The organism is Blastococcus sp. SYSU DS0828 (genome assembly GCF_054050975.1).
In genome coordinates, this window is the sequence record NZ_JBJHAK010000001.1 from 1 (window position 1) to 55,416 (window position 55,416).

Sequence of the window (55,416 nt, forward strand, 5' to 3'; positions counted from 1 at the left end):
CCTTTGGAGTGGTGTGGTGTCGACGGCCCCCCCCCCCCGCCCCCCCCCCCCCCCCCCCCCCCCCCCCCCCCCCCCCCCCCCCCCCCCCCCCCCCCCCCCCCCCCCCCCCCCCCGCCTCAGAGTTGTTGGGTCAGGTTGACGGCGTTGCCGTCCGGGTCGGTGACGTGCGCGACGCGCTGCCCCCACGGCATGTCGTTCGACCCGTGCGGCGCCGCGCCGCCGAGCTCCGCGACCCGGGGGAGGACGCGGTCGACGTCGGGGACCTCGATGCTCAGCAGCACCCGCCCGGGGGTGCCGGCCGCGACGCCGGAGTCGGCGGTGAGGCCCAGCTCCGAGCTCCCTACCCGCAGACCTAGGTAGTACAGCGGCCCCTCCTCCGGGAAACGGTCGGTCTCCTCCGCGTCGAGGAGACCGACGTAGAAGGACCGCAGCCGTTCGAGATCGGGCGTGACGACGATCGGGCGGACGGTGGGGGACATGCGGGCTCCCGGGGTGCGTGGTCGGCGGTGGTGCTGGGTGGACCGCCGCCGGCGCGAGAACTGAGCGGTCAGCCCTCCCGGATGAGCAGCCAGCGGGCGAACGCCGCGTCCGCGTGCAGCTCCGTCCGCCAACGCACCGACAGCCGGAAGGCTCCCGGCGGCACGACCAGCAGGGGGCTCGCGTCGGTGGCGGCGCCGGCGGCCAGCTCGCCGGAGTCCGGCGTCGGGCCGGGGGACTCGGGCAGCAGGAAGGCGCCGTCCTCGCCCGTGCCGTCCAGCGCCGCGCTGATGAAGGCGAGCCGGCCGCTTGGGACGGACACCACGTCGCCGACCTGGTCGTGGGCCTCGGGGAAGGCCAGCGCGGCGTCCAGGGCCTCCCGGTAGTCGCCCGCGGTCGCCTGGACGACGGCGATGCTGCCGTCGTCGGCGCGGAACACCTCCAGCCAGCCCTCGTCGCCGACCTCGGGGTCTGTCAGCACCAGCGCCGCGGTGCTCCCACCCAGCCGGATGCCGGTGAGCTGGTAGTCCAGCTGCGGCACCAGCGCCTCGTACCCCTGCTCGCTGAGGCCGCGCCAGTGCGGCAGCAGGTCGCTGTCGAGGGCGAGGAAGGGTTCGCCGTCGGTCCAGCAGCGGCCGACGTGGGTCCAGGTGCGCGGCATGGTCCGATCATCGTCCCCGTCCGCGGGCGGCCGCCGCTACGGTTCGGCAGATGTCGGCGCACAGGCTGGACCGGGACGAGGCGCGCGCGATCGCCGTGCGCGCCCAGCTGCTGGACGGCCACCGACCCGAGAGCCTGCTGGCGACGGTCCGGCACCTGACGCTGCTCCAGGTCGACCCCACAGCGGCGATCGCTCCCAGCGCCGACCTGGTCGCCTGGAGCCGGCTCGGGAGCAGCTACCTCCCGGCCCAGCTGACCCGGGCCCTCGAGGACCGCAGCCTCGTGGAGCACAACGCACTGGTCCGGCCGATGGAGGACATCGCGCTGCTGCTGGCGGGCATGGCCCGCTGGCCGAGCAGGGAGGCGCCGCGTGCGTGGCTCCAGGCCAACGAGTCGTTCCGGCGCGACGTCGTCGGGCGACTGCGCTCGTCCGGGCCGCTGCTCTCCCGGGACATCCCCGACACGAGCTCGGTGCCGTGGGCGTCCACGGGCTGGACCCACGACCGCAACGTCACCCAGATGCTCGAGTTCCTGATGATGCGCGGCGAGGTCGCGATCGCGGGGCGGCGCGGCCGGCAGCGCCTGTGGGACGTCGCCGAGCGGGTCTACCCGGCCGGTCTCACCGCTGTGCCGCTGGAGGAGGCCCGCCGCATCCGCGACGAGCGGCGGCTGCGCGCCCTGGGCCTCGCCCGGGAGAAGGGGGCGTCGGTACCGGGCGAGCCGGTCGACGTCCGCGACGCAGGGGAGTCCGCGACCATCGAGGGGGTGGCCGGGACGTGGCGGGTCGACCCCGCCGCGGTCGGGCAGCCGTTCGCGGGGCGGACCGCGCTGCTGTCACCGTTCGACCGCCTGGTGCACGACCGTCGGCGCGCGCTGGAGCTCTTCGGCTTCGAGTACCAGCTGGAGATGTACAAGCCGCGGGCCAAGCGCCGGTGGGGCTACTTCGCGCTCCCCGTCCTGCACCACGACCGGCTGGTCGGGAAGCTCGACGCCACCGCCGATCGCGCCGGTGGCCGGCTGGTGGTGCACGGCGTCCACGAGGACGTGCCGTTCACCGCGGCCGTGCGCAACGCGGTGCGGGCCGAGATCGGGGAGCTCGCGCGGTGGCTCGGCCTGGTGGTGGACGCGCCGACCCGGTGAGGTCAGCCGGCGCCGGCCAGCACGTCGGCGAGCGGGCCTGGCCGGCTCAACGCCACGCAGTGGCCGGCGTCGATCTCGACGGGGCGCACCCCGAGGCGCACGGCCGCCAGGCGACGCAGGAAGCCGGCCGGGAAGAGCCGGTCCTGCGTGCAGACGACGACGGTGGTCGGCACGTCCGGCCACGCCTCGAGCGGCCACGGCTGCGCGCACGCGGCGGTGGAGGGGTGCGCGCGCTCCCTGCTGATCGCCTCCTCGGCCAGCGACCGGGGCACGTCGTGGTAATAGGCGACGTACGGGTCGTCGCTGCCGGTGCGGCCCCCGTCGCGGGCCGCCTGGGCACGTGCCGCCTCGGCATAGCCGCTGCTGATCCACCACTCGTCGGGTGCCTCACCCGGTGCCGGGACCATCGCGGCCACCAGGACCAGCGCCCTGGCCCGGAGGCGGGCAGCCACCAGGGGAGCGGTGAACCCGCCGAACGAGTGACCCACCACCACGAGGTCGGGGGCGGCGCCGACCGCCTCGACGACCGCATCGGCGTAGTCGTCGAGCGTCAGGGAGTCGTCGCCGGCCGGGAGGTCCGGTGCGACCGCGTGGTGGCCGCGCCGGCGGAGGTCGGACTCGACCAGGTGCCAGTACCACCCGTCGTCACCGGCTCCGTGCACCAGTGCGAACGTGCTCACCCGGGCCTCCCATCGTCTGTCACCGGCGTGCTCAGGGAAGACCCGCGTGGTCCACCGAACTCATCGGCGATCCGGGCGCCGCGACGGGCGACGGGCGCCGGCTCAGCCGGGGTCGGAGGCGACGATCTCCTGCAGCGCACGGACGTGACCGCGGTAGGCGCGGCTGCCCTCGCTGGTCAGTGCCAGCCAGAGCCGGCTGCGGGCATCGCGGACAGCTTTTTCCTGTGTGACGTAACCAGCGTCGGCAAGCTGGCTCAGGTGCTTGCTGAGCGCCGACTTCGAGATGCCCAGCTTCTCCTGCAGCACGGTGAACTCGACCTTCTGGGCGGCGCTGAGCATCGCGCAGATGCGCAGCCGGTGCGGCGCGTGGATGACCTCGTCGAAGGCCGGGGCGTCAGCGCTCATGCCCGTACTCGCGGCCGTAGCGGTACCCGGTGACGAGGACGGCGCCGGCGACGACCGCGGCGCCCGGGAACCAGATCCACCAGGCGTCGGTGAAGGCCTCCACCAGCCAGCAGGCCACGAACGTGCCCAGGACGACGGCCAGGTACCCGACCATGTCGGCCGGCTGCACCGAGGCGCCGGACACCCCCTCCGGGTTGAACCAGTACCGGTGGGCGAGCAGGCCGCTGATGACCACGAGGGGGAGGACCGCGAAGGCGGCGGTCTTCGGGGGCAGCAGCTGGGCGAGGGCGACCCCGGCGACGACCGCCGCCATCACCACGAAGAACCAACGGGGGATCGGCGGATACCGCACCGCGTCCTGGTCGCGCGCCAGCTGGGCGAGCGTCTCGCGGGCTTCCTCGGGGGACGGTGATCGGCCGCTAGGAGTTTCCATATGGGAAACAGTAGGGCAAAGTTTCCTCGACGGCAACACTGGCCACCCTGGTGGCGAGGCGGATCTGTGCCCGCGCGGCGGGGGGGCCGTCGTTGATTGGGCCCTGACACTGGATCCGTGGCGAGAACCGTGCGCGTCCACGAGGCGACGACACACCTGTCGGCTGCTGGAAGCGGTCGGGGCAGGGGAGGACGTCGTCATCACGCGCGCCGGCAAACCGGTTGCCCGCCTGGTCGCGGCCGGCACCCGGGCGGTTCGGCGCGTACCGGGCTCGCTGCGGGGCCGGATGAGGATCGCGGACGACTTCGACGAGATGCCCGAGGGGGGCGCTCGCGGCATTCCGAGGCGTCGGCCCGTGACCTTGCCGGCGGAGCTCGGTCGGCGTTGGTGGTCCACGGAGCCGAGTGCGGCGACAGGATGGTGATGGTGGCATTGCCGCCGCCCATGTCCGGTGGGCGGTCCCCGTCATGCAGGGAGCGGCTCGCGCACCCTGACCTGGCCGTTGCCGGCGCTCAGGTCAGGTGAGTTGCTCGTGCCGGAACGTCTCGCCGTGGGGGTAGATGAGCTCGACCTCGAAGCAGTCTGCGGCGACATGCTCGAGGAAGCTGCGGGCGGTCCCGGTGGGTGCGGCCGGGAGGAGGACCGCGATGGACTCGACGGTGGTCCGGTCATCGAGGGCGGAGGTGTTCGCTGCGTACCGGTAGGCGGCTGCCTGAGCCCATGCGTGAGCGACGGTGACGACATCGGCGGCGGCTTTCGCCTCCACGACGCGCCGGACCGTTGGCTCGTACACGTCGGCTCGCAGTTCACCGATGGGGTGCTCTCGGAGGTAGCGGTGAGGGAGTGTCGCGACATACGCGGCGACGAGGTCCGCTTCGAGCTGCTGGCGGGCGGGTGAAGCCGGTGGTTGCACGGCGATGGCTTCAGCCCGTTGAGCGAAGCGGCCAGCCGTGTCGAAGCGTGACGGCAGGTCGGTCCGCTGCCAGAACACGCGGCTGCTCTTGAGTTCGTGACCTTTCAGCAGGGTGTGCATGGCCTCGTAGACGTCGCAGTGCCGGTAGCGGCCGTCGAGCTCCTCGAAGGTCTCCCAGATGGACCGGCTGCCGCCCGGGCGGTCGTTGCGGGTGCAGGGCCACTGCAGAGACAGGACGGCGGCGGCGACCTCATGGAGGGGTGCGGGTGCGGCGTCGCCGGGGCGGGGGTGGCGCATGCGCTCGGGGGCGTGGGCGAAGCACATCACACCGGTGCGTTCGAGGTCCAGGACGGCGCGGAGGACTGCCGGGGTGGCCTCGGCCGTGTAGCCGCGCGCCTTGAGGTGGTCGATGACCTCGCTCCACTGCAGCAGATCGTCTCCGAGGTGCTGCTCGATATAGCGGGTCGCGACGGCAGTGACGTGGTCGAGGTTCTGCGAGGCGGAGGCGGTGCTCATGACGGTGAACGCTACGACGGTCACGGGCTCGTCGGTGCTGGGACGCTGTACGGCGTCGCGCCCACCACCTGGCGGAGCTGGTCCTGCATCCGTTGCAACAGTCCCTCAGTTAGTTGACATAACGTCGATTATCGGCGCGATAGAACGGGGCGCGAGAAGGGGCTGACACCTGTCGGGAATCGCCCAGGTCGGCCGGCGTGATGACCGTCCACCGCAGGCGTCGCCGCCGCGGCTTTTGACGCCCGAGGCCGATGTCGGAGGCCGATGTCGGAGGCCGATGTCGGGACGCCGCTCGGGTGCCCGTTGCCGACGTCCCGCCTCACGACCCCGCGGCTGGGTCGGCAGCCGGCTGCCTGTGCGCACTTGCGGGCACCTCCGACCTCCGGCTCGTCCGACTCCCCCGAAATTGATCTTGGCTCGGGACGTGCGCCGCCCGTCGAGCGTTCGTGCGGCCCGTCCGCGACCCCCGGCATCCGGTCCTCCCCGGCCACCCTCCCCGTCCGCTGACACCAGCATCGTTACGTCACAGTGACGTATTCACTGTGGTGTCGGTCGTTCGACAGGCGGACCACCGTCGGGCTTCGTAGGGTCGGGCACATGAGAATCCGACGACCGTTCGCCGCACTGCTGACTTCGCTGGCGCTCTTCGGCGGAGCTGCGACGCTGACCGCGTGCGGGGATCCGGCCGGGCTGGATCGCAATGACGGCAGCACCGACGAGGTCGTGGAGACGGTCGACCCCGAGGACGCCGACCGGGAGAACCTGCCGGACGTCAGCAACCCGGAGACCGACCAGAACACCGACGACGACACGCAGGGCGACTGAGGTGCCGGTCAGCTGGAGCGTTCGGTGACCCAGAGCCGGTCCAGCCGGCCCGTCGAGTGGACGAGGTCGGCCAGGGAACGCTCCAGCTCGGCCTTGGTCGGCCGCTCCTGCAGCAGCGTCTGCACGTCTTCCAGGGCGCAGCGCAGCTGGAACAGCCGGTCCTGCAGCCCGTCCAGCTCCGCCCGTGACACCAGTACGACGTCGCCGGGCAATCCTGCCTTCGCGGTCGCCGAGCGCTGCTCGTAGGCGCGCTGGCGGCAGGCCTGGCCGCAGTACAGCCGCGGCCGCCCGACCGACCCCTGCTGCGGGAGAACCCGGCGGCACCAGCCGCACCGGCGTTCCTCACCGCTCCCCCGGCTGGGGAGTGGTGCGACGGGAAGGGATGCGGTGCTGCCGGACGCGTGCTGCTGTGCCACGCCTGCGCACGCTAGACGCCGCTGACGACAGTCCTGCATGACACGCCAGAACAGGCGTGGAAGGGCTGCCGACCTGTGGCCGGAGGCTGGTCGACCACGGCCTCCGACCGTGTCGACGGGGCCTCGCAGGTGCGCCGACCGGTGCCACTAGCGTGGACGACGTGCCTGCCGCGCGCTTCGCCTTCCTCGACGCGCCGACGCCGTTGGCCATGGCGCACCGCGGTGGAGCGATCGAGCACCTGGAGAACAGCATGCCGGCCTTCCAGGCCTGCGTGGACCTGGGCTACCGGTACCTCGAGACGGACGTGCAGGTGACGGCCGACGGCGTCCTCGTCGCCTTCCACGATCCCACGCTGGAGCGGGTCACCGACCGCAGCGGCCGCCTCGACGGCCTGACCTGGGCACAAGTTTCCGAGGCCCGCATCGGCGGCCGGGAGCCGATCGTGCGCCTCGAGGACCTGCTGGGCGCGTGGCCCGACGTCCGGTTCAACCTCGACATCAAGGCCGCCGGCGTGCTGGCCCCGCTCGTGCGCCTGGTGCGGCGCATGAAGGTGCTCGACCGCATCTGCCTGGGCTCGTTCTCCGACGCCCGCGTCGCCGCGGCCCGGCGGCTCTTCGGACCGATGCTCTGCACCTCGCTGGGGCCCCGGGGGGTCGCGGCGCTGCGGTTGTCCTCCTACTCCCCCCGCGCCGCCGGGCTGGTGCGCATCCCGGCCGGCTGCGCGCAGGTGCCCCTGCATCTCGGCGGCCGCGCCCTGGTGGACGAGCGCTTCCTCGCCGCCGCCCACGCGCGCGGTCTGCAGGTGCACGTGTGGATCGTCGACGACCCCGATGAGGCCGCGGCCCTGCTCGACCTCGGGGTCGACGGCATCATGACCGATCGGCCGGCGATGCTGCGCGAGGTGCTGGAGAAGCGCGGCCAGTGGGCGCCACCGTCGTGACGTGGCTCCGGGACTGGCGTCCGCGCACGCCCCCGCTGCCGGAGGACCTCGCGGCCCTCGTCCGGCCCGACGACCCCGAGTGGTTCGCCCGGGAGCTGGCCATCGCCGTCGCCCCGCCGTGGTGGTTCTGGCGGTTCGTGCTGCGTCGCTTCTCGTGGCTGGTGAGCGTCTTCGGCCGCGTGGAGGTCACCGGCGAGATCCCCGAGGAGCTGCGGCGGGGGCCCTTGCTGCTGGCCGCCAACCACATCGGCGACTTCGATCCCTTCGTCATCGCCGTCGCCCTGCACCGGCTGGGCGTCTCCCCCCGGATCATGGCCACCGGGGGCATCGTCTCCGCGCCGGTCGCCGGCCCGCTGCTGGAACGGACCGGCGCCATCCGGGTGGAGCGGGGCACCGAGCTGGCCCGCCACGCCGTCCGCGTCACCGAGGTGGCCCTGGTGCACGGAGGCCACGTCGTCGCCTATCCCGAAGGCCGGGTGGGCCTGGCGCCGGACCTCTGGCCCGAACGGGGCCGCACCGGAATGGCGCGGCTCGCACTGGGCCTGCGGGTGCCCGTGCTCCCGGTGAGCCAGTGGGGTGCGCACGAGGTGCTCCAGTACGGCAACGACCTCGGCAAGCTGCGCACCCTGCTGCGGGCCGTGCTGCGCCGTCCCGCGTTGCGGGTGCACGTCGGCCCGCCGGTCGTCTTCGACGACCTGGAGATGGGCCGCGTGGGAGACGCCAACCGGGCGCGCACCCGCATCGCCGCTGCGCTCACCCGGGGCCTGCGCCCACTGCGGTCCGACGAGCTCGACGGCCCCGCGTTCGTCGACCCGACACGGCCCACGACCGCCGTCGCCGCTTTTCCCGGCGGTGTCGTGCCGGAGGACATCCCGTGACCGGCGCGGGCCGGTGCTGGACCGGCCGCCACCTGCCTGGCACCCTGCCGCGGTGACCACCGCCGTCCCCGCCGCCGACCCGTCGGTGCCGTCGACCGATCCCGCCCTCCGGCGCGAGCGGTTCGGCTGGTACTCCTACGACTGGGCGATGTCGGTCTTCAACACCTCGGTGACGACCGTCTTCCTCGGCCCGTACCTGACCGCGATCGCGCGGGACGCCGCGGGCCCGGACGAGCGGCTCTCCTTCCTCGGGCTGTCGCTCGCGGCCGGCAGCTGGTTCTCCTACGTGCTGTCGGCGTCGGTCGTCCTGCAGGTGCTCGTGCTGCCCCTCGCCGGCGCCGTCGCCGACCGCACCGGCCGCAAGCGGGAGATGCTCACCGGGCTGGCGATCCTCGGGGCGCTCGCGACGACCGGCCTGTTCTTCGCCGGCGACGGCCGGTGGCTGCTGGGCGCGGGTCTGTTCGTCCTCGCCAACATCGCGTTCGGCGCGGCCACGGTCGTCTACTACTCGTGGCTGCCGGAGCTGGCCGGACCCGACGAGCGCGACGCCGTCTCCAGCAAGGGCTGGGCGTTCGGCTACGTCGGCGGGGCGCTGCTGCTGGCGGTCCACCTGGGCCTGGTCGTCGCGGCCGAGGACCTGGGGCTGACGACCGGTGAGGCCGTGCGTATCTGCCTGGCGACGGCGGGGCTGTGGTGGGGGGCCTTCACGCTGTTCTCGGTGTCCCGCCTGCGCAACCGCCCGGTCGCGCCCTCCGCAGGCCGGTCCAGCAGCAGCTTCCGCCAGCTGGCCACCACCTTCCGCGAGATGCGGGCCTTCCCGCTGACGCTGTGGTTCCTCGGTGCCTACCTGCTGTTCAACGACGGCGTGCAGACGGTCATCTCCCTGTCGGCCACCTACGCCACCGAGGAGCTGGACCTGGCGCAGGACGTGCTCACCGGCGCGATCCTGATGGTCCAGGTGGTGGCGATCTTCGGCGCGCTGGGCCTCGGCCGCCTGGCCGGTCGCTACGGCGCCAAGCGGGTCGTCCTGGGCGCCCTGGTGGCCTGGATCGGTGTGCTGTTCGCCGCGTTCTCCCTGCAGACCGGCGCGGTCGCCCAGTTCTACGCCCTCGCCGCCGTCATCGGGCTCGTGCAGGGCGGCACCCAGGCCCTCTCCCGCTCCTTGTTCAGCCAGCTCATCCCGGCGGGCAAGGAGGCGGAGTACTTCGGCTTCTACGAGATCAGCGACCGCGGCACCAGCTGGCTCGGGCCGCTCGCGTTCGGCCTCACCTACCAGCTGACCGGCTCCTACCGGCTGGCCATCGTCAGCCTGGTGATCTTCTTCGTGGCCGGGTTCGTCGCGCTGGCCGCGCTGCCGATGCGCCGCGCTGTCGTCGCCGCCGGCAACACGCCGCCGGAGAAGCTGTGACCGCGCCCGACGGCGAGCGGCCCGCTCCCCCGCCGCCGATGGTGCCCGCCTCCGGCGACCGGCGACGCCACCCCGCACCGGCCCATCTGCGGTTCTTCCACGGCCCCATGGACTGCGGGAAGTCCACGCTGGCGCTGCAGGTCGACCACAACCACAGCCGGCAGGGCCGGCACGGGTTGCTGGTCACCCAGGGCGACCGGTCCGCGGCTCCGCGGATCAGCTCCCGCGTCGGGCTCTGCCGGGCGGCGATGGAAGTGCACGCGGGCACCGACCTGCGGCTGCTCGTCCGCACGCGCTGGGCCGACGGCCACCGGGTCGACTACCTGATCGTCGACGAGGCGCAGTTCCTCCTCCCCGCCCAGGTGGACCAGCTGGCCGAGCTGGTCGACGAGTCGCACGTCGACGTCTACGCCTTCGGGCTCACCACCGACTTCCGCGCGCAGCTGTTCCCCGGCACCCGGCGCCTGCTGGAGCTGGCCGACGAGGTGCAGCGCATCCAGGTGGAGGTGCTCTGCTGGTGCGGTCTCCCGGGGCTGCTCAACGCCCGGGTCGTCGACGGCGTCATGGTCCGCTCCGGCGCGACCGTCGTCGTCGCCGACACCGCTCCCCCCGAGCTGCCCGGGGAGGGCGCCGGCGCCCCCGCCGTCCGGTACCAGGTGCTCTGCCGGCGGCACTACGTGCGCGGCGAGCTGGGCCCCACCGCCGCCGGGCCGGGCCAGCTCGCCCTGCCCTGAACGGCGGCTCCTCACCCCTGTGGGGGGCGCCCGCGCCCCGGATCCCACCCCATGCGATGATGAGCAGCCGATTCGGCGGAATCTCTCCGCCTTTTCGGTCGTTCATCTCTCTGACTCCCCGGTCGCCTGGGTACTGCCCTGGCCACCGGACGTCGAGTCCCGACCGACACGAGCACGAGAGGACGGTGTGCCATGGGTGAGCGTTCCCTGCGCGGCAGCCGACTGGGCAGCGTCAGCTATGAGACCGAGCGCAACACCGCGCCCATCGAGCGGCAGTACGCCGAGTACCGGTGCGCCTCGGGCCACCTGTTCACGGTGCCCTTCGCCGACGACGCGGAGCTCCCCGACACCTGGGAGTGCAAGTTCGACGGTTCCGCGGCGAAGCTGGTCGGTGGGACCGAGCCGGCGCCCAAGAAGGTGAAGCCCCCGCGGACGCACTGGGACATGCTCCTGGAGCGGCGCAGCGTGGAGGACCTCGAGGAGGTCCTCGCCGAGCGCCTCGAGGTGCTCCGGGGCCGGCGGACACGCGCCAGCTGACCCCAGCCCTACCGCAGTGACCGGACGGCCCCGGTGGAGAGATCCACCGGGGCCGTTCCGCGTCCGGGGCCGGGTGCCCCCGGGAGCGGGTCAGGCCTTCTGGTCGGGGTCCCGCAGGACCTCCCCCTCGATCACGAGCGGCTCCCCACGGCCGTAGGACTCGGTGGTGTCTACCGGGGCGGTACGGGTGCTCCCCACGCGCACCGGTCCACGCAGGTGCTCGGGCAGCCGGGCGAGCACCACCCGCCGGAGCGCGCCACGCACCAGCCCCCGGGTGCCCGGCAGCAGGCACAGCAGCCCGATCAGGTCACCGAGGAAGCCCGGCAGCACCATCAGCAGACCGCCGACGGCGACCAGCCCGGCGTCACCGAGCTCGCGGCCCGCGGCCTCGCGTGACCGCGCCCGCTGCCGCAGGTCGGCGAGGGCCCGCCGGCCCTGGCTGGCCAGCAGCACCCATCCGAGCGCACTGGTGACGAGGGTGGCGAGGATCGTCCACCCGAGGCCGATCCAGGCGGCGACCAGCACGAAGACCACCAGCTCCGCCAGCGCGGTCAGCCCCACCACCGTGCGCAGTCTCCGACGCACCACGTCAGCCACGTCGCCTCCCCTCTCCAGGTCGTGCCGTTCCCGCTCCCCCGCCGGTCACGGGTGGCCGCACGCGTCCGGGCAGCCAGTCGGCCAGCCGGTCCTGCACGCCCCACACGGTCACGCGCGCCCACGCCTCTCCAACGATCGAGCCGCTCATCTTGCTCCGGCCGAACGCACGTTCGGTGAAGGTGATCGGCACCTCGGTGACGCGGGCCCCTGATCGCAGGGCTCGCCAGGCCCAGTCGACCTGGAAGCAGTAGCCCTCGCTCGCCACCTCGTCGAACGGGAGCCGGTCGATCAGCTCGGCGCGGGCCGCCCGGAAGCCCCCGGTGGCGTCGCGCAGCGGCAGCCGCAGCGCCCACCGGGTGTACCGGTTCCCGAGGCGGGACAGCACCAGCCGGTGCAGCGGCCAGTCCTCGACCCGGCCACCGTCGACGTAGCGGGACCCCAGCACGAGGTCGGCGTCGGCCAGGGCGGCGAGCAGGGCGGGCAGCTGCTCGGGCGGGTGCGAGCCGTCGGCGTCCATCTCGACCAGGACGTCGTAACCGCGCTCCTGGGCCCAGCGGAACCCGGCGACGTAGGCACGTCCCAGGCCGGCCTTCGCGGCGCGGTGCAGGACGTGGACGCGGGGATCGGCCGCCGCCAGCGAGTCGGCGATCCGCCCGGTGCCGTCGGGCGAGCCGTCGTCGACGACCAGGGCGTGCGCCTCCGGGACGCTGGCGTGCAGCCTGCCGAGCACCCGCTCGAGGTTCTCCGCCTCGTTGTAGGTCGGGACGACCACCAGGACGCGCTCGCTCACGCCCGGCTCCCCGCACGCCGCCGGAGGGCGGCGCACAGCGCCGCGCCGAGCCCCAGGGCGGTGAGGAGCACCTCCGGCGCGGCACCGAGCCGCTGGGCGACCGTCCGGCCGTCCCGCTGGGCCACCTCGGCCACGAACACCGCGGGCTCGAACAGCTCGGAGGAGCGCACCACGGTGCCGTCCGGCGCCACGATCGCGGAGATGCCGCTGGTCGCGGCCACCGCGACGGTGCGGCCGAACTCGACCGCGCGCACCCGGCTCATCGCCAGCTGCTGGGCGCTCTCGTCGGTGTAGCCGAACGTGGCGTTGTTGGTCTGAACCACGAGCATGCCCGCACCACCGTCGACGACGTCGCGCACGAGGCCGTCGTACACCACCTCGAAGCAGATGAGGTCGCCGAGCCGCACGCCACCGATGTCGAGGACGCCCACCTCGTCCCCCGCGGCGAAGTCCCGGCGGACGAGGTCGACCTTGTCGCTGAAGAACCGGAAGAAGTCGCGGGCCGGGACGTACTCGGCGAACGGAACGGGATGCCGCTTGACGTACGTGTCGCCGGGACCGCCCTCGGGGGTCCAGACGATCGCGGTGTTGCTGATGTACTCCCCCGGGCCGTTCACGACCGCGCCGACCAGCACCGGCGCACCCACCGCATCGGCCGCGCGCTGGATCTGCGCCGCGGCGTCGGCGTTGCGGTAGGGATCGATGTCCGAGCTGTTCTCCGGCCAGAGGACGACGTCGGGAGGTGGCTGCCGGCCGGCGGCCACCTCCCCGGCCAGGCGCAGCGTCTGCTGGACGTGGTTGTCGAGCACCGCCCGCCGCTGGGCGTTGAAGTCCAGGCCGGCGCGCGGTACGTCGCCCTGGATCACCGCGACGGTGGCGGTGGGGCCGCCCGCGGTGAGGGAGCCCCCGGCCAGCGGCAGCCAGGCCAACCCGCCCACCAGCGGGATCGTCAGCGCGCCGGCCAGCGCGGCCGCCGCCCCGCGACGGTGCCGGGCCGTGATCCCTGCCGTGCTCCGTCCCTGCGCGAGGGCGAGGGCCGCCGCCGCCAGCAGGGTGCCGGTGAGCGCGACGGCGAAGCCGACCAGTGGGACACCGCCGTACGCGGCGAACGCCAGGAAGGGGCCCTCGGTCTGGGAGAGGCCCAGCCGGCCCCAGGGGAACCCCCCGAAGGGGAAGCGGCCGCGGCCCGCCTCGACGGCCACCCACAGGGCGGCGGCCCACAGCGGCCAGGCGGGGAGCCGGGACGTGAGCGCGGTCAGGCCCCCGAGCGCGGCGACGAACAGCGCCTGGCTGACCGCGAGGGCCAGCCACGGGACGGCCCCGACGTAGATGCCGGTCCAGGAGAGCAGGGGGACGAAGAAGGTGAGCCCGGTGACCAGCCCGAGCCAGAGACCGGCGCGGACGCTGCGCCCGTGGACGGCGACGGCGAGCGCGGCCGGGCCCAGCACCGCCAGGGCGGCGAGGTCGTATCCCGGGAACGCCAGGAACATCGCCAGCCCGCCGCAGGCAGCCAGGACGGTGCGCCAGGGGGCGCGCGACCAGCGGGAGGCCGGAGCTCCCGCCGGCGGCACGGGCCGCCCGGCAGCGTTGGGGCCGGCCGGGCGCGCGAGCGTCCAGGTTCCCGGCCCGCCATCGCCTGCGGGCACGCAGCGCCTCCCCGGTGCAGCCGCCCACCCGGGGCGGGACGTCCCCGCGCCCGTTCGGGCGGGGTCCGGGCCGCGGTGTCCGCGGCCCCGACCCAGCATCCCATCCCGGCGGAGTGGGCGAGCGCGTGTGCGCCGGGACCTTCCGTCCGAACCACCGGACCCCTGCTCCCGGGGGCGCCGGCGGTCGCCCTCCGCGATCGGCGCGCCTTCGGGCCGGACGGCCGGTCGCTGGCGGCGATCGGCGCGACCGTTGTCTGATGGCGCGGCTCCACGGGGGCTCCGCCGGGGTGCCCGCACACGCCGCGACCGGCGGCCCGCCGGCCCCCCGCGACCCGGGAGCGCACCCGAGATCGGGAGCGCCGGCCGGAGGGACTGACGCGCCTGCCGGGGAACGTGCGTGCGGTGCTCCCGGTCAGGAACTGCAGGGACTGTAAGAACTGCCCCGCGCCGAATCGAGACCCTGGCGAGCTGTGCGTCGCAGTGTGATCGAATCGTTACTGATCGTTGACAGCGACGGCGCTCACCCCGCGCCCGTCACCACCCGGCCGTCGACGAGCAGACCGGCGCAGCCGGGTCGGATCCGGTTGCCGAGGACGCCGGAGAGCCCCTGGTCGGTGGCCCACAGCGCGAGGTCCGCGGGCGCTCCCACGGCCAGCGGCCCGGCCGGGTGCTCGGCGCGGACGGCGAACCAGCCGCCGTGCGTGGCGGCGTCGAAGGCGTCGAAGGGACGCAACCCGGAATCCGGCGTCCGGTGGTCGACGGCCGCGTGCACCGCCCCCCAGGGGTCCAGCGGAGTCACCGGCGCATCGCTGCCGAGAGCCAGGGCGACCCCCGCGTCCGCGAGCTCGGCCAACGGATTGGTGGCCAGGGCCCGCTCGACGCCGAGCCGCTCGGCGTACATGCCCGCATCGCCTCCCCAGGTGGCGTCGAAGGCCGGCTGCACGCTGGCCACCATCTGCCAGTCCCGCATCCGGTCGATGGCCGCGGCGGAGGGCATCTCCAGGTGCTCGAGGCGGTGACGGCAGGCGCGGACGGCCGCGACGCCCAGCTCCGCGACGACGGCGCCGACGGCGTCCAGGACCTGCTCGACGGCGGCGTCCCCGATGACGTGGAAGCCGGCCTGGATCCCCGCCGCCGTGCAGGCGCGCACGTGCTCCACCAGCGCGGCGGACTCGAACCGCAGGGTGCCCGACGTCTCGGGTCGGTCACTGTAAGGAGCGCTCAGGGCGGCGGTGTGCGAGCCGAGGGCGCCGTCGCAGAACAGGTCTCCCCCGGCGCCGGCGAGACCGAGTTCCCGGACCAGCTCCAGGCCGCCGCGCTCGGACAGCTCGCCCCAGTACCCCACGACGCGCGGGCCGGGCACCTCGGCGGCCAGGGCCAGCAGCTCCCTCAGGTCGTCGGCGGAGGAGACCTCCGGCCCGGCCATCTCGTGCAGGCTGCCGATCCCCAGGGCGGCCGCCGCGGACCGGGCGGCGCGCTGTGCGGCGCGGCGCTGCGCGGTCCCCACCGCACCGTAGGCGGCCTGGCGGGCGGCGTGGTGGGCGTCCAGGCGCAGCCGTCCGTCCGGCGAGAACCCCGGGAGCCCGGTGATGCCCGGGACGAGGTCGAGCAGCGCGGTGGAGACCGTCGCCGAGTGGACGTCGACACGGGCCAGGTAGACCGGGCGCCCGGCGGCCACGGCGTCGACGTCGGCGCGCGTCGGGCCCCGTTGCTCGGGCCAGTCGGTCTCGTCCCAGCCGGTGCCCAGGACGATCCCGCCTGGCGCCGTCGCGACGTGGGCTCGGATGGACTCCATCGCATGGGCGAGGCTGGGGCTCGAGTGCAGGTCGAGACCGGTCAGCGCCAGACCGGTCGCCGTGGCGTGCACGTGCGCGTCGACGAAGGCAGGCGTCAGCAGCGCCCCCTCCCCCGCGACCGCGTGATCGGCACGCGGGGCCTCTGCGGCAGCACCGGTCCAGGCGATCCGGCCGTCGACGACGTGCACGGCGCGCCCGGGGCGGTCGCCGATCCGCACGTCGGTGAGCAGCAGGCTCATGTGGCGTCCACCTCTCGTCCCCGCGCTCGCGTCCGACCGCGAGGCGACGAGTAGGAGATCACGCCGACTCGGCCGCTCCGGCGGGAGACCCTCCGGTGGCCGGGCGCCCCGCCCGACGGTAGGCAGGACCGATGGGCGGCAAGGGGAAGGAGCTGCGCACCGAGCGGCTGCGGCTGCGCCCCTGGACCACCGGCCCGGCGGACCTGGCCCGGCTTCGCGACGTCTACCGCCGGGAGGAGGTGACCCGCTGGCTGGGCGGGACGCCGTCGGTGCCCCCGGCCGAGCTGGTCGAGCGCTGGGCCGAGGTGCACCGCCAGGACGAGACGTTCCTGTGCTGGGCGATCGAGCGACCCGACGGCGTCCCGGCGGGCACGGTGCTGCTCAAGCCGCTGCCGAACGGGGTGGGCGAGGTGGAGGTCGGGTGGCACCTGCACCCCGACTCGTGGGGTCACGGCTACGCCACCGAGGCCGCGCGGGCGGTGATCGACCGGGCGTTCGTTCGCGGCCTCCCCGAGGTCTACGCCGTCGTCCGACCCGGCAACGAGCCGTCGATGGCGGTGTGCCGGCGGCTGGGCATGACCCCGCTGGGCCGGATGCGGCGCTGGTACGACGTCGAGCTGGAGGCCTTCCGGCTCATGGCGCCGGTCGTCGTCGAGTGAGCTGTCCGCTCAGCGGCGGCGGAGCAGCCCGGTGAGCCGGCGGGCCGGGGACTTCTTCGCGCGCGTCGTCCCCCGCCCCGCCGCGCGCACCGCGTCGGCGGCCGCCGCCTCCGACGGCGTGGGGGCGGTGCCCCCGAGGTGGGCCGGGAGCCACCAGCGGTCGTCGTCGCCGGCGGGCCGGTCGGGGTAGCTGCGCTGCGCCTCGTCGAGCAGCGCCACCATGGCGGTGCGCGTGCGGTCCAGCAGCGCGGCGATCTGCTCCCCCGGCTCGGGGGTGATCGGGTCGCCCAGGAAGACCATGACCGGGACGCCCCGGCGCAGCTCGACCTTGTGGTTCTTGGTCGCCACCCGGTGCCCGCCCCACACCGCCGCCGGGATGATCGGCACACCGGCGTCGATGGCCATGCGGGCGGCGCCTGCCTTGAGGTCCTTGACCGTGAAGCTCGTGCTGATGGTCGCCTCGGGGAAGACGCCGACCACCTCGCCGTCCTTGAGGGCGCGCACGGCGGCCTCGAACGCCGTCGAGCCGGCTTTCCGGTCGACGGGGATGTGCTTCATGGCCCGCATGAACGGTCCGGCGAGCCAGTGCTCGAACACGGGCGACTTCGCCATGAACCGGACGAGGCGGTGCTGCGGCAGCGCGCCCAGGCCGAGGAAGGTGAAGTCGAAGAAGCTGACGTGGTTGCTGCAGATGATCGCCCCACCCACGGGTGGGACGTGCTGCGAGCCGCGGACGTCGAACCGGAACCGGAGGAGCCGGAAGACGACGAGTGCCAGTCGGATGACCAGGCGGTAGGGCTTGTCCCTCGGGTCGGGCGACGTGCCGAACAGCCCCGGACGGACGACGTCGCGCCAGCTCGCGGTGTACATGGCGGGAATCTAGCGGCTCGCGCCGGCGGTCGCCCGGGGGGTCTCCTCCCCCGCGGTGACGGCGACGGCCGCCCGGACGACGGCGGCGAGGTCGCCGGTCTCGCGGTGCACGCGCCGCTGGAGGTCCGCTCCCGTCCCGCGGGTCAGGAGGGCGTCCAGACCGCTGCTCACCACGGCTTCGTCGCCGGCCTCGGCGAGCGCGGGCCGGACGTGGTCCAGCAGATCGGCCAGCACGTCGGCGGCCAGGGCGGGCCGGCCGGTTCGCGGGTGCACCAGGTCACCGGAGAGCCCGGAGCGGGAGGCGCGCCAGGACGCCAGGCGGAGCACCTCCGCGCGCGTCTCCGGTACCGCTCCCCCGGCGCGGGCCTCCCGGGCGGCGGTCTCGACCAGGCCGCGCACGAGCCCGGCGAGGGTGACGGCGTCCTCCACACGCATCAGCACGTCGGCCGTGCGGACCTCGACGGTGGGCCAGGTGGCCGACAGGCGGGCGTCGAAGTAGACCATCCCGTCGTCCAGCACGGTCCCGGTGGCGAGCACCGCCTCGACGAGCCGGTGGTAGTCCGCCGCGTCGTGGAAGGGCTCGTTCGGGCCGGCCGAGGGCCATCGGTGCCACACCTGCGACCGGAAGCTGGCGTAGGAGGTGTCCCGGCCCTGCCAGAACGGCGAGTTCGCGCTGAGCGCGGTCAGCACCGGCAGCCAGTTGCGGATGTGGTTGAGCACCGCCACCCCTTCCTCGTCGTCGGCCACCGACACGTGCACGTGGCAGCCGCAGGTGAGGACCTCCTCAGCGGTGCGCCCGAAGGTCTCGAGCAGGCGCCCGTAGCGCTCGCCCTCCGTGGGGACCGGCGTCACGCCGACCGGCGAGGTGGCCAGGGCGGCGACGCGGGCACCCACGGCGGCGGCCGCGTCGTCGGCCCGGCCGCGCCAGTGCCGCAGCTGGCTGCGGATCTCGGCCAGCGTCGTGCACACCGGCGTGCCGAGTTCCATCTGGTGGGCCTTCAGCTCGGGGACGAGGCGGGCGGTCTCCGGGACGGCGACGTCCTTTCCGCGCTTCTCGAGGTCGTGCTGGTGGACGTCCTCGCCCTCGCCGCGGCGCGCCGCGACCGCCAGGGCCTCCGGGGCCCGGGGAACGGGAACGCCGTGGGGGTCGACGACCAGCAGTTCTTCCTCGACGCCCACCGTTCGCACGGTCCCATGATCCAGAGGGACATCGCCGGGCGCAGATCCAACCGGTCCTGGTGGTCCGTTGGTGATGCGGTGCCCGAAGGGCGCCGGTTCTGGTTGCTCGTCAAGTCAGCACAACGAATGTTGTCCTGATTGTTGGGGATAACGGTAGACTGGACGCATGCCACGTGCCTGGCAGCAGCCGTTGCCCGACATGCCTGCCCTACCGCCGGCACGCGCCTGGGCCAGGCTGCGACCGCCTCTTGGGTACGAGGACCAGTGGCGCCGGCTGGCCGACGCGGCGCTCGAGCTCGATCTCGGGCCCGAGGAGCTGGCGGCCGGTGGCCTCGACGAGCTGTCCGCCGCGCGCGGCTGGAAGCCGGCCACCGTCGCGCTCTACAGCAAGGTCGCCCGCTACGGCGGTCTGGCGCTCGCGCAGCCGGCCACCCCCGAGCCGGATCCGCCGCAGCTCGATCTCCGGCCGCTGACCCGGATCCGCGCCGAGGACCCCGAGCACCTGCGCTCGGTGGCCTGGTGCGCGCTCGCCCTGGGCTGGCCCGCGCCGGTCGGCGCCTTCCGTTCGCTGCGGCGGGACCAGGTGCGGGCGACCGCGCGCCGCCTGCACGTCACCACCGACGACGGCGAGTGGTCCGTCCCCGGGGCGCTGACCGCCTGGCACGCCTGGGAGGCGGCTCGGGCGAGGTTCCCGGCGCTGGCCGCCAGTCCCTGGGTGCTGCCGGCGCTGCGCCGGGGGCCCGGCCTGGATTCCCGCATCGGTGGCAGGCTCTCCAACCAGGCCCTGCAGGCCACCTTCACCAAGCACGTGCGCGCCACGGTCGGGCACCTGCGCGCCACCGTCGCCCCGTCCCGCCGCGAGGCCGTCGAGGAGCTCGCCGCTGCCTACCGGACGCTGTCCTACGACTCCTACCGCCGGCTGGCGCTCGCGGCCGGCGCCCAGCCGGTGGGATCCCGCGGCATGGTCCGCGCCACCCGAGCGGTGGCCCGGGCGTCCCGGCAGGCCGGCTGAGCGCGCTCAGAGCAGCGTCAGCTGCTCAGCCGCACCACCGGGGGCGGGGGCCGACGCTGCACCCCGGTCGGGGACAGGACCGGGCCCCGGGAGCGCCGTGGAGGGCAGGCTGCCGGCGGGGAAGCCGACCTCTTCGTCGCCGGGCACGCCCATGACCTCGACCTGGCGGGCCGCCCCGCCGGACCGCCGGTCCAGGCCGTGCCGGGCCAGCAGCGGCGCCACCTGCCGGGCCAGCCACGTGCGGTACTCGGCCGGCACGTAGGCCCGGCGGGCGTACAGGCGCTCGTACCGCGGAACCAGTTCGGGGTGCACGCGACGCAGCCAGGCCATGAACCACTCCCGGGCGCCCGGGCGCAGGTGCAGCGGGATCACGGTCACGCCGGACGCCCCGGCCGCGGCGATCGCAGCGAGTGCGGCGTCCAGCTGCGCGGGAGAGTCGGTGAGGCCGGGGAGCACGGGCGCGAGGAAGACCCCGCAGGGCAGCCCGGCGTCGGCCAGCGCCCGGATCAGCTCCAGCCGGGCGCGCGGGCCGGGGACGCCGGGCTCGAGCGCGGCGTGCAGGTCGTCGTCCCAGATGGCGATCGAGACCCCCAACCCCACGGGGACGTCGCGGGCGGCGGCCGCAAGCAGGGGGATGTCGCGCCGCAGCAGGGTGCCCTTGGTGAGGATGGAGAAGGGGGTGGCGGACGCGGCGAGCGCCTCGATCACCCCGGGCATGAGCCGATAGCGACCCTCGGCCCGCTGGTAGGGGTCGGTGTTCGTGCCGAGGGCGACGTGCTCGCGCCGCCATGACGGCCGGGCCAGCTCCCGCCGCAGCACCTCGACCAGGTTGGTCTTGACCACGACCTGGGTGTCGAAGTCCCGGCCCGAGTCGAGCTCCAGCCATTCGTGCGTCCGGCGAGCGAAGCAGTACACGCACGAATGCGAGCAGCCGCGGTAGGGGTTGATGGTCCACGGGAAGGGCATCGCCGACTCCCCCGGCACGCGGTTCAGCGCGCTCCTGGACCGCACCTCGTGGAAGGTGAGCCCGGGGAACTCGGGCACCTGCACACTGCGCAGCAGCCCACGGATGGTCGGCATGCCGGGCAGCGCCCCGGGCTCGTCGACGTCGAGTCGCTGCGCGTCCCACCGCATGCCCACCATCCGAACACACGTTCGAACGACTGTCCAGCTGTCGGATGGGTGGCGGGGCCCGACGTCGACCGGTGCGGCTGCCCGGTGACCACCGGTCCTACCGACGTCGGACAGCTACCGCCTGGTCTCGTACCTGGTCAGGACCACGCCGTCGGGAAACGTCCGGGTCTCCACCAGGGTCAGGTCCACCCAGTTGTCCAGGGCCGTGAAGAACGGCGTGCCGCTCCCCACCAGGACCGGTGCGGTGGCCACCACGTACTCGTCGATCAGCCCGGCCCGCATCGCCGCTGCGGCGAGTGTGGCGCCGCCGATGTCCATGGGGCCGCCGTCCTCGGCCTTCAGCCGGGTGATCTCGGCGACCGCGTCGCCGGTGACCAGGCGGGCGTTGCCGTCGACCGCGCTGATCGTGGAGGAGAACACCACCTTCGGCATGTCCCGCCAGCGGCGGGCGAACTCGATCTCCGCCGGTGTGACGCCGGGCTGCTGGTCGGCGGTCGGCCAGTGGGAACTCATCGTCTCCCACAGTTTCCGCCCGTACAGCGCCAGGCCGGTCGCCCCCACCCGGTCGGACCACCACTGGAACAGCTCGTCGCTCGGCACGCTCCAGCCGATGTCGTCGCCGGGCGCGGCGATGTAGCCGTCCAGGCTCACGTTCATGCCGAAGCTCAGTCTCCGCACGGCGTCTGCCTCCCATGAGTCGGTCTCCGGCGTACAGACCGGCGCACCGCGGGAGAGTCATCGGTCAGGCCACACCGGGGGGCCGGTCGACCACCACGCCCAGCGAAGGCTGCGCCCGGGACCCCCTCGTGACGCATGACAGCCGGCGGTCAGATCGGTGGCCGGGCCTCGTAGGGGGTGGAGAGGACCACCGTCGTCCGGGTGCGGACGTTCGCGGCGGCGCGGATCTCCTTGAGCAGGTTCTCCAGCGCGTCCGGCGAGGCCACCCGCACCTTGAGGATGTAGCTCTCCACCCCCGCGACCGCGTGGCACTCCTCGATGGCGTCGAGGTGCGCCAGCAGGGCCGGCGCGTCGTCGGTCTGCGCGTCGGTCGGGGTGATCGACACGAAGGCCGTCAGAGGCAGGCCGATCTGCGTGGCGTCGAGCGTCGCCCGGTACCCGGTGATCAGCCCGCGCTGCTCGAGCCGCCGCACCCGCTGGTGCACGGCCGACACCGACAGCCCCACCCGCTCGGCCAGCTCGGTGAAGCTGGCCCGGCCGTCGCGGGCGAGCGCCGCCATCAGCGCCCGGTCGACGTCCAGCGGGACGCCCCCGGCCTCAGCCGGGGAGTTCGACGAGCTCACGGGGACCGTTGTTCAGGACGCGGACGCCGTCGTCGGTGCAGACGACGATGTCCTCGATGCGGGCGCCGTGGCGACCGGGCAGGTAGATGCCCGGCTCCACGGAGAAGGCCATGCCCGGCTCCAGCGGGAGCTGGTTGCCGGCCACGATGTAGGGCGCCTCGTGGCTGTCCAGTCCGATGCCGTGCCCGGTGCGGTGGATGAAGTACTCGCCCCAGCCGGCGTCGGCGATCACGGTGCGGGCCGCCGCGTCGATCTGCTCGGCCGTCACGCCGGGGCGCACCGCGGCGGTCGCCGCCTGCTGCGCGGCGTGCAGCACCTCGTACCACTGCGCCACGTCGGCCGGTGCGCTCCCGCCGACGACGTAGGTCCTGGTGCAGTCGGAGCGGTAGCCGGTCGCCGTCTCCCCGCCGATGTCCACGACGACGACGTCCCCGGCCTCCACCGTGCGGCCGGAGAGCTCGTGGTGAGGGCTGGCGCCGTTGGGCCCCGAGCCGACGATGGTGAAGTCCACCCCCACGTGCCCCTCGGCCAGGATGGCCGCCGCGATGTCGGCGCCGACCTCCGCCTCGGTGCGGCCGACCCGCAGCCACTCCCCCATGCGGGCGTGCACCCGGTCGATCGCCGCGCCGGCCCGGGCCAGCTCCTCGACCTCGGCGGGCGTCTTCACCATGCGGAGCCGGTCCACGACCGGGCTCGCGAGCTCCAGCGCCGACCCGGGCAGTGCCCGCTGCACACCCAGCGCGTGCTCGGCCCACGTACGCGACCCGACGGCGACCCGGGCGGGGGCGGAGCCGAGCCGGGCGGTCGCCGCCCCGGCCAGCACCGCGAACGCGTCATCGGTCTCGTCCCAGGCGAGCACCTCCAGGCCGAGCGCTCCGGCCGGGCTGGCGTCGACCATGGGCGCCTCCAGGCGGGGCACGACGAGGAACGCCTCGCCCGAGCGGGGCACCGCGAGGGCGGTCAGCCGCTCCATCGCGTGGGCGGCGTAGCCGCACAGGTAGCGGAGGTCGGCGCCGGGGGTGAGCACGAGGAGGTCCATGCCCAGCTCACCGGCGATCGCCCGGGCGGCGTGCACCCGGTCGACGGTCACGAGCGGGCCTGTTCCGGCCGGTTCTGTCACGGTTGTCACCGGCGCAGAGTAGCCACGCCGGACCACCCTTCCCCGCAATCGTTGCCAGACCGCTACCGTCCGCGGACGTGGACGAGCACGCGCAGTCCGGGCGGACGACGGCACAGGTCGGCGGGGTGGCCGCGTGACCACCATGCTCCTGGACGCCGCATCGCTGTACTTCCGCGCCTTCTACGGCGTCCCGACCAACGTCACCACCCCGGACGGGCGGCCGATCAACGCCGTCCGGGGTTTTCTGGACATGACGGCGCGCCTGGTCACCGCGCACGCGCCGGACCGGCTGGTCGCCTGCTGGGACGACGACTGGCGGCCGGCGTTCCGGGTGGCGGCGCTGCCCTCGTACAAGGCCCACCGGGTCGCGCCAGAGGGCGGCGAGGAGACCCCCGACGAGCTCGCTCCGCAGGTGCCGGTCCTGATCGAGGTGCTCGCCGCCGCTGGGATCGCCCGCGTCGGCGCACCGGGCTACGAGGCCGACGACGTGATCGGCACGCTCGCCACCCGGGCCCGCGGCCCCGTCGACGTCGTCACCGGCGACCGCGACCTGTTCCAGCTGGTCGACGACGCCCGCGGCGTGCGGGTGCTGTACACGGCGCGGGGCATCTCCGACCTGGAGTTCGTCGACGAGGCCGCCGTCACCGCGAAGTACGGCATCCCCGGCCGGGCCTACGCCGATTTCGCCGTCCTCCGCGGCGACCCGAGCGACGGGCTGCCCGGCGTGCCCGGCGTGGGCGCGAAGACCGCCGCCGCGCTCATCGGCGAGTTCGGCGACCTGGCCGGCATCCGGGCGGCGGTGGCGCGCACGGTGGTCCCGGCGCCGCCGCTGACGGCGGCCGTGCTGAAGAAGCTGCACGCGGCCGCCGACTACCTCGACGCCGCCCCGGTGGTGGTCGCCGTGGCGCGGGACATCGATCTGCCCGCGGTCGAAGGCGCCCTCCCCCGCTCCCCCGCCGACCCCGGCGCGCTGGCCGCGCTGGCCGAGCGGCACGGCCTGCAGTCCTCCCTCGGCCGCCTGGGTGCCGCGCTGGGCTGGCCGGCGGACGCGCTCGGCTGAGCACGCCTCAGCCGCGGGTCACGGCTCGCTCCAGGTGTACCGGGCGCCCTCGGCGTCGGTGATCTCGATCCGGAGGGTGATCTCCTCGTCGTCGGCGGTCACGCCGGTGCACGCGTAGGTGGCCCCCTCCTCCACGCGCATCTCCTGGTCGCAGTTCAGGTCGACGGCGACGCCCTCGCGCTGTTCGAACTGCTCGGCGACGTCGCGCTCCACCGCCGAGCGCGAGAGCACCGTCGGCCCGGTGGTGCTCGCCAGGACGACGCCGCCGACGAGGACGGCCGCCAGCACGAGCAGCCCCACGAGCAGCCCGGTCCGCGTCGTGCGGGCCGGAGGCCGGGCGAGCGCGTACTGCGGCAGTCCGGAACCGCTCGCGCCCGGGGGCCCGTACTGCGCCGGCGGGCCGGACTGCGGCTGCCCGTACTGCGGCTGCCCGTGCGGTGGCTGCCCGTACCGGGGTGGGCCGTACCCGCCGGCGCCCGGGTGCCTGTGCTGCGGCGGCTGGCCGTAGGGAGCCTGACCGAACGGTGGGGCGCCGTAGGGCCGCGTGTCCCCGGGCCGGCCGTAGCCGGCCGGAGCCTGCCCGTGGGGCCAGGCCGGCGGACCCCACGGCTGCTGCGGGGGCGCGGGACGGTCCCCGCCCGGTGCATCACCGGAGGAGTGCTCGCCGTGCGGCGGATGGGTCATCGTCGCTCCCGACTGCCTGCGTCCGGTCGGCGACCGGGCGCCGGGGATTCTGCCGCACCCGAGCACCGGGCCGGTGGCGGCGGACCGCTGATCAGCCGCCGACGGCGACGGCGACGACCCCCCGCCGCACTCGCTCCACCGCGGCCCGGGCGGTTCGGGCCACGGGGTCGTCGGCGACCTTGCCGAGCTGGTCCAGGAGGTCGATGAGCTGCCGCGCCCAGCGGACGAAGTCACCCCCGGAGAGCTCGGTGCCGGCCTGCTCGGCGCCGGCGAGCACCCGGTCCAGGCTCTGCCCGTCGGCCCAGCGGTAGGCGGCCCAGGCGAAGCCGAGATCGAGGTCGCGGCCGGCCGGTACGCCGTGGTCGAGCTCGACGTCCTGCAGCCGGGAGCGGATGGCGCGCATCTCGCCGATCGCCACGCCGACCTTGCCGGCCGGGACGGCGGGGAGGGCAGGGTTGTCCCGCCGCGCCTCGAAGACCAGTGTCGAGACCACGGCCGCCAGCTCGGCCGGCGTCAGGCCGCGCCAGATGCCGGCCCGCAGGCACTCGGCGGCGAGCAGGTCCGACTCCGACCAGATGCGGGCCAGCCGGCGGCCGTCGTCGGTCACCCTGTCCTCCTCCGCCCCCGCGTCGTCGACCGCACCGACCACCTCGGTGTCGGCCGGGACCAGCGGCGCGACCTCCGGCACCAGGTAGCCCAGTTCCTCCAGGACGTCGCAGGTGCGGTCGAACTGGCGGGTGAGGGAGCCGGTGCGCTCGGCCATCTTCCGCTGCAGCGACTCCGCCTCGTGCACCGCGCGCAGCCAGCGCTCGGCCATCCGCACCCGCTCCTCGCGGTCGGGCAGCTGGTGCACCGGGTGGTTGCGCAGCGCCTGCCGCAGGTCGGCGAGCACCGGGTCGTCGGCCGCCGCCGAGCGCCCCTTCTTCACCCGGCGCGCCCCCAGCTCGTGCTCCACCCGTGCGTTGCGCAGGGTGGAGGCGAGGTCGCGGCGGGCGTGCGGGCTGCGGTGGTTGAAGTTCTTGGGCACCCGTACCCGGGCCAGCGCCTGCACCGGCGTCGGGAAGTCCACCGAGCCCAGCCGCCCGGCCCACTTGTCCTCGGTCAGCACCAGGGGGCGTGGATCGGCCAGGTCGGTGATGCCCGGGTCGAGGACGACGGCCAGCCCCTGCCGGCGGCCCGTCGGCACGCGGATGACGTCCCCCGGGCGCAGCGCGGCCAGTGCATCGGCGGCCTCCATCCGGCGCTTGGCCTGCGAGTCCCGGGAGAGCTCCTTCTCCCGGTCGGCGATCTCCCGGCGCAACTGCGCGTAGGCCCCGACGTCACCGCGGTCGGAGCGCATCTCCGCGGCGAACTGCGCGGCGTCCCGCTCGTGACGGGCCGCCGCCCGCGCCAGGCCGACCACCGAGCGGTCGGCCTGGAACTGGGCGAAGGAGCTCGCCAGCAGTTCGCGGGCCCGGGCCCGCCCGAAGGAACCCACCAGGTTGACCGCCATGTTGTAGCTCGGCCGGAACGACGACCGGAGCGGGTAGGTGCGGGTGCTGGCCAGCCCGGCGACCACGCTCGGGTCCATCCCCGGCGCCCAGATGACGACGGCGTGCCCCTCCACGTCGATGCCGCGGCGGCCGGCGCGACCGGTCAGCTGCGTGTACTCCCCCGGGGTGATGTCGACGTGCGCCTCACCGTTCCACTTCACCAGCCGCTCGAGGACGACGGTGCGCGCCGGCATGTTGATGCCCAGCGCCAGGGTCTCGGTGGCGAAGACGGCCTTGACCAGGCCGCGGACGAAGCACTCCTCGACGGTCTCCTTGAACGCCGGCACCAGCCCCGCGTGGTGGGCGGCGAGCCCGGCGAGGAGGCCCTCGCGCCACTCCCAGAAGCCGAGGACGTGCAGGTCCTCCTCCGGCAGCGAGCCGGTGCGCTCGTCGATGATCGCGGCGATCTCGGCCCGCTCGGCCTCGTCGGTGAGGCGCAGCCCGCTGAGCAGGCACTGGTGCACGGCGGCGTCGCACCCGTTGCGGCTGAACACGAACGTGATCGCGGGCAGCAGGCCGGCGCGGTCGAGCCGTTCGACGACGTCGGACCGGGCGGGCGGCCGGTACCGGGGTCGGTGGTGGCCCTCCCGGCGCGAGGAGCCACCCCAGCTGTCGATGCGACGCTCGTGCTCGCGCACGTAGCGGACCAGTTCGGGGTCGACCACGGAGGCGCCGCGCTCGCGCGTGGACAGCGACCGGGGTTCCACGCCCTGCTCCCCCGCGTGCGCCGCGGGGCGCAGGGCGAACAGGTCGAACACCCGGTTGCCGACGAGCATGTGCTGCCAGAGGGGGATCGGCCGGACCTCGCTGACCACGACCTCCGTGTCGCCGCGCACGGTGACCAGCCAGTCGGCGAACTCCTCCGCGTTGCTCACCGTCGCCGACAGGGAGATCAGGGTCACCGACTGCGGCAGGTGGATGATCACCTCCTCCCACACGGCACCGCGGAACCGGTCGGCCAGGTAGTGGACCTCGTCCATGACCACGTAGCCCAGCCCCGCCAGCGCCGGCGACTCGGCGTAGAGCATGTTGCGGAGCACCTCGGTGGTCATCACGATCACCGGGGCGTCGCCGTTGACGGCGTTGTCGCCGGTCAGCAACCCGACCCGGTCGGCGCCGTAGCGCTCGACCAGGTCGTTGTACTTCTGGTTCGACAGCGCCTTGATCGGCGTCGTGTAGAAGGCCTTGCGCCCCTCGGCGAGCGCCTTGTGCACAGCGAACTCACCCACCACGGTCTTCCCGGCACCGGTCGGGGCGCAGACCAGCACGCCGGAGCCGCGCTCGAGCGCCTCGCAGGCCTCCACCTGGAACGGGTCCAGGGAGAAGCCGAGCTCGGCGGTGAACTCGGCCAGGACCGGGTGGGAGGTCCGCCTCCGGGCAGCTGCGTACCGCTCAGCGGGGCTGGACATGCCCCCACGTTAGGCGCTCTGCCCGGGTCGATCAGCGGAAGGACCCCGTCCTCCCCGCCCCTCGACGGCTCGGGGCGAGCCCCGGGACGCGGCCGAGCGACCCGGTGCTCAGGCCCGGCCGGCGCCGACGACGCGGAGGGCGCCGGGGACGCACTCGCTCACGACCGGCAGCGGGGCCACCAGCTCGCCGTCGGCGTAGGTGCTGACGCCGGCGCACGCCAGCTCCACCCGGGCGGCCCGGTGCACCGTCACCGCGGGGTGGTGGACATGGGTGCCGTCGGCCAGCCGCGGCTTGGTGCGGACCAGCTCCCGCCGGGAGACGACTCCCACGACGGTGATGTCGAGGAGTCCGTCGGCGACGTCGGCTCCCGGGCACATCCTCAAGCCGCCCCCGTACCAGGCCGTGTTGCCGACGGCGACCATGGTGGCCGGCAGGGTGCGCGCCACCCCGTCCAGGGTGAGCGTCACCTCGTAGGGCCGCAGCCGGGCCAGCTCCGCCAGGACGGCGACGTCGTACCGGCGGCGGCCGCGTGGCCAGCGCAGCCGGTTGGCGCGGTCGGTCACCGCGGAGTCGAAGCCGCAGCAGAGCACGGTGGCCCACCACCGGCCGGCGGTCCGGCCGGCGTCGACCGCCCGGGCGCGGCCGGCTAGCAGGTCGCCGGCGGCGGCGCGGGCGGCGGCCACCGGATCGGTCGGCACGGCGAGGGCCAGCGCCAGGTCGTTGCCGGTGCCGGCCGGGACCACGGCGAGCGGGACGGGTGTGCCGGCGACCGCCTGCAGCCCCGCGTGGGCGGCGCCGTCGCCCCCGATCGCGACGACGGCGCGGGCGCCGCCGTCGACCGCGACCGCTGCCTGCCGCTCGGCGTCGGGTCGGGTGGTCGCGGCGAGCACCCGGGGCGCCAGGCCCTCCTCGCGCAGGGCGTCGAGGACCGCCCGGGCCACGGCGCGGGCGCGGCCCCGCCCGGCGGCCGGGCTGACCAGGACCGCGACGTCCACGCCGGTCAGCCGCGGGCCGACGGCGAGGGTTCGACCGGCTCCTCCAGCGGTGACGGGCTGGCGTCCAGCGGGGAGGCCTCGTCGTCGTCCAGCCCGTGGAAGTGCTCGGCGGCCGCGCGCCGGGCCCGGCGACGGTCGACCAGGCGGGCGGTCTGGATCGCCAGCTCGAACAGCACGATCATCGGCCCGGCCATGAGCAGCATGGTGAACGGGTCCTGCGTGGGCGTCACGAACGCGGCGAAGACGACGGTGAGGAAGAAGATCCAGCGGCGGCTCCCCCGCAGCGCCTCGTAGCTCACGACGCCGACCAGGTTGAGCGCGATGGCGATCAGCGGAACCTCGAAGCTCACCCCGAACGCCACCAGCAGCGACAGGACGAAGCCGATGTAGTCCTGCGCGGTCAGCGCCACCACGACCCCGTCGCCGGCGAGGCTCAGCAGCAGCTCCAGGCCTGCGGACAGCGACACGTAGGCCAGCACGGCGCCGAGCACGAAGAGCAGCGTGGAGACGGCGACGAAGCCGACGCCGTAGCGCTTCTCGTTGCGCTTGAGGCCGGGGGTGATGAAGGCCCACAGCTGGTAGAGCCACACCGGCGCCGCGAGGACCACGCCGGCGAGGAAGGCCACCTTCAGGCGGATGAAGACACCGCCGAAGACGTTGGTCACGAGCAGCCCGCAGCCACCGGCGTCGTCCCCGGCATAGCGCAGGTCCTCCGGCAGCCCGCAGTACGGGGCACGGATGAACTCGCCCAGCCCGTGCTCGTACCACCAGAACGCGAGCACCGTGGTGAGCGCGAGCGCCAGCAGGGACTTGGCGATGCGGTTGCGGAGCTCGGTGAGGTGGGCGATCAGGCTCATGGTGGCCTGGGCATCGCGTGGCCGCCGCCGACGCCGACGCGCGCCGCGGGTCGCCTCGCTCACCGCCGTACCCCCGGGTGCGAAGCGGTCAGCGGGGGCCGTCGGCCGCGGCACGGGCCTGGTCGGCCTGCGCCCGCAGCTCCGCCGCACGCGCCTCGGCCTGCCGCGCCTCCTCCTGCAGCTGCGCGTTTCGCTCGTCCGCCGCGGAGGACGCGGGGGCGACGATCTCGCCGCGGACCGGTGTGGTCTTCGCCGCGTCGCGGGTGCGGACGTCGTCGTCCTTCATGCCCTTCATCTCGCCCTTGAAGATGCGCAGCGAACGACCCAGCGAGCGCGAGGCGTCGGGCAGCTTCTTGTAGCCGAAGAGCAACAGGATGGCCAGGATGATCAGGCCGATTTCCAGCGGGCCGAGTGACCCCATGGCGCGTCCTCCGAAAGGTGTGGTGACTGGGGTGATGCTACGCCGCGGGGCACCGGTTTCCCGACCGGTACGAGCACAGGAACCGCCGCTCGGGACGGAGTTCGCCGGCCGTTCAGCCGGCGGACGACCGGGCGTCGCGTAGCCGGCCGGCGCGGTCGGCGGACTCCTGCAGCCCGGCCCGTACCGGCGCGATGTCGGCCTCGGCCGCGGTCAGCTCGCGGGCCAGCCGCCCGAAGGCGCCGAGCACGCCGTGGGCGAGCACCCCGAGCACGGCGAGCGCCAGGACGACCACGACGGCGAGCACGATCCAGAACACCACGGCCGAACCCTAGCCCGCGCCGCCGGGCGCCACCCCGTACCGGGCCAGGGCGGCCCGGGCCTCGGCGGCGACCTGCGCGCCGATCTCGGCCGGCTCCTCCACCACCGCGTTGCCGCCCAGGATCGCGACCAGCCGCCGCGCCCAGGCCAGGTCCGCCGTGCGCACGGTGACGGCCAGCCCACCGGGCGGGTCGTCGACGGGCGTCACGTCCTCGGTCGGGTAGTAGTCGGCGACCCACCGGGCGCTGCGGGCCAGCCGCAGGCGCACGGCCGGGGTGTCGGGGCCGGGCTGGTAGAGCCCGTCGTCGATGCTGCGGCTGGTCGCCTGCGGCGGCGCGGCGGCGGGCTCGTCCAGCACCGTGGCCTCGTCCACCCGGTCGAGCCGGAACAGCCGGACGCCCTCGGCCCGGCGGCACCAGGCCTCGAGGTACCAGTGCCCGTCGACGTAGAGCAGCTGCATCGGGTCGACGGTGCGCTCGGTGCGCTCGTCGCGGGCCGGCACGTAGTAGTGCAGGTGCACCGCGCGCCGGTCCTGCAGCGCCTGCCGGGCGAGCGCCAGGGTCTCCTCCCGGGCGTCGACGCTCACGGCCAGCGGCGCCATCCGGGCCGCCGCGTCACCAGTGGCTGCCGAGACCTTGGCCAGCGCCCGGCTCACGGCGTCGCGCTCGGCCAGGCCGGGCAGCTCCAGCAGCGTGCGCAGCGCGACGACCAGCGCGACCGCCTCGTCGGTGGTCAGCCGCAGCGGCCGCACCATCCCCGCGCTGAACGTGACCCGGACCCGGTCCCCCTCGAAGGCGACGTCGATCAGGTCGCCGGGACCGTAGCCGGGCAGCCCGCACATCCAGAGCAGCTCCAGGTCGCGCTGCAGCTGCCGCTCGGGGACGCCGAAGTCGCGGGCAGCCTCGGCGAGCGCCACGCCCTCGGGACGGGCGGTGAGGTACGGGATCAGGGCCAGCAACCGGGTCATCCGGTCGGTCGCGCCCCCGGCGCTCACGGGCGCGTCCCCATCGCGGCCAGGCGGGTCAACCGGGCGATCACGGCGTCCCGCATGTCGGTCGGCGCCTCCACCACGACGTCGGCGCCGTAGGCGGCGATCTGGTCGGCCAGGGCCCACGGCTCGGTGGTGCGCAGCTGCAGCCGGTCCTCCACCTCACCGGTGCCGTCGTCGGCCGGGCCGAGGGAGGTGGCGTGCCGGCGCAGCCCCACGGCGGTTCCCGGCCGCGCCCGCACCACGATGAGGTACTCCTCCCCCTGCACCTGCCCGGCGACGACCGCGGTCAGGTCGAGGTCGGGCGGCGGCTCGAACGCCCCCACCGGGCCCACGGCCTTCGGCGTGCCGACGACGCGGGAGAGCCGGAACACCCGCGGCGCCCGCCGGTCCAGGTCGTGCCCGACCAGGTACCAGCGCCCGTGCCAGGCCACCACCCCCCACGGCTGGACGTCCCGGCGGGTCGCGGCGTCCTCGTCGGGGCGCCGGTAGTCGAACTGCAGCCGGCGCCGGTCGCGGGCCGCGGCGTAGCAGGGCTCGAACGCCGCCTCACCCCGGTCCAGGCGGGGCTTGATCGGCAGCGCCCGGGACGAGTCGACGTCGACCCCGGCGGCCTTGAGCTTCACCAGGGCGCTCTGCGCGGTGCCGGCCAGCTGCGCGGACTCCCACAGCCGCAGTGCCAGGCCCACGGCGGCTGCCTCCTCCCCGGTGAGGTGGATCTCGGGCAGCTCGTAGTCGGCGCGGGCGATGCGGTACCCGTCCTCGGTGTCGAAGACGCTGGTGCGCCCGGTCTCGAGGGGCACGCCCATCTCGCGCAGCTCGGCCTTGTCCCGCTCGAACATGCGCTTGAACGCCTCGTCGGCCCGGTCGCTGCCGTCGTCGGGCTCGTACCCGGGCACGGTGGCGCGGATGCGCGCCGCCGTCACGTACTGCCGGGTGCTGAGCAGCGCGATGACCAGGTTGACCAGTCGCTCCGCCCGCTTGGCCGCCATGGCCCCCAGGCTAGTCAGCCCGCCGGGGAGCCGTCGTCGCCCGGCCGCGCGGCGGCGTGCTGGTTAGCCTGCGGGTATGACCAGTGCTCCCCCGTCCGCGCCCGCATCCCGGATCCGCTGGCGGCGGGGCCGGGTCACCGCGACCGGCCGGGCCTGGCGCGACGCGCTGGAGCTGACCGTCGAGGTGGCCGATGACGGCGAGCTGCGGGCGCTGGCCTACCCCTCCCTCGTCGGCGTCCCCGAGGTGGGCGACGAGGTGCTGCTCAACACCACCGCGCTGGCGCGGGAGCTGGGCACCGGCGGCTACGCGATGGTGGTGGCCGTCCCCGACCGGCTGCCCCCGGACCCCGAGGGCCCCGGGCACCTGGTGAAGGCCCGGTACACGCCGCTGCAGGTGATGGTGCAGGGCGTCGACGAGCAGGAAACCGAGCACCACGCGACGATCGCGGACGCCGACGACCTCGGCGGGATGCCGGTCGTCGTGGCCGACCTGCACTCGGCCCTGCCGGCGGTCCTGATCGGGATGCTGGCGACCGACCCCGATCTCAAGGTCGCCTACGTGATGACCGACGGCGGGGCGCTGCCCGCCGCGTTCTCCCGCACGGTGGGCGCGCTCAAGCCCTCGCTGGCCGGCGTGGTGACCGCCGGTCAGGCCTACGGCGGTGACCTGGAGGCGGTCACGCTCCACACCGGGCTGCTGGCGGCGAGGCACGTGCTGCACGCCGACCTGGCGGTCGTCACGCAGGGGCCCGGCAACCTGGGCACGGGAACGCCGTGGGGCTTCTCCGGGGTGGCCGCGGGCGAGGCGTGCAACGCCGTCAGCGTCCTGGGCGGCCTGCCGGTCGGGGCCCTGCGCATCTCCGACGCCGATCCGCGCCCGCGCCACCGCGGCGTCTCCCACCACTCGCTGACCGCGTTCGGGCGGGTGGCGCTGGGCGGCGTGACCCTGGTGGCGCCCCGTGGGCTCTCCTCCGAGCTCGGCGGTCAGGTGGACGAGGACCTGGCGAGCCAGCCGGAGCGGAACACCGTCGTCTGGGTGGACACCGACGGGCTCGACGCCGCGCTGGGGCTCTCACCCGTCCCGCTGCGCACGATGGGCCGCGGCTACCCCGAGGAGCGGGCCTACTTCCTGGCCGCGGCGGCGGCCGGGCGCTACGCGGCGCTCCAGGTGCCGGTGCCCGAAGATGCGGAGGGCTCGGCCGAGACCGTCTCCATGCCCGACGCCTGACGCCGTCCCGGAACGGCGAGTCATGCGAACTCGGGGCCATCAGCGACCGATGACCACGAGTTCGCATGACTCGGCAGCTCACATGCTGGCGATGAGCTTCTCCACGCGCTCGTCGACGGACTTGAACGGGTCCTTGCACAGCACGGTCCGCTGCGCCTGGTCGTTGAGCTTGAGGTGCACCCAGTCGACGGTGAAGTCGCGCCGCTTCTCCTGCGCCTTGCGGATGAACTCGCCGCGCAGCTTGGCGCGGGTGGTCTGCGGGGGCACGTTCTTCGCCTCGAAGACCCGCGGCTCGTGCGCCACCCGGTCGACCTGGCCGTTGCGCTCGAGCAGGTAGTACAGCCCCCGGGTGCGGCTGATGTCGTGATAGGCCAGGTCCATCTGCGCGATGCGCGGCGAGGACAGCGGCAGGTCGCGCTTGGCGCGGTAGCGCTCCAGCAGGTTGTACTTGATGGCCCAGTCGATCTCGCGGTCGATCAGGCTGAGGTCCTCGCTGTCGACGGCCTTGAGCACCCGCCCCCACAGTTCGAGCATCTGCCGGTGCACCGGGGTGCAGCCCTCGCGGTCGGCGAACTCGGTGGCGCGGCTGTGGTACTCGGCCTGGATCTCCAGCGCCGACATCTCGCGGCCGCCGGCCAGCCGCACCTTCCGGCGGCCGGTCATGTCATGGCTGATCTCGCGGATCGCCCGGATCGGGTTCTCCAGCGTCATGTCGCGGATCGGGGTGCCCGCCTCGATCATGCGCAGTACGAGGTCGGTCATGGCGACCTTGAGCAGCGTCGTCGTCTCGCTCATGTTCGAGTCACCGACGATGACGTGCAGCCGCCGGTAGCGCTCGGCGTCGGCGTGCGGCTCGTCGCGGGTGTTGATGATCGGCCGGGACCGCGTGGTGGCGCTGGAGACGCCCTCCCAGATGTGCTCCGCCCGCTGGCTGACGCAGTACAGCGCGCCGCGCGGGGTCTGCAGGACCTTGCCGGCGCCGACGACGATCTGCCGGCTGACGAGGAACGGGATCAGGACGTCGGCCAGCCGGCCGAACTCTCCGTGCCGACCGACGAGGTAGTTCTCGTGGCAGCCGTAGCTGTTGCCGGCCGAGTCGGTGTTGTTCTTGAACAGGTAGATGTCGCCGGTGACGCCCTCCTCGGCCAGGCGCTGCTCGGCGTCGACCAGCAGGCCTTCCAGGATCCGCTCGCCGGCCTTGTCGTGGACGACGAGCTCGGAGAGGTCGTCGCACTCGGCCGTCGCGTACTCGGGGTGGCTGCCGACGTCGAGGTAGAGCCGGGAGCCGTTGCGCAGGAAGACGTTGGAGCTGCGCCCCCACGAGACCACCCGTCGGAACAGGTAGCGGGCCACCTCGTCCGGTGACAGCCGGCGCTGCCCCTTGAAGGTGCACGTGACGCCGTACTCGGTCTCGATGCCGAAGATCCGTCGGTCCACGCTCCGAGCCTAGGCGCCGGAAGCGACACCGGCCCACCGCCGGACCGGCGGGGCGCTACCGCTTCGCGTCGAGCCGCTGCAGCAGGTCGTCGAACGCCTGCTCGATCTCGTCGTGCCCGTTCTGAGACGCCCGCTGCTTGCCGTGGATCAGCGCGGCCCGGTTGACCTTCGAGAAGTCGCCGTACGGGAAGTGGTAGCGCTTCTTCGTCTCCTCGCCGGCGTCCGGATCGACGGCGAGGTGCCAGGCGGCGTAGCCGTCCCAGCCATGCGCGTCGATCTCGGCATTGCCGTCGTCGGCGGACGGTGCGGCGTCGGACCATTCGGTCTCGTCGTCGTACTTCCCGTCGTCGATGAGCTTCCTCGCCTGCGCGAGCGCGTCGTCGTTGAGTTCGTAGTCCGGCATGCCCGCTCCCCTACCCCGTACGCGCGGGTCATCCGCCCGACTGCGGATGCCCCTCGCCGCTGTCGGTGGCGCCCCCGGCGGTGTCGGGAGCGGCGGGGTCACCGAGCCCGGCCGGCGTGCCCGGGGCGGGGTGGCTGGGCACGTGGGCGGAGGTGGGCGGCTGCGTCCCCTCGGTACCGGTCTCGCCGTCACCGAGCAGGGTGTGCAGGGCGGTGCCCACGACGCGGCGGAACGCCCGCTTGGGGCGCCGCCTGTCCAGGACGGCGACCTCCAGCTGCTGGGCGGTCAGCCGCGACGGACCGCCGTCACCGCTCCCCGCGGTGGCGGGGCTGACCGCGGAGAGGGCGTCGACGCCGACCTTGAGCGCGTCGGCGAGCCCCATGCCGGCGTGGAAGTGGTCGCGCAGGTGCCCGGTGACGGCGTCGGCCTGGCCGCCCATGACCACGAAGTCGGGCTCGTCGACGACCGAGCCGTCGAAGGTGAGCCGGTAGAGCTGGTCGCGCTCGGGGGTCTCCCCCACCTCGGCGACGCACAGCTCGACCTCGTAGGGCTTCATCTGCTCGGTGAAGATGGCGCCGAGGGTCTGCGCGTAGGCGTTGGCGATCACCCGGCCGGTGACGTCGCGGCGGTTGTAGGAGTAGCCGCGGACATCGGCCAGCCGGACGCCGGCGACGCGCAGGCTCTCGAACTCGCTGTAGCGGCCGACCGCGGCGAAGCCGATGCGGTCGTAGATCTCGCCGATCTTGTGCAGCGTGGAGCTGGGGTTCTCGGCGATGAGCAGCACGCCGTCGACGTAGGTGAGGACGGCGACGCTGCGACCGCGGGAGATGCCCTTGCGGGCGTACTCCGAGCGGTCGCGCATGACCTGCTCGGCGGAGGCGTAGTAGGGCATGGTCATGGCTCAGGCCTCCCCGGCCGCATTCTGGCGCTCGGCGGCCGCGCGCTCGGTCACGATGGCGTCGGCGACGGCGGCGATCTCGGCGTCGGTGAGCCGGACGGCGCCTTCGGCGTCGACCCGGTAGACGATCGGGTACAGCCGCCGGACCGGGTCGGGACCGCCGGTGGCCGAGTCGTCGTCGGCCGCGTCGTAGAGGGCCTCGACGACGGTGCGGGTCGCGGCTGCGGCGTCCAGGCCCTGCCGCCACGTCTTCTTGAGGCTGTTCCGGGCGAACAGCGAGCCGGAGCCGACCGTGGCGTAGCCGCGCTCCTCGTAGTTCCCGCCGGTGACGTCGTAGCTGAAGATCCGGCCCGGGAGCTCGCCGGGGGCGGCGTCGAGGTCGAAGCCGGCGAACAGCGGGACGACGGCCAGGCCCTGCAGCGCCGCGCCGAGGTTCCCGCGGATCATCTGCGCCAGGCGGTTGGCCTTGCCGTCGAGGGAGAGGGTGAGGCCCTCGATCTTCTCGTAGTGCTCGAGCTCGACCTGGTAGAGCTTCACCATCTCGATGGCGATGCCCGCGGCGCCGGCGATGCCGATGACGCTGTAGGAGTCGGCCGGGTAGACCTTCTCGATGTCGCGGCTGGAGATCAGGTTCCCCATGGTGGCGCGCCGGTCGCCACCCATGAGCACGCCGCCGGCGTAGGTCGCGGCGACGATCGTGGTGCCGTGCGGGGCGATGTCACCCACGGGCAGCTGCGGGACCGGGCGCCGACCGGGCAGCAGGTCGGGCGCGGTGGACCCGAGGAAGTCGGTGAACGAGGAACCCACCCGGTCCAGGTACGCGGGCGGGAACCCGCTCCGGCCAGCTGACGACTCGTTCACCCATCCGCCTCTCCCGCCTGCATGCGCCGGCGTCCACCCGTTGCTCCGCCGGGAGCTTCGTGCTCCTCGGCGTCAGGGCGACCCTACCGGCGGTCGCTCCACCCGGATGGCTCGGACCGGGCCGAGGCCGGCAGCCGAGAACATGGCCGTGATGCGCTGGCTCAGGGTGTGGAAGCGGACGTAGTCCGCGGCCGCGCGCAACACCTCCGGATCGTCCCTGAACTGGCCGAGCCCGCCGTTGCAGTTGAAACACAACAGCGCCCGGACGGCGCCCGTCGCGTGGTCGTGGTCGACGTGCTGGGCGGGCGCGGTGCGGCAGATGGCGCAGACCCCGCCCTGTACTTCGAGCATCACATCCGCCTCGGCCGCCGTGATGCCATACCGCCGTGTGAGGTGGTACGAGCGTGCGCCGCCCGCTTTCGCACGCGAGGCGTGGCCGCGGGCGTTGTGGCACGGGAGGCAGTAGGTGGCGTGCCCGGAGCGGGTCGTGCGCGTCTTCGGGAACTGCTCGAACGCCCTCACCTCGCCGCAGTCGGGACACCACTTCGAGCCTTCCGGGACGTCGAGGCCCTTCGGTGCCAGCCGGTGCTTGCGTGGTTGGAGACGGCGGGCTTCCCGGCTCTTGGCAGCTCGTTCGGCGAGATGCGTGCGGCAGTAGAAGGCGAGTCCGTCACGCGATCTCTTGTTCTTGCTGAAGTCGGAGACGGGGCGGTGCGCCCGGCAGTCACGACAGAACTCGGTGTCCACCGATCAGCTTCTTCACCAGAAGATGATCTTGGTCACTGGCCCCCTTTTTGTACGTACGCACGCACGAAGTCCTCACTGTTCTCCTCGAGGACGTCGTCGATCTCGTCCAGCAACGAATCGACGTCCTCGGTCATCTCCTTGTGGCGCTCGGCCACCTCCGAGTCGACCGACGCCTCGATCTCCTCGTTCTCCTCGCGCGACCGCGTCGCCTTCTGCTGCCCGCCGGTGTCCCTGGTGGCCATGCTGCCCTCCGGTCCTTCTCGTGGCTGGTGCTGGTCAGGAAAGTACCCGCAGGAACCGACATCCGGCGTCCGTCGGCCGAGGGCGGTGGAGACCGCCCATCGGTGAGGACGGCCGGTCAGGGGCCGGTGATCGTGTCGACGAGCTCCTGGGCCGTCGCGGAGGCCTCGAAGAGCGCGCCGACGTGCTCCCGGGTGCCCCGCAACGGCTCGAGCGTCGGGATGCGCACCAGGTTCTCCCGGCCCAGGTCGAAGACCACCGAGTCCCAGGAGGCGGCGGCGATCTGCGTCGGGAAGCGGCGCAGGCACTCGCCGCGGAAGAACGCCCGGGTGTCCGCCGGTGGGGTCACCATCGCGCGCGTCACCTCGTCATCGGTGAGCAGCCGCTGCATGGCCCCGCGGGCGACCAGCCGGTTGTAGAGCCCCTTGTCCGGCCGGACGTCGGAGTACTGCAGGTCGACCAGCTGCAGCCGCGAGTCGTTCCAGTCCAGGCCGTCGCGGGAGCGGTACCCCTCGAGCAGCCGCAGCTTCGCCGGCCAGTCCAGCTGGTCGGCGAGGCGCATCGGGTCGGCCGCCAGGTCGTCGAGGACCGCCGCCCATCGGTGCAGCACGTCGGTGGTCTGCTCGTCGGCCTCCCCGCGGGTCGCCACGAAGCGCTCGGCCGCCTCCAGGTAGAGCCGCTGCACCTCGATCGCGGTCAGCTGCCGTCCGTCGCGGAGCCGGACCCGGTGGGTGAGCGAAGGGTCGTGGCTGACCGCCTGCAGCTCGGCCACCGGCTCCTCGATCGCGAGGTCGGAGGGCAGGGCCCGCGCCTCGATCATGGCCAGCACCAGCGACGTCGTCCCGACCTTGAGGTAGGTGGACAGCTCCGCCAGGTTCGCGTCGCCGATGATCACGTGCAGCCGGCGGTACTCGTCGGGGTTGGCGTGCGGCTCGTCGCGCGTGTTGATGATCGGCCGCTTCAGGGTCGTCTCCAGACCCACCTCGACCTCGAAGAAGTCGGCGCGCTGCGAGAGCTGGAACCCCGGCGTCCGGCTCTCCGTCCCGATGCCGACCTTGCCGGAGCCGGCGAACACCTGCCGGGTGACGAAGAACGGCACCAGCCCGCGGATGATGTCGATGAACGGCGTCCGCCGGTCCATCAGGTAGTTCTCGTGCGCGCCGTAGGACGCGCCCTTGCCGTCGGTGTTGTTCTTGTAGAGCTGGATCGGGTGCGTGCCGGGGATCTGCACTGCGCGGCGGGCGGCCTCAGCCATGACCCGCTCCCCCGCCTTGTCCCACAGGACGATGTCGCGCGGGGTGGTGACCTCCGGCGTCGAGTACTCCGGGTGCGCGTGGTCGACGTAGAGGCGCGCGCCGTTGGTCAGGATGACGTTGGCCATCCCGGAGTCCTCGTCGAGGTCGTTGTGGTCCAGGGCCTGGGCCGGGGTCAGGTCGAAGCCCCGGGCGTCGCGCAGCGGTGACTCCTCCTCGAAGTCCCACCGGGGACGGCGGGGCGTCGGCGCATCGGCCACCGCCCACGCGTTCACGACGAGGCTCGACAGCGTGGTCGGGTTCGCCCCCGGCTGCCGCGGCACCGAGATGCCGTACTCGACCTCGGTGCCCATGACCCGCCGCACGCTCATGGCCCAACCCTAGGCCGAGGCCGCTCCGGGGACCGGTGCCGGCATCGAGCCGCGGACCTGGCACATACCGGATCGGTTCCGTAGCCTCGGTGGTGCCCCGGCCGCACCAGCGCGGTCATCGGGACGAACGCGGGCCACGGCCGTCGAGCCGGTACCCCGCATCTTTCGGACGCGCCGCGCGCCCTCTCCGCCCAGCGGCAGTGGTCCTTCTCCGTCGATCCGGCTCCGTGGGTGGAGCGTGCTGCCCCCGTTCGGTGGGCCGGCCGCGTGGGCGACCGCCGTTCGAGAGGATCATGACGAACCCGAGCACCACCTCCGGCCCGTCCACCCGCGTCTTCCGGCGGCGCACCGCCGGCCTCGCCGCCACCGGCGCCCTGCTCCTGGCGCCGTTCCTGGGCACGGGCACCGCTGCTGCCGCCGACGACGAGACCTGGGACCGCCTCGCGCAGTGCGAGAGCAGCGGCAACTGGTCCATCAACACCGGGAACGGCTACTACGGCGGCCTGCAGTTCTACCAGCCCACCTGGGAGGGGTTCGGCGGCACCGAGTACGCCCCGCGGGCCGACCTCGCCACCCGCGAGCAGCAGATCGCGATCGCCGAGAAGACCCTTGCGGTCCAGGGCTGGGGCGCCTGGCCGGCCTGCTCGGCGAAGCTGGGCCTGACCGAGGCGGACAAGGCCGGCAGCGCCACGCCTCCGGCAGCCGCCCCGGCCCCCACGGCCGAGGCACCGGCGCCCGCGCCGGCCGACGCCGGGCAGCAGTACACGGTCCAGGCAGGTGACACGCTGTCGGGGATCGCATCGGCCAACGGGCTGCAGTGGCAGACCCTGTACGAGGCCAACCGCGACGTCATCGGCGCCGACCCGGGCCTCATCCACCCCGGCCAGGTCCTCCGCCTGGGCTGACCCCGCGGACGAGCGGCTCCGGCTCGCCGCCGTCCTGGCTCAGCACAGGGGGTCCTGGCTCACGACCGATCGTGAGCCAGGACCCCTGATGATCAGGTGACCTGATCATCAGGGAGCCACGGGCAGCCGGACGGCCCGGCCACCGCGTGGTGGCCGGGCCGTCCGTCGTCGTGCCTAGAGGTACTGGCCGGTGTTGGTCGCCGTGTCGATGGCGCGCCCGGCCTCGTTCCCCTTGCCGCTGATGAGCGTGCGGATGTAGACGATCCGCTCGCCCTTCTTGCCCGAGATCCGCGCCCAGTCGTCGGGGTTGGTCGTGTTGGGCAGGTCCTCGTTCTCCTTGAACTCGTCGAGGCACGCCTGCATCAGGTGGCCGACCCGCAGGCCCCCGGTCCCGGTCTCCAGCCGCTCCTTGATCGCCATCTTCTTCGCGCGGTCGACGATGTTCTGCAGCATGGCGCCGGAGTTGAAGTCCTTGAAGTAGAGGACCTCCTTGTCACCGTTGGCGTAGGTGACCTCGAGGAAGCGGTTCTCCTCGCTCTCGGTGTACATGCGCTCGACGGTGCGCTGGATCATCGCGGCGATCGTCGCCTCGCGGTTGCCACCGTGCTCGGCGAGGTCGTCGGGGTGCAGCGGCAGGTCGGGCACCAGGTACTTGCTGAAGATGTCGCGCGCGGCCTCGGCGTCGGGCCGCTCGATCTTGATCTTCACGTCGAGCCGGCCGGGCCGCAGGATCGCCGGGTCGATCATGTCCTCGCGGTTCGAGGCGCCGATGACAATGACGTTCTCCAGGCCCTCGACGCCGTCGATCTCGCTGAGCAGCTGCGGGACGATCGTCGACTCGACGTCGGAGGAGACCCCCGAGCCGCGGGTGCGGAAGATCGAGTCCATCTCGTCGAAGAACACGATGACCGGCGTGCCTTCGCTGGCCTTCTCCCGCGCGCGCTGGAACACCAGCCGGATGTGCCGCTCGGTCTCCCCGACGTACTTGTTGAGCAGCTCGGGGCCCTTGATGTTGAGGAAGTAGGACTTCGCCTGGTGGACGCCCTCGCCACGGACGGCGGCGACCTTCTTCGCCAGCGAGTTGGCCACGGCCTTGGCGATCAGCGTCTTGCCGCAGCCGGGCGGGCCGTACAGCAGGATGCCCTTGGGCGGGCGCAGCTGGTACTCGCGGAAGAGATCGGCGTGCAGGAACGGCAGCTCGACGGCGTCGCGGATCTGCTCGATCTGCCGGGACAGCCCGCCGATGTCGGTGTAGTCGATGTCGGGGACCTCTTCGAGGACGAGCTCCTCGACCTCGCTCTTGGGGATCCGCTCGTAGACGTAGCCCGACCGGCTCTCCAGCAGCAGCGAGTCGCCGACCCGCAGCGGCTGGCCGGTGAGCGAGTCGGCCAGGTAGACGACGCGCTCCTCGTCGGTGTGCCCGATGACCAGCGCCCGTGGGGTGACGCCGTCGACGGGCTCCAGCAGCTCCTTGAGCATGACGACGTCGCCCTGGCGTTCGAAGTCCCGCGCCTCCACGACGTTCATCGCCTCGTTGAGCATGACCTCCTGGCCGGGGCGCAGGGTGTCCACCTCGACGTTCGGCGAGACCGACACCCGCAGCTTGCGGCCGCCGGTGAACACGTCGACGGTCCCGTCGTCGAACCGGGTCAGGAAGATGCCGTAGCCCGAGGGTGGCTGCCCGAGCCGGTCGACCTCCTCCTTGAGCGTGACCAGCTGCTCCCGCGCGTCGCGCAGCGTGCCGGCCAGCTTGTCGTTGCGCTCGGAGAGGAAGGCGGCCCGGCCCTCCGCCTCCGCTATCCGCTCCTCCAGCGCGCGCACCTGGCGCGGGCTGTCTGCCACCTTGCGGCGGAGCAGGCTGATCTCCTCCTCGAGGTAGGAGATCTGGCTGAGCAGCGAGGCGACGTCACGCTCACGCCGCGCCTTCATCTCGTCAGGACCCAGGCCCATCACGCACCTCCGCACTGTCGGGGGAGCCAGGACGCAAATCTATACACGCGCGACGACACTTCGCCGTCGCCTCGCGGGGTCCGTGGCGGGGTGCTACTGAGGTGCTGGAACGGCCCTCCTGCAGGGGCCCGCCGCGAGCGTGCGAGCGGTGGGGGCAGGAGGGTCCTCCTTCAGTGCTTCTGCGCGCGGCGCTGGCGGACGGGGGCGACCGCGCCCTCGGCCAGGCGGCGTGCGGTGACGAGGAAGGCGGTGTGGGCGACCATCCGGTGCTCCGGGCGCACGGCCAGGCCGACCGCGTGCCACGGCCGCATCAGGGTCTCCCAGGCGTAGGGCTCGGTCCACACGCCCTGCGCGCGCAGCGCCTCCACGTAGGTGGACAGCTGGGTGACGGTGGCGACGTAGCCCACCAGCACGCCCCCGGGACGCAGCGCGGCGGCGACCGTCGGCAGGACCGCCCACGGCTCCAGCATGTCCAGGACGACCCGGTCGACCACCTCGTCGGCCGGGTGGTCGGCCAGATCGCCCAGCCGCAGGCTCCAGTTGCTCGGGACCTCGCCGAAGAAGGCGCCGACGTTCGTGCGCGCGACGTCGGCGAAGTCCTCGCGCCGCTCGTAACTGGTCAGCGAGCCCCCGGCGCCGACGGCCCGGAGCAGCGAGCAGCTGAGCGCGCCGGAGCCGGCGCCGGCCTCCAGCACCCGCATGCCGGGCCCGATGTCGCCGAAACCGACGATCTGCGCGGCGTCCTTCGGGTAGATCACCTGCGCGCCGCGCGGCATGGAGAGCACGTAGTCGGCGAGCAGCGGGCGCAGCGCCAGGTACCCGGTGTTGGCCGTCGAGTGCACGACCGACCCCTCGGGCGCACCGATGAGGTCGTCGTGCTCGATGGCGCCGCGGTGGGTGTGGAACTGCTTGCCGGGCGTCAGGACGACGGTGTGCAGCCGGCCCTTGGGGTCGGTCAGCTGCACCCGGTCCCCCGCGACGAACGCGCCCTCCACGGGCTCGGCCCGCTGCGCGGAGGGGCTCTCCCCCGCCTCGTCCGGCGCCTGCTGCGCCTCGTCGACGACGTCGGTCCCCGGCTCCTGCTCACTGGTCACGGGCGACCAGCGTACGGACGCCGCCGCTGTGACCCGGGACGCCGATGCGGCGCGGACACTCGGAACTGTCGGAGGCGCGACCTAGCCTCGGGTGCATGACGGCGATGGTGGACACCGACCCGCGACCCGGCACGCCCGACGGCGGGACCGAGCCCCCCGCCGAGGTGACCGCACCGCGCCGCCCCTCGCTCTCGCCCAGCCGGGCGGCGGACTTCAAGACCTGCCCGTTGCTCTACCGCTTCCGCACCATCGACCGGCTGCCCGAGCGCAAGAGCCTGGCCGCCGTCCGCGGCACCCTCGTCCACTCCGTGCTGGAACGCCTCTACGACCTGCCCCCGGCGCAGCGCACCCCGGAGAGCGCCCTGGAGCTGCTCGAGCCGGCGTGGGCCGAGCTGCGCGACGAGCCGGGCATCGCCGAGCTGTTCGCAACCGGCCAGGACGAGGGCGCCGAGAGCGATGCGAACGCGCCCGAGTCGGTGGCGGCCTGGCTGGCCTCGGCCGGGAAGCTCGTCGAGAGGTACTTCTCGCTGGAGGACCCGCGCCGCATCCAGCCGGCGGGTCGGGAGGAGCTCGTCGAGGTCACGCTGCCCGACGGACTGCTGCTGCGCGGTTACGTCGACCGGCTGGACATCGCCCCCAACGGCGCGCTCCGGGTGGTCGACTACAAGACCGGGTCGATGCCGCGCGAGGCGTTCGAGTCCAAGGCGCTGTTCCAGATGAAGTTCTACGCGCTGGTGCTCTGGCGCACCCGCGGGGTGGTGGCCGCTCAGCTCAAGCTGCTCTACCTCGGCGACGGCGACGCGCTCACCTACGCCCCGGAGGAGGCCGAGCTCGTGCGCTTCGAGCGCACGCTGCTGGCCATCTGGTCGGCAATCGAGCGGGCCGTCGCCACGGGTGAGTTCCGGCCGAACAAGAGCCGGCTCTGCGGCTGGTGCGACCACCAGGCGCTGTGCCCGGCGTTCGGCGGCACTCCCCCGCCCTTCCCGGCGGAGGCCGCAGCGTCAGCCGGCTGGCGGACGACCCTGCCGGTGACGCCGGTGTGACCGGCGCGGTGACCGTTCGCGCCGCCGTGCCGGCGGATCTCGCCGCCGTGCTGGATCTGTACCGCCAGCTGTACCCGGAGCTCGAGCACGACGAGACGCTGCGGGTGCAGGACGCCTGGGCCAGCACCATGACGACACCCGGGCGCACGGTCCTCGTCGCCGAGGCCGCCGGAACCGTGGTCGGGACGGCGGATGTCACGGTGGTCGCCAACACGGCTCACGCCGGTGAGCCCTACCTGCTGGTCGAGAACGTCGTCGTGGACGGCACCCACCGCCGCACCGGCGTGGGAGCGACCCTCCTGGGCGCCGCACGGGAGCACGGCCGCCGGACCGGCTGCTACAAGCTGCAGCTCTCTGCCGACGACCCGGCGGCCTTCGCGTTCTACGAGGCCGTCGGACTGCGTCCGGCGGCACGGACCTACAAGGAATACCTCGGCTGACCGACCGGAGTGTGCGGCATGCATGTCCCGCCGGGTCGGTCCTCGGCCCGCGTCCGCTGCGAGCGCCGGCACGCAGGCCGCGACACCTCTTCACCGGGACCAGTGACCAGCGAGACTGTGACCGTGCATCCCGACAAGAGGCTCGAGATCCTGACGGCGTTCGCCGCCGCCACGGCGGACCCGAGCCGCCTGGGCGCACTGCTGGGCGACGCGGCCGACGACTCCGACGCCGTGCGAAGGCTGCAAACGGCCTACGGGTTCACCCCCGGTCAGGCGCGGGCGGTCCTCGACCTCCAGCTCGCCCGGATCACCCGGGAGCACCGCGCCCGGCTGCAGGCCGAGATCGACGCCCTGCGCGACGCTGCTGCCGGGCTCTGGGACCCGCCGATCGAGGTCACGGCGACGGCGAGGTCCGGGCGGGAGATCGTCGTCGGCCTCCCGGACCATGAGCACGACGTCCACGGCGACGACTCGGCCGACTGCCTCGACCGGATGGTCGTCCTCGTACGCGACGAGCTGGCGGGCCCGCGCCGGCGCAGGGGGACCGTCACCTTCACCGCAACCGTCCCCGACGGGCCACGTACCGTCCACGTCGATCCGGTGGGCAGCGCCTCGTTCTGCTACGACGACCTCGGCACGGCATAGTCGCGGCCCCCGGAACTCAGCGCGGGGCGGCGCTCGCCACCTCGCGGGCGGTGAGCACCGCCTCGAGCTCCGGCACCCCGACCCCCACGAGCGTCTCCACCAGCGTGAGCCCCGGTGCCGGCGGGACCGGCTGCATCGCGGGCACGCCCAGCACCGCCATCCCGGCGGCCAGCCCGGCGGTCACGCCGACCAGCGAGTCCTCCACCACCACGCAGGAGTCGGGCTGGACGCCCAGCGCTGCGGCTGCCTGGAGGTAGGGGGCCGGGTCCGGCTTGCGCGCGGGAACCTCGTCGCCGCAGACGGTCAGGTCGAACGGGCTGCCGCCGAGGTCCGTCGCGATGCTCGCAAGCACGATGTCGGCGAGCCGGCGGGGCGTCGTCGTCACCAAGGCGGTGGCCAGGCCCGCGGCCCGCACCGCGGACAGCAGTTCCCGGGCGCCGGGCTGCCACACGACGCCGCCGGCCATGAGCACGCCGACCCGCTCCTCGATCCAGGCCGCGTCCACAGCGAGCTGTTCGGCGGTGGCGCTGATGCCGAGGTCCGCGTAGAGGATGCCCATCGCCGTCGGCATGCTCGTGCCCACCGTGCGGGCCCGCGCCTCGGCCGACATCCGCCCCCCGAGCCGTCCGGCGAGCTCGAACATCGCCTCGCCCCAGTACTCCTCCGTCTGCACGAGCGTGCCGTCCATGTCGAACAGCACCGCCCGCAACGCGCTGGAACGGCCTCCGTCCAGAGGCTCGCCCCGAGCCGGCGAGGGGTGAGGGGGACGGGGGTCCTTCATTCGTCCTCGGTCCGGTAGCCGAGGTTGGGTGAGAGCCACTTCTCCGCCTCCGCGAGCGTCCAGCCCTTGCGCCGGGCGTAGTCCTCGACCTGATCCCGCCCGACCCGGCCCAGCACGAAGTACTGGGCCTGCGGGTGCGCGAAGTAGAGGCCGCTCACCGCCGCACCCGGCCACATGGCGAGGCTCTCGGTGAGCTCGATACCGGTGGCCGCCTCGACGTCGAGAAGGTCCCAGATCGTCTGCTTCTCGGTGTGCTCGGGGCAGGCCGGGTAGCCCGGGGCCGGCCGGATGCCGCGGTACTTCTCGGCGATGAGGGCCTCGTTGTCCAGCGCCTCGTCGGCGGCGTAGCCCCAGAACTCCCGGCGCACCCGCTCGTGCAGCCGCTCGGCGAACGCCTCGGCCAGCCGGTCGGCCAGCGCCTCCAGCATGATCGCGCTGTAGTCGTCGTTGTCCTTCTTGAACGCCGCCACCCGCTCGGCCGCGCCCAGCCCGGCCGTCACCGCGAACGCACCGACGTAGTCGCGCAGGCCGGTGTCCTTCGGCGCCACGAAGTCCGCCAGTGACTTGCGCGGCGAGCCGTCGCGGCCCTCGGTCTGCTGCCGCAGCTGGTGCAGGGTCGCCCGCACGGCGGTGCGGGACTCGTCGGTGTAGACCTCGATGTCCTCGCCGTCGACACGGTTGGCCGGGAACAGCCCGAGGACGCCGCTGGCCCGCAGCCACTTCTCCGCGACGATCCGGTCCAGCATCTGCTGGGCGTCGTCGTACAGCCGCCGGGCGGCCTCGCCGGTCGCCGGGTTGTGCAGGATGTCGGGGAACCGGCCGCGCATCTCCCAGGCGTTGAAGAACGGCTGCCAGTCGATGTAGCCGCGCAGCTCCTCGAGCGGGTAGTCGTGGAAGTGCCGGACGAACTGGGTGGCCTCCCCGAGGGCGCAGGCCGGGCCCTCGCAGACGTCCTTCGCCTGCTGCAGCAGCATCCGCGGCCGGGGCGGGGCGTAGCCGCTCCAGTCGATCGGCGTCGGGTTCGCGCGTGCCTCGGCGAGCGGGAGCAGGGCGCGGCTGTCCTGGCGGGCGGCGTGCCGCTCCCGGAGCGCCGCGTAGTCGGCGTCGGTCTCGGCCAGCAGCCTCGGGCGCTGCTCGTCGGAGAGCAGGGCGGCGACGACCGGGACCGAGCGCGAGGCGTCCTTCACCCAGATCACCGGGCCGGAGTACCTCTGCGCCACCTTGACGGCGGTGTGCGCCCGCGAGGTGGTCGCGCCGCCGATGAGCAGCGGGATCTCGAACCCCTGGCGCTCCATCTCGGCGGCCAGGTTCACCATCTCGTCCAGCGAGGGGGTGATCAGACCGGAGAGCCCGATGATGTCGGCGCCCTCCTGCTTGGCGGCGTCCAGGATCTTCTGCCCCGGCACCATGACGCCCAGGTCGACCACGTCGTAGTTGTTGCACTGCAGGACGACGCCGACGATGTTCTTGCCGATGTCGTGGACGTCGCCCTTCACGGTGGCCATGACGACCTTGCCGTTGCTGCGCTCGGCGTCGCCGGGCTGCTTCTCCGCCTCGATGAACGGGATGAGGTAGGCGACGGCCTTCTTCATCACCCGGGCGGACTTGACCACCTGCGGCAGGAACATCTTGCCGGCGCCGAACAGGTCGCCGACGACGTTCATGCCGTCCATCAGCGGTCCCTCGATCACCTCGATCGGCCGCCCGCCGCGCTCGGCGATCTCGCGCCGCAGCTCCTCGGTGTCGTCCTCGACGTGTGCGTCGATGCCCTTCACCAGCGCGTGGGTGATCCGCTCCCCCACCGGCAGGGAGCGCCACTCCTCGGTGGCGACCTCGCGCGCCGCGCCGTCCCCGGCGTAGTCGCCGGCGATCTCCAGCAGCCGCTCGGTGGCGTCGGGGCGGCGGTTGAGGACGACGTCCTCGATCCGCTCCCGCAGCTCGACCGGCACCTCGTCGTAGACCTCGAGCGCGCCGGCGTTGACGATGCCCATGTCCATGCCGGCCCGGATGGCGTGGAAGAGGAACACCGCGTGGATGGCCTTGCGGACGCGGTTGTTGCCGCGGAAGGAGAAGGAGACGTTGGAGACCCCGCCGGAGACCAGCGCGCCGGGCAGGTTCTGCTTGATCCAGCGGGTCGCCTCGATGAAGTCGACGCCGTAGTTGGCGTGCTCCTCGATGCCGGTGGCGACGGCGAAGACGTTCGGGTCGAAGATGATGTCCTCGGCCGGGAACCCGACCTGCTCGGTGAGCACCGCGTAGGCCCGCCGGCAGATGTCGATGCGCCGCTGGAGGTCGTCGGCCTGGCCGTCCTCGTCGAACGCCATGACGACGACCGCGGCGCCGTACCGGCGGCAGAGCCGGGCCTCGCGGACGAACTCCTCCTCGCCGTTCTTCAGCGAGATGGAGTTGACGATCGCCTTGCCCTGGACGTTCTTCAGGCCCGCCTCGATGACCTCCCACTTCGAGGAGTCGACCATCACCGGGACGCGGCAGATGTCGGGCTCGGCGGCGATGAGCTTGGTGAAGCGGTCCATCGCCTCGACGCCGTCGATCATCCCCTCGTCCATGTTGACGTCGATGACCTGGGCGCCGGCCTCCACCTGCTGGCGGGCGACGGCGAGGGCAGCCGGGTAGTCGCCCGCCTTGATCAGGTTCCGGAAGCGGGCGGAGCCGGTGATGTTGGTGCGCTCGCCGACGTTGACGAAGAGGCTCTCCTCGGTGACGGTCAGCGGCTCCAGGCCGGACAGGCGCAGCGCCGGGGACGTCTGCGCCGGCGTCCGTGGCGGCAGCCCCGCCACGGCGCCGGCGATCGCCGCGATGTGCGCCGGCGTGGTGCCGCAGCAGCCACCCACGAGGTTGACCAGGCCGCTCTCGGCGAACTCCGCGACGATGGCGGCCGTCTCGGCGGGCGACTCGTCGTACTCGCCGAAGGCGTTGGGCAGCCCGGCGTTCGGGTAGCAGGAGACGAAGGTGTCGGCGACCCGCGCCATCTCCGCGATGTAGGGCCGCATCTCCTTGGCGCCGAGGGCGCAGTTCAACCCGATCAGCAGCGGCTGCACGTGCCGCACGGAGTTCCAGAACGCCTCGGTGACCTGCCCGGAGAGCGTCCGTCCGGAGGCGTCGGTGATCGTGCCGGAGATCAGCACCGGCCAGCGCCGGCCGCGCTGCTCGAACAACGTCTCCAGGGCGAAGATGGCCGCCTTGGCGTTCAGCGTGTCGAAGATCGTCTCGATCAGCAGCGCGTCGACGCCGCCGTCCACCAGGCCGTTCGCCTGCTCGAGGTAGGCGGCGACCAGGTCGTCGAAGCCGACGTTGCGGGCGCCGGGATCGTTGACGTCCGGTGAGATCGATGCCGTCCGGCTGGTGGGGCCGATCGCCCCCGCGACGAAGCGCGGCCGGCCGGGCGTCCGCTCGGTCATCGCGTCGGCCTCGCGGCGGGCGAGCCGGGCGGAGGCCACGTTCAGCTCGTAGGCCAGCTCCTGCATGCCGTAGTCGGCCAGCGAGATCGTCGTGGCGTTGAAGGTGTTGGTCTCGACGAGGTCCGCCCCGGCCTCGAGGTACTCGCGGTGGATGCCGGCGATGAGCTCGGGCTGGGTCAGGCTGAGCAGGTCGTTGTTGCCCTGCACGTCGCTGGGCCAGTCGGCGAAACGCTCCCCGCGGTACCCGGCCTCGTCGGGACGGTCCCGCTGGATCGCCGTCCCCATAGCGCCGTCGAGCACCAGGATCCTTTCCTCCAGCAGCGCGCGGAGCCGCGCCGTCGCATCGGGACGGAGGGCGGGTGACTCGGACACGGTGATCCCCAGTGGTTCAAGACTCGATGGGCGTGCGGGCCTCGCGCTCCGTCACCCCGGCGGGCTGGCCCAGGCCTGGGCGTTCCCGATGTCGGCTCCCATCTTCGCACCTGGCACACCGGCGGTGCAGCAGGCGTGGCGGGCCGCCACGCCCGCCCACGAGGGCGTTCGGCGGCCGGACCCCGCGGCGCACGGCCGGGCGGCACGGCCGGAGCGACGTAGGCTCACAGGGGTGATCGATCCTCAGTCCGACGCCGATGACCTGCCGCAGCTCACCGACCCGGTGGTCGTGGTGGCGTTCGAGGGCTGGAACGACGCCGGGGACGCCGCCACGGGGGCCGTCGAGCACCTCGAGCTGATCTGGGACGCGAAGCCGTTGGCCGCCCTCGACCCCGAGGACTACTACGACTTCCAGGTCAACCGGCCCACGGTCTCCCTGATCGACGGGGTGAGCCGGCGCATCGAATGGCCCACCACCCGCATCTCCGTGGCCCGGCCCGAGGGGCTGGACCGCGACGTGGTCCTCATCCGGGGCATCGAGCCGAACATGCGCTGGCGCAGCTTCTGCGAGGAGCTGCTGGAGATCCTCGACGAGCTCGACGCCTCCATCGTGGTCGCGCTCGGCGCGCTGCTGGCCGACACCCCGCACACCCGGCCCACGCCGGTGACCGGGTCGGCCTACGACCAGGAGTCCGCACGGGCCTACGGGCTGGAGACCTCCCGCTACGAAGGCCCGACCGGGATCCTCGGTGTGTTCCAGGACGCCTGCGTGCAGGCCGGGCTGCCGGCGATCAGCTTCTGGGCCGCCGTCCCGCACTACGTGTCGCAGCCGCCGTCGCCCCGCGCCACCGTCGCCCTGCTGCAGCGCGTGGAGGAGGTCCTGGAGATCACGGTGCCGCTCGGGGCCCTGCCGCAGCAGGCCGAGGACTGGGTGAAGACCGTCGACGAGATGGCCAGCGAGGACGCCGAGGTCGTCGAGTACGTGCGCTCGCTGGAGGAGCGGGCCACCGAGGTGGACCTGTCGCAGGCCAACGGCGACCAGATCGCCCGGGAGTTCGAGCGGTACCTGCGCCGCCGGGGTGGGCCCGCCGGCGGGGCCTGAGCGGCCGGCGCCATCGAAGCAGGCCACGGCCGCCTGGGGGCGTGCGCGTCGTCAGTCGCTGCGCAGCAGTGGTCGCATCTGCGCCGAGGCGTCGGCGTCGAACAGCCGGTCGTGCGTGGCGAGGGCGAACCGGTCGGTCATCCCGGAGACGTAGTCGACGACCTGGGTGAGCGGATCGGCCTCGGTGTCGCGGTAACTGGCCGGGATGAGCTCGGGGTGGGCCAGGTGGTGGTCGACGAGCCGGCGGATGACGTCGACCGCCAGGTGCTTCTGCCCGGCGGCGACGTCGGAGGCGTACACGCGGGCGAACATGAAGTCGCGCAGCTCGTGCATCGCCTGCAGCGGCTCCGGGGCCATGACCACGCGCGTGCTGCCCGGCGCCAGCGAGCCCTCGACGACGGCGTCGATCATGGATCCGACCATCTCGCTGCCCGGCTGCCCGAAGACGGCGACGGCGCGCGCGGGCAGGTCGGAGGTCCGGATGACCCCGGCGCGGACGGCGTCCAGCGCGTCGTGGGACAGGTAACCGATCCGGTCGGCGTAGCGCACGCACTCGGCCTCACGGGTGGCCGGCGGCGGGTCGATCTTCCAGCTGTGGGCGCGGATGCCGTCGCGCACCTCCCAGGTGAGGTTGAGGTCCTCCAGCACCTCCACGATGCGCACGCCCTGGGCGGCGTGGTGCCAGCCGCCGTCGACGTAGGGGTCGAAGGCCTCCTCGCCGATGTGCCCGAACGGCGAGTGCCCCACGTCGTGGCCCAGGGCGATCGCCTCGGCCAGCGTCTCGTTGAGCCCGAGCGCCCGGGCCAGCGAGCGCGCCACCTGGGTCACCTGCAACGTGTGCGTCAGCCGGGTGACGAAGTGGTCGCCGTCGGGGTTGAGGAAGACCTGGGTCTTGTGCTTGAGCCGGCGGAACGCCTTCGCGTGCAGGATCCGGTCCCGGTCCCGCTCGAAGGCGGTGCGCAGCGCGTCCTCCGCCTCCGGCCGTGCCCGGCCCCGGCTGGCCACCGCCCGGGTCGCGGCGGGTGCGAGCTGCTCCTCGGCCCGCTCGCGCGCCGCGCGGTCGGTGAGCCGGAACGGACCGTCGAGGACGCCGGCCATCAGAAGTTCTGCAGCTCCACGCCCAGGAGCGCGTCGACGGCGTCGCAGACGACCTGCGGCGCGTGCTCCTCCAGGTCCTCGCCGCCGGCCAGGGTGCGGGCGGCCCAGGCGTCGACCAGGGCGATCGCGCCGGGGCTGTCGAGATCGTCGGACAGTCGCTCGCGCAGCCCGTGCAGCACCGGGCCGGCCGGGGCGCCGGCCTCGCGGCCGACGGCGCTCCGCCAGGTGTCCAGCCGCTCCTGCGCCTCGGCGAGCAGCCGGTCGCTCCACTCCCGGTCGGTGCGGTAGTGCCCGGACAGCAGGGCCAGCCGGATGGCCATCGGGTCCACGCCCTCGCCGCGCAGCTTGGAGACGAAGACCAGGTTCCCCCGGCTCTTGCTCATCTTCTCGCCCTCCAGGCCGATCATCGCGGCGTGCACGTAGGCCCGGGCGAAGGGCTTGGTGGCGGTGAGCGCCTCGGCATGCACGGCGGAGAACTCGTGGTGCGGGAAGACCAGGTCGCTGCCGCCGCCCTGGACGTCGAACTCCATGCCGATCGTGTCCAACGCGATCGCGGCGCACTCGACGTGCCAGCCCGGCCGGCCGCGGGTGCCCCGCGGACCGGGCCAGGCCGGCTCCTCGGGCCGCTCACCGCGCCAGAGCAGCGGGTCCAGGCGGTTGCGCTTGCCCGCCCGGTCGGGGTCCCCGCCACGCTCGGCGAACAAGGTCAGCATCGTGGCCTCGTCGTAGCCGGACTCCGAGCCGAAGCCCGGGGCCTGCGCGACGTCGTGGTAGATGTCGCCGGTGCCGTCGGCCAGGACGTAGGCCAGCCCGGCGTCGAGCAGCTGCTCGATGTACGCCACGATCCGGGGGATCGACTCGACCGCGCCCACGTAGTCCTCCGGGGGCAGTACACGCAGCGCCGTCATGTCCTCCCGGAACAGTGCCGTCTCGCGCATGGCCAGGACGATCCAGTCCTCGCCGTCGCGCGCGGCACGCTCGAGCAGCGGGTCGTCGACGTCGGTCACGTTCTGCACGTAGTGGACGGCGTGCCCGGCGTCGCGCCACACCCGGTTGACCAGGTCGAAGGCCAGGTAGGTGGCGGCGTGCCCCAGGTGCGTGGCGTCGTACGGGGTGATGCCGCAGACGTACATCCGTGCGGTCCGGTCCGGCGTCGTCGCGACGATCTCACCGCGAGCGGTGTCGTAGACCTTGAGCACGGAGCCCGTGCCGGGCAGGGTCGGCAGCAGGGGGGCGGACCAGGAGAGCACGGTACGAGCCTAGAGCGGGTCTCCGACGGCACCGGCCCCGCAGGTCCGTGCGGGTCATCACGTCGGAGGGGAAGGCGCCGGTGGCGCCCCTCTGCAGGAGGAGGAGCGAATGCAGCTCGACGAGTACCTGCCGGCCCTGCGGCGTGTCGACGCCCGGTTCGCCGACGCCGCCGCGGAGGCAGTCCTCGCCCGCGGGTGGGCGGCTCCGGTCCCCGGGTGCCCCGGGTGGTCGCTGGCCGACCTGGTGTGGCACCTGTCCGAGGTGCAGCACTTCTGGGCGTGGGTGGTGCGCACCCGTGCCCGGGACCTCGCCACCTACGTCGAGCCGACGCGCCGCGCCGACGACGAGCTGCTGGGGTACGTGGCCGCGCAGGGCGCCGAGCTGGAGGCGGCGCTCGCCGGAGCCGACCCGGCCGAGCGGGTGTGGACCTGGGCGCCGCAGAAGGACGTGGCGTTCGTCCTGCGCCGGCAGCTGCAGGAGGCCACCGTGCACACGGTCGACGTCGAGCAGGTGCTTGGCGACGTGCGCCCGATCCCCGCCCCCGTGGGGCTGGACGGCCTGGACGAGTGGCTGCAGCTCATGGTGCCCGCCGCCCTGCCCGACGGGCCGCCGGAGTCCGCGCACCCCGTCGTCCTCCACGCCGTGGACGCCGACGCCGAGCGCACCCTCTTCCCCGGCACGAAGCCCTTCCCGATCGCCGCGCTCACCGGAACCGCCGGCGACCTGCTCCTGGCCGTGTGGCGCCGGGTACCGCTGGAGGTGCTCACCGTCGACGGTGACGGCCTGCAGGCGGCCGCGATGATCGACCTCGTGACGCTGGAGTGAGGCCGGAACCGCAGGGGCAGCGCGCACCTAGGGCCAGGTGACGGCGTACCGCTCGAACTCCTGGCCGGTCTGCACGCCGACGACGCAGAACACCAGGCCGGCCGGATCCAGCATCTGCCAGAAGCCGCCCATGTCGCGGTGCCGGGTGGCGCCCAGGGCCTCCAGCCGGGCGACCTCGGCCGGGATGTCGTCGGTCTCGACGTCGACGTGCCAGCGCGGCGGCGTCCCCTCCCCCGTCCGCTGCACCTCGACGTGCCAGCCGTCGGCGAACGACCCCAGCGAGGCCCACTTCTCGTCGTCGGGGTCGGGCGCGGCGGTGCGCCCCGTGGCGCCGGCCCAGAAGGCGGTGCCGGCCGTGTGGTGCTGCGGCGGCAGGTCCAGCAACAGGATGGACAGACGGCTGCGGTGCGGCATGCGCGGGATCCTGGCCCAGGGCACCGACAGGACGACGGCGCCCCGTGCGACTTCTGCGATGTTGCCCCCTACGGCG

The 55,416-nt window shown here is 73.7% G+C and carries 57 protein-coding genes; 18 read left to right on the top strand and 39 right to left on the bottom strand.

Features of this window, described 5'->3' with window-relative positions; genetic code table 11:
* Window positions 1-116: 116 nt before the first annotated feature.
* Together ACI79Q_RS00005 and ACI79Q_RS00010 are read right to left on the bottom strand one after the other, a co-directional pair.
* Complete coding sequence (locus ACI79Q_RS00005; protein WP_456613887.1) at window positions 117-479, bottom strand: VOC family protein; 363 nt, start codon at window positions 477-479, stop codon at window positions 117-119.
* Window positions 480-547: 68 nt separating this feature from the next.
* On the bottom strand, window positions 548-1,138 hold the full coding sequence (locus tag ACI79Q_RS00010; RefSeq protein ID WP_456591298.1) for a hypothetical protein: 591 nt from the start codon (window positions 1,136-1,138) through the stop codon (window positions 548-550).
* A 50-nt stretch (window positions 1,139-1,188) separates the two neighbouring features.
* Here ACI79Q_RS00010 and ACI79Q_RS00015 point away from each other — a divergent pair, with 50 nt between their 5' ends.
* Window positions 1,189-2,277, top strand: coding sequence for a DNA glycosylase AlkZ-like family protein (locus ACI79Q_RS00015; RefSeq protein WP_456591297.1), 1,089 nt, complete (start codon window positions 1,189-1,191; stop codon window positions 2,275-2,277).
* A gap of 2 nt (window positions 2,278-2,279) precedes the next feature.
* Here ACI79Q_RS00015 and ACI79Q_RS00020 read toward each other — a convergent pair whose 3' ends face one another.
* The 3 genes from ACI79Q_RS00020 to ACI79Q_RS00030 form a co-directional block, all read right to left on the bottom strand.
* Window positions 2,280-2,957 (bottom strand): alpha/beta fold hydrolase, encoded by a 678-nt coding sequence (locus ACI79Q_RS00020; RefSeq protein WP_456600614.1) that lies wholly within the window; start codon window positions 2,955-2,957, stop codon window positions 2,280-2,282.
* 102 nt (window positions 2,958-3,059) lie between these two features.
* On the bottom strand, window positions 3,060-3,362 hold the full coding sequence (locus tag ACI79Q_RS00025) for a transcriptional regulator (protein ID WP_456591295.1): 303 nt from the start codon (window positions 3,360-3,362) through the stop codon (window positions 3,060-3,062).
* Window positions 3,352-3,795 carry a hypothetical protein gene (locus ACI79Q_RS00030; protein ID WP_456595668.1) on the bottom strand — a complete coding sequence of 148 codons (444 nt, stop codon included), beginning with the start codon at window positions 3,793-3,795 and terminating at the stop codon, window positions 3,352-3,354. Before ACI79Q_RS00030 ends, ACI79Q_RS00025 begins: the two co-directional genes overlap by 11 nt.
* Window positions 3,796-3,961: 166 nt before the next feature.
* Here ACI79Q_RS00030 and ACI79Q_RS00035 point away from each other — a divergent pair, with 166 nt between their 5' ends.
* On the top strand, window positions 3,962-4,219 hold the full coding sequence (locus tag ACI79Q_RS00035) for a type II toxin-antitoxin system Phd/YefM family antitoxin (RefSeq protein ID WP_456614017.1): 258 nt from the start codon (window positions 3,962-3,964) through the stop codon (window positions 4,217-4,219).
* 93 nt (window positions 4,220-4,312) lie between these two features.
* Here the strand turns inward: ACI79Q_RS00035 and ACI79Q_RS00040 are convergent, their stop codons facing one another.
* On the bottom strand, window positions 4,313-5,224 hold the full coding sequence (locus ACI79Q_RS00040; RefSeq protein ID WP_456613888.1) for a hypothetical protein: 912 nt from the start codon (window positions 5,222-5,224) through the stop codon (window positions 4,313-4,315).
* A gap of 597 nt (window positions 5,225-5,821) precedes the next feature.
* On the opposite strand from ACI79Q_RS00040, the gene ACI79Q_RS00045 reads away from it, so the two are divergent.
* Window positions 5,822-6,049 (top strand): hypothetical protein, encoded by a 228-nt coding sequence (locus ACI79Q_RS00045; RefSeq protein WP_456587816.1) that lies wholly within the window; start codon window positions 5,822-5,824, stop codon window positions 6,047-6,049.
* Window positions 6,050-6,057: 8 nt separating this feature from the next.
* Here ACI79Q_RS00045 and ACI79Q_RS00050 read toward each other — a convergent pair whose 3' ends face one another.
* On the bottom strand, window positions 6,058-6,465 hold the full coding sequence (locus tag ACI79Q_RS00050; protein WP_456587817.1) for a hypothetical protein: 408 nt from the start codon (window positions 6,463-6,465) through the stop codon (window positions 6,058-6,060).
* A gap of 161 nt (window positions 6,466-6,626) precedes the next feature.
* On the opposite strand from ACI79Q_RS00050, the gene ACI79Q_RS00055 reads away from it, so the two are divergent.
* The 5 genes from ACI79Q_RS00055 to ACI79Q_RS00075 all read left to right on the top strand — a co-directional run bounded on the left by ACI79Q_RS00055 (window position 6,627) and on the right by ACI79Q_RS00075 (window position 10,963).
* A complete protein-coding gene (locus tag ACI79Q_RS00055; protein ID WP_456587818.1) occupies window positions 6,627-7,406 on the top strand; it encodes a glycerophosphodiester phosphodiesterase in 780 nt (259 codons plus the stop codon).
* On the top strand, window positions 7,388-8,284 hold the full coding sequence (locus ACI79Q_RS00060) for a lysophospholipid acyltransferase family protein (RefSeq protein WP_456587819.1): 897 nt from the start codon (window positions 7,388-7,390) through the stop codon (window positions 8,282-8,284). The genes ACI79Q_RS00055 and ACI79Q_RS00060 overlap by 19 nt, the downstream gene beginning before the upstream one ends.
* A gap of 52 nt (window positions 8,285-8,336) precedes the next feature.
* Complete coding sequence (locus tag ACI79Q_RS00065; protein ID WP_456587820.1) at window positions 8,337-9,692, top strand: MFS transporter; 1,356 nt, start codon at window positions 8,337-8,339, stop codon at window positions 9,690-9,692.
* On the top strand, window positions 9,689-10,426 hold the full coding sequence (locus tag ACI79Q_RS00070) for a thymidine kinase (RefSeq protein WP_456587821.1): 738 nt from the start codon (window positions 9,689-9,691) through the stop codon (window positions 10,424-10,426). The genes ACI79Q_RS00065 and ACI79Q_RS00070 overlap by 4 nt, the downstream gene beginning before the upstream one ends.
* Before the next feature lie 192 nt (window positions 10,427-10,618).
* Complete coding sequence (locus ACI79Q_RS00075) at window positions 10,619-10,963, top strand: RNA polymerase-binding protein RbpA (RefSeq protein WP_456587822.1); 345 nt, start codon at window positions 10,619-10,621, stop codon at window positions 10,961-10,963.
* Window positions 10,964-11,053: 90 nt separating this feature from the next.
* Here ACI79Q_RS00075 and ACI79Q_RS00080 read toward each other — a convergent pair whose 3' ends face one another.
* The 4 genes from ACI79Q_RS00080 to ACI79Q_RS00095 form a co-directional block, all read right to left on the bottom strand.
* Window positions 11,054-11,560, bottom strand: a complete 507-nt coding sequence (locus ACI79Q_RS00080) for an FxsA family protein (protein ID WP_456587823.1) — start codon at window positions 11,558-11,560, stop codon at window positions 11,054-11,056.
* Window positions 11,553-12,350: a polyprenol monophosphomannose synthase gene (locus tag ACI79Q_RS00085; RefSeq protein WP_456587824.1), complete on the bottom strand. Its 798-nt coding sequence runs from the start codon at window positions 12,348-12,350 to the stop codon at window positions 11,553-11,555. The genes ACI79Q_RS00080 and ACI79Q_RS00085 overlap by 8 nt, the downstream gene beginning before the upstream one ends.
* Complete coding sequence (lnt, locus tag ACI79Q_RS00090; RefSeq protein WP_456613889.1) at window positions 12,347-13,996, bottom strand: apolipoprotein N-acyltransferase; 1,650 nt, start codon at window positions 13,994-13,996, stop codon at window positions 12,347-12,349. The genes ACI79Q_RS00085 and lnt overlap by 4 nt, the downstream gene beginning before the upstream one ends.
* Window positions 13,997-14,516: 520 nt before the next feature.
* Window positions 14,517-16,031: an amidohydrolase gene (locus tag ACI79Q_RS00095; protein ID WP_456613890.1), complete on the bottom strand. Its 1,515-nt coding sequence runs from the start codon at window positions 16,029-16,031 to the stop codon at window positions 14,517-14,519.
* 131 nt (window positions 16,032-16,162) lie between these two features.
* On the opposite strand from ACI79Q_RS00095, the gene ACI79Q_RS00100 reads away from it, so the two are divergent.
* Entirely contained in the window at window positions 16,163-16,690 is a 528-nt protein-coding gene (locus ACI79Q_RS00100) for a GNAT family N-acetyltransferase (protein WP_456587827.1), read from the top strand.
* A 9-nt stretch (window positions 16,691-16,699) separates the two neighbouring features.
* Here ACI79Q_RS00100 and ACI79Q_RS00105 read toward each other — a convergent pair whose 3' ends face one another.
* On the bottom strand, window positions 16,700-17,560 hold the full coding sequence (locus ACI79Q_RS00105) for a lysophospholipid acyltransferase family protein (protein ID WP_456587828.1): 861 nt from the start codon (window positions 17,558-17,560) through the stop codon (window positions 16,700-16,702).
* A 9-nt stretch (window positions 17,561-17,569) separates the two neighbouring features.
* Entirely contained in the window at window positions 17,570-18,748 is a 1,179-nt protein-coding gene (locus ACI79Q_RS00110; RefSeq protein WP_456613891.1) for a carboxylate-amine ligase, read from the bottom strand.
* A 157-nt stretch (window positions 18,749-18,905) separates the two neighbouring features.
* On the opposite strand from ACI79Q_RS00110, the gene ACI79Q_RS00115 reads away from it, so the two are divergent.
* Window positions 18,906-19,751 (top strand): hypothetical protein, encoded by an 846-nt coding sequence (locus ACI79Q_RS00115; protein WP_456613892.1) that lies wholly within the window; start codon window positions 18,906-18,908, stop codon window positions 19,749-19,751.
* 6 nt (window positions 19,752-19,757) lie between these two features.
* Here ACI79Q_RS00115 and ACI79Q_RS00120 read toward each other — a convergent pair whose 3' ends face one another.
* From ACI79Q_RS00120 to ACI79Q_RS00135, 4 genes are all read right to left on the bottom strand, one after another.
* Entirely contained in the window at window positions 19,758-20,894 is a 1,137-nt protein-coding gene (locus ACI79Q_RS00120; protein WP_456587831.1) for an Rv2578c family radical SAM protein, read from the bottom strand.
* Between the two features lie 105 nt (window positions 20,895-20,999).
* Window positions 21,000-21,563: a dihydrofolate reductase family protein gene (locus tag ACI79Q_RS00125; RefSeq protein ID WP_456587832.1), complete on the bottom strand. Its 564-nt coding sequence runs from the start codon at window positions 21,561-21,563 to the stop codon at window positions 21,000-21,002.
* Between the two features lie 149 nt (window positions 21,564-21,712).
* A complete protein-coding gene (locus tag ACI79Q_RS00130; RefSeq protein WP_456587833.1) occupies window positions 21,713-22,186 on the bottom strand; it encodes an Lrp/AsnC family transcriptional regulator in 474 nt (157 codons plus the stop codon).
* Window positions 22,161-23,276, bottom strand: coding sequence for a M24 family metallopeptidase (locus ACI79Q_RS00135; protein WP_456613893.1), 1,116 nt, complete (start codon window positions 23,274-23,276; stop codon window positions 22,161-22,163). Before ACI79Q_RS00135 ends, ACI79Q_RS00130 begins: the two co-directional genes overlap by 26 nt.
* Before the next feature lie 172 nt (window positions 23,277-23,448).
* Here ACI79Q_RS00135 and ACI79Q_RS00140 point away from each other — a divergent pair, with 172 nt between their 5' ends.
* On the top strand, window positions 23,449-24,366 hold the full coding sequence (locus tag ACI79Q_RS00140) for a 5'-3' exonuclease (RefSeq protein ID WP_456612283.1): 918 nt from the start codon (window positions 23,449-23,451) through the stop codon (window positions 24,364-24,366).
* Between the two features lie 18 nt (window positions 24,367-24,384).
* Here the strand turns inward: ACI79Q_RS00140 and ACI79Q_RS00145 are convergent, their stop codons facing one another.
* From ACI79Q_RS00145 to ACI79Q_RS00180, 8 genes are all read right to left on the bottom strand, one after another.
* Window positions 24,385-25,050 carry a DUF4333 domain-containing protein gene (locus ACI79Q_RS00145; RefSeq protein WP_456587835.1) on the bottom strand — a complete coding sequence of 222 codons (666 nt, stop codon included), beginning with the start codon at window positions 25,048-25,050 and terminating at the stop codon, window positions 24,385-24,387.
* A gap of 91 nt (window positions 25,051-25,141) precedes the next feature.
* Window positions 25,142-27,991, bottom strand: a complete 2,850-nt coding sequence (locus ACI79Q_RS00150; protein ID WP_456595653.1) for a DEAD/DEAH box helicase — start codon at window positions 27,989-27,991, stop codon at window positions 25,142-25,144.
* Between the two features lie 108 nt (window positions 27,992-28,099).
* Window positions 28,100-28,987, bottom strand: coding sequence for a diacylglycerol/lipid kinase family protein (locus ACI79Q_RS00155; protein WP_456613894.1), 888 nt, complete (start codon window positions 28,985-28,987; stop codon window positions 28,100-28,102).
* Window positions 28,988-28,992: 5 nt separating this feature from the next.
* On the bottom strand, window positions 28,993-29,844 hold the full coding sequence (tatC, locus tag ACI79Q_RS00160; protein ID WP_456587855.1) for a twin-arginine translocase subunit TatC: 852 nt from the start codon (window positions 29,842-29,844) through the stop codon (window positions 28,993-28,995).
* A gap of 88 nt (window positions 29,845-29,932) precedes the next feature.
* Window positions 29,933-30,265 (bottom strand): Sec-independent protein translocase subunit TatA, encoded by a 333-nt coding sequence (gene tatA / locus ACI79Q_RS00165; protein ID WP_456587856.1) that lies wholly within the window; start codon window positions 30,263-30,265, stop codon window positions 29,933-29,935.
* Window positions 30,266-30,377: 112 nt separating this feature from the next.
* Window positions 30,378-30,584, bottom strand: a complete 207-nt coding sequence (locus ACI79Q_RS00170; protein ID WP_456587857.1) for a hypothetical protein — start codon at window positions 30,582-30,584, stop codon at window positions 30,378-30,380.
* 9 nt (window positions 30,585-30,593) lie between these two features.
* Window positions 30,594-31,577 (bottom strand): helix-turn-helix transcriptional regulator, encoded by a 984-nt coding sequence (locus ACI79Q_RS00175; protein WP_456595651.1) that lies wholly within the window; start codon window positions 31,575-31,577, stop codon window positions 30,594-30,596.
* Entirely contained in the window at window positions 31,574-32,563 is a 990-nt protein-coding gene (locus tag ACI79Q_RS00180; RefSeq protein ID WP_456587859.1) for a helix-turn-helix transcriptional regulator, read from the bottom strand. The genes ACI79Q_RS00175 and ACI79Q_RS00180 overlap by 4 nt, the downstream gene beginning before the upstream one ends.
* Before the next feature lie 76 nt (window positions 32,564-32,639).
* On the opposite strand from ACI79Q_RS00180, the gene ACI79Q_RS00185 reads away from it, so the two are divergent.
* Window positions 32,640-33,791, top strand: a complete 1,152-nt coding sequence (locus ACI79Q_RS00185) for a DUF3866 family protein (RefSeq protein ID WP_456613895.1) — start codon at window positions 32,640-32,642, stop codon at window positions 33,789-33,791.
* A 78-nt stretch (window positions 33,792-33,869) separates the two neighbouring features.
* Here ACI79Q_RS00185 and pafA read toward each other — a convergent pair whose 3' ends face one another.
* The 7 genes from pafA to dop form a co-directional block, all read right to left on the bottom strand.
* Entirely contained in the window at window positions 33,870-35,228 is a 1,359-nt protein-coding gene (pafA, locus tag ACI79Q_RS00190) for a Pup--protein ligase (protein WP_456587861.1), read from the bottom strand.
* 55 nt (window positions 35,229-35,283) lie between these two features.
* Entirely contained in the window at window positions 35,284-35,631 is a 348-nt protein-coding gene (locus ACI79Q_RS00195) for a hypothetical protein (RefSeq protein WP_456587862.1), read from the bottom strand.
* A gap of 28 nt (window positions 35,632-35,659) precedes the next feature.
* Window positions 35,660-36,529 (bottom strand): proteasome subunit alpha, encoded by an 870-nt coding sequence (gene prcA / locus ACI79Q_RS00200; protein WP_456587863.1) that lies wholly within the window; start codon window positions 36,527-36,529, stop codon window positions 35,660-35,662.
* Between the two features lie 3 nt (window positions 36,530-36,532).
* Window positions 36,533-37,390: a proteasome subunit beta gene (prcB, locus tag ACI79Q_RS00205; protein ID WP_456587864.1), complete on the bottom strand. Its 858-nt coding sequence runs from the start codon at window positions 37,388-37,390 to the stop codon at window positions 36,533-36,535.
* Window positions 37,391-37,462: 72 nt separating this feature from the next.
* Window positions 37,463-38,137 carry an endonuclease VII domain-containing protein gene (locus tag ACI79Q_RS00210; protein ID WP_456613896.1) on the bottom strand — a complete coding sequence of 225 codons (675 nt, stop codon included), beginning with the start codon at window positions 38,135-38,137 and terminating at the stop codon, window positions 37,463-37,465.
* Window positions 38,138-38,169: 32 nt separating this feature from the next.
* A complete protein-coding gene (locus ACI79Q_RS00215; RefSeq protein ID WP_456587866.1) occupies window positions 38,170-38,379 on the bottom strand; it encodes a ubiquitin-like protein Pup in 210 nt (69 codons plus the stop codon).
* 116 nt (window positions 38,380-38,495) lie between these two features.
* Window positions 38,496-40,001, bottom strand: coding sequence for a depupylase/deamidase Dop (gene dop, locus ACI79Q_RS00220; RefSeq protein ID WP_456612269.1), 1,506 nt, complete (start codon window positions 39,999-40,001; stop codon window positions 38,496-38,498).
* A 293-nt stretch (window positions 40,002-40,294) separates the two neighbouring features.
* Between dop and ACI79Q_RS00225 the strand changes: the two genes are divergently transcribed.
* Complete coding sequence (locus ACI79Q_RS00225) at window positions 40,295-40,906, top strand: transglycosylase family protein (RefSeq protein ID WP_456587868.1); 612 nt, start codon at window positions 40,295-40,297, stop codon at window positions 40,904-40,906.
* Between the two features lie 174 nt (window positions 40,907-41,080).
* On the opposite strand, the gene arc is transcribed toward ACI79Q_RS00225, so the two are convergent.
* Together arc and ACI79Q_RS00235 are read right to left on the bottom strand one after the other, a co-directional pair.
* On the bottom strand, window positions 41,081-42,856 hold the full coding sequence (gene arc / locus ACI79Q_RS00230) for a proteasome ATPase (protein WP_456587869.1): 1,776 nt from the start codon (window positions 42,854-42,856) through the stop codon (window positions 41,081-41,083).
* Window positions 42,857-43,026: 170 nt separating this feature from the next.
* The gene (locus ACI79Q_RS00235; RefSeq protein WP_456587870.1) at window positions 43,027-43,950 is read right to left on the bottom strand and encodes a tRNA (adenine-N1)-methyltransferase; all 924 of its coding nucleotides are present in this window, start codon (window positions 43,948-43,950) and stop codon (window positions 43,027-43,029) included.
* 95 nt (window positions 43,951-44,045) lie between these two features.
* On the opposite strand from ACI79Q_RS00235, the gene ACI79Q_RS00240 reads away from it, so the two are divergent.
* The 3 genes from ACI79Q_RS00240 to ACI79Q_RS00250 all read left to right on the top strand — a co-directional run bounded on the left by ACI79Q_RS00240 (window position 44,046) and on the right by ACI79Q_RS00250 (window position 46,078).
* On the top strand, window positions 44,046-44,993 hold the full coding sequence (locus tag ACI79Q_RS00240; RefSeq protein WP_456613897.1) for a RecB family exonuclease: 948 nt from the start codon (window positions 44,046-44,048) through the stop codon (window positions 44,991-44,993).
* A gap of 8 nt (window positions 44,994-45,001) precedes the next feature.
* On the top strand, window positions 45,002-45,433 hold the full coding sequence (locus tag ACI79Q_RS00245; protein WP_456613898.1) for an N-acetyltransferase family protein: 432 nt from the start codon (window positions 45,002-45,004) through the stop codon (window positions 45,431-45,433).
* Window positions 45,434-45,556: 123 nt separating this feature from the next.
* Window positions 45,557-46,078, top strand: a complete 522-nt coding sequence (locus ACI79Q_RS00250) for a hypothetical protein (protein WP_456613899.1) — start codon at window positions 45,557-45,559, stop codon at window positions 46,076-46,078.
* A 16-nt stretch (window positions 46,079-46,094) separates the two neighbouring features.
* Here the strand turns inward: ACI79Q_RS00250 and ACI79Q_RS00255 are convergent, their stop codons facing one another.
* Both ACI79Q_RS00255 and metH read right to left on the bottom strand, forming a co-directional pair.
* The gene (locus ACI79Q_RS00255) at window positions 46,095-46,778 is read right to left on the bottom strand and encodes an HAD family hydrolase (RefSeq protein WP_456587874.1); all 684 of its coding nucleotides are present in this window, start codon (window positions 46,776-46,778) and stop codon (window positions 46,095-46,097) included.
* Between the two features lie 77 nt (window positions 46,779-46,855).
* The gene (gene metH / locus ACI79Q_RS00260; protein ID WP_456613900.1) at window positions 46,856-50,650 is read right to left on the bottom strand and encodes a methionine synthase; all 3,795 of its coding nucleotides are present in this window, start codon (window positions 50,648-50,650) and stop codon (window positions 46,856-46,858) included.
* Between the two features lie 232 nt (window positions 50,651-50,882).
* On the opposite strand from metH, the gene ACI79Q_RS00265 reads away from it, so the two are divergent.
* Entirely contained in the window at window positions 50,883-51,752 is an 870-nt protein-coding gene (locus tag ACI79Q_RS00265; RefSeq protein WP_456613901.1) for a PAC2 family protein, read from the top strand.
* Between the two features lie 51 nt (window positions 51,753-51,803).
* Here the strand turns inward: ACI79Q_RS00265 and ACI79Q_RS00270 are convergent, their stop codons facing one another.
* Window positions 51,804-52,850, bottom strand: coding sequence for an HD domain-containing protein (locus ACI79Q_RS00270; RefSeq protein ID WP_456587877.1), 1,047 nt, complete (start codon window positions 52,848-52,850; stop codon window positions 51,804-51,806).
* The gene (gene mshC, locus ACI79Q_RS00275; RefSeq protein ID WP_456587878.1) at window positions 52,850-54,100 is read right to left on the bottom strand and encodes a cysteine--1-D-myo-inosityl 2-amino-2-deoxy-alpha-D-glucopyranoside ligase; all 1,251 of its coding nucleotides are present in this window, start codon (window positions 54,098-54,100) and stop codon (window positions 52,850-52,852) included. Before mshC ends, ACI79Q_RS00270 begins: the two co-directional genes overlap by 1 nt.
* Window positions 54,101-54,209: 109 nt before the next feature.
* Here mshC and ACI79Q_RS00280 point away from each other — a divergent pair, with 109 nt between their 5' ends.
* A complete protein-coding gene (locus tag ACI79Q_RS00280; RefSeq protein ID WP_456587879.1) occupies window positions 54,210-54,926 on the top strand; it encodes a maleylpyruvate isomerase family mycothiol-dependent enzyme in 717 nt (238 codons plus the stop codon).
* Between the two features lie 27 nt (window positions 54,927-54,953).
* Here ACI79Q_RS00280 and ACI79Q_RS00285 read toward each other — a convergent pair whose 3' ends face one another.
* Window positions 54,954-55,340 carry a VOC family protein gene (locus ACI79Q_RS00285; protein WP_456587880.1) on the bottom strand — a complete coding sequence of 129 codons (387 nt, stop codon included), beginning with the start codon at window positions 55,338-55,340 and terminating at the stop codon, window positions 54,954-54,956.
* Window positions 55,341-55,416: the final 76 nt, after the last annotated feature.

Bases quoted from the DNA above. Each gene is read 5' to 3' on its own strand.
- ACI79Q_RS00005 (WP_456613887.1), bottom strand. From the start codon at position 479: ATGTCCCCCACCGTCCGCCCGATCGTCGTCACGCCCGATCTCGAACGG.
- ACI79Q_RS00010 (WP_456591298.1), bottom strand. From the start codon at position 1,138: ATGCCGCGCACCTGGACCCACGTCGGCCGCTGCTGGACCGACGGCGAA.
- ACI79Q_RS00015 (WP_456591297.1), top strand. From the start codon at position 1,189: ATGTCGGCGCACAGGCTGGACCGGGACGAGGCGCGCGCGATCGCCGTG.
- ACI79Q_RS00025 (WP_456591295.1), bottom strand. From the start codon at position 3,362: ATGAGCGCTGACGCCCCGGCCTTCGACGAGGTCATCCACGCGCCGCAC.
- ACI79Q_RS00030 (WP_456595668.1), bottom strand. From the start codon at position 3,795: ATGGAAACTCCTAGCGGCCGATCACCGTCCCCCGAGGAAGCCCGCGAG.
- ACI79Q_RS00040 (WP_456613888.1), bottom strand. From the start codon at position 5,224: ATGAGCACCGCCTCCGCCTCGCAGAACCTCGACCACGTCACTGCCGTC.
- ACI79Q_RS00045 (WP_456587816.1), top strand. From the start codon at position 5,822: ATGAGAATCCGACGACCGTTCGCCGCACTGCTGACTTCGCTGGCGCTC.
- ACI79Q_RS00075 (WP_456587822.1), top strand. From the start codon at position 10,619: ATGGGTGAGCGTTCCCTGCGCGGCAGCCGACTGGGCAGCGTCAGCTAT.
- ACI79Q_RS00095 (WP_456613890.1), bottom strand. From the start codon at position 16,031: ATGAGCCTGCTGCTCACCGACGTGCGGATCGGCGACCGCCCCGGGCGC.
- ACI79Q_RS00100 (WP_456587827.1), top strand. From the start codon at position 16,163: ATGGGCGGCAAGGGGAAGGAGCTGCGCACCGAGCGGCTGCGGCTGCGC.
- ACI79Q_RS00105 (WP_456587828.1), bottom strand. From the start codon at position 17,560: ATGTACACCGCGAGCTGGCGCGACGTCGTCCGTCCGGGGCTGTTCGGC.
- ACI79Q_RS00115 (WP_456613892.1), top strand. From the start codon at position 18,906: ATGCCACGTGCCTGGCAGCAGCCGTTGCCCGACATGCCTGCCCTACCG.
- ACI79Q_RS00120 (WP_456587831.1), bottom strand. From the start codon at position 20,894: ATGGTGGGCATGCGGTGGGACGCGCAGCGACTCGACGTCGACGAGCCC.
- ACI79Q_RS00140 (WP_456612283.1), top strand. From the start codon at position 23,449: ATGCTCCTGGACGCCGCATCGCTGTACTTCCGCGCCTTCTACGGCGTC.
- ACI79Q_RS00145 (WP_456587835.1), bottom strand. From the start codon at position 25,050: ATGACCCATCCGCCGCACGGCGAGCACTCCTCCGGTGATGCACCGGGC.
- ACI79Q_RS00150 (WP_456595653.1), bottom strand. From the start codon at position 27,991: ATGTCCAGCCCCGCTGAGCGGTACGCAGCTGCCCGGAGGCGGACCTCC.
- tatC (WP_456587855.1), bottom strand. From the start codon at position 29,844: ATGAGCCTGATCGCCCACCTCACCGAGCTCCGCAACCGCATCGCCAAG.
- tatA (WP_456587856.1), bottom strand. From the start codon at position 30,265: ATGGGGTCACTCGGCCCGCTGGAAATCGGCCTGATCATCCTGGCCATC.
- ACI79Q_RS00180 (WP_456587859.1), bottom strand. From the start codon at position 32,563: ATGGCGGCCAAGCGGGCGGAGCGACTGGTCAACCTGGTCATCGCGCTG.
- ACI79Q_RS00185 (WP_456613895.1), top strand. From the start codon at position 32,640: ATGACCAGTGCTCCCCCGTCCGCGCCCGCATCCCGGATCCGCTGGCGG.
- ACI79Q_RS00195 (WP_456587862.1), bottom strand. From the start codon at position 35,631: ATGCCGGACTACGAACTCAACGACGACGCGCTCGCGCAGGCGAGGAAG.
- prcA (WP_456587863.1), bottom strand. From the start codon at position 36,529: ATGACCATGCCCTACTACGCCTCCGCCGAGCAGGTCATGCGCGACCGC.
- ACI79Q_RS00215 (WP_456587866.1), bottom strand. From the start codon at position 38,379: ATGGCCACCAGGGACACCGGCGGGCAGCAGAAGGCGACGCGGTCGCGC.
- dop (WP_456612269.1), bottom strand. From the start codon at position 40,001: ATGAGCGTGCGGCGGGTCATGGGCACCGAGGTCGAGTACGGCATCTCG.
- ACI79Q_RS00225 (WP_456587868.1), top strand. From the start codon at position 40,295: ATGACGAACCCGAGCACCACCTCCGGCCCGTCCACCCGCGTCTTCCGG.
- arc (WP_456587869.1), bottom strand. From the start codon at position 42,856: ATGGGCCTGGGTCCTGACGAGATGAAGGCGCGGCGTGAGCGTGACGTC.
- ACI79Q_RS00240 (WP_456613897.1), top strand. From the start codon at position 44,046: ATGACGGCGATGGTGGACACCGACCCGCGACCCGGCACGCCCGACGGC.
- ACI79Q_RS00270 (WP_456587877.1), bottom strand. From the start codon at position 52,850: ATGGCCGGCGTCCTCGACGGTCCGTTCCGGCTCACCGACCGCGCGGCG.
- ACI79Q_RS00280 (WP_456587879.1), top strand. From the start codon at position 54,210: ATGCAGCTCGACGAGTACCTGCCGGCCCTGCGGCGTGTCGACGCCCGG.
- ACI79Q_RS00285 (WP_456587880.1), bottom strand. From the start codon at position 55,340: ATGCCGCACCGCAGCCGTCTGTCCATCCTGTTGCTGGACCTGCCGCCG.